This window comes from Variovorax sp. LjRoot130, from assembly GCF_964253755.1.
In the GTDB taxonomy this organism is placed as follows: domain Bacteria; phylum Pseudomonadota; class Gammaproteobacteria; order Burkholderiales; family Burkholderiaceae_C; genus Variovorax.
Genome location: NZ_CAXURM020000001.1, coordinates 1,360,001 through 1,413,880 on the forward strand (window position 1 = coordinate 1,360,001; position 53,880 = coordinate 1,413,880).

Annotated in this window: 55 protein-coding genes, 1 tRNA gene, 2 rRNA genes and 2 pseudogenes (2 of these 60 only partly in view); 20 read left to right on the forward strand and 40 right to left on the reverse strand. The window is 66.1% G+C overall.

The window, feature by feature from the left end:
• The 3 genes from ACSQ86_RS06825 to rrf all read left to right on the forward strand — a co-directional run.
• A tRNA-Ala gene (locus tag ACSQ86_RS06825) sits at positions 1-37 on the forward strand (it extends 39 nt beyond the left edge of the window).
• Positions 38-358: 321 nt separating this feature from the next.
• A 23S ribosomal RNA gene (locus tag ACSQ86_RS06830) occupies positions 359-3,231 on the forward strand.
• 118 nt (positions 3,232-3,349) lie between these two features.
• Positions 3,350-3,462 (forward strand): 5S ribosomal RNA (rrf, locus tag ACSQ86_RS06835).
• A gap of 312 nt (positions 3,463-3,774) precedes the next feature.
• Here rrf and ACSQ86_RS06840 read toward each other — a convergent pair.
• The 3 genes and pseudogenes from ACSQ86_RS06840 to ACSQ86_RS06850 form a co-directional block, all read right to left on the reverse strand.
• A complete protein-coding gene (locus ACSQ86_RS06840; protein ID WP_436308641.1) occupies positions 3,775-3,975 on the reverse strand; it encodes a hypothetical protein in 201 nt (66 codons plus the stop codon).
• 182 nt (positions 3,976-4,157) lie between these two features.
• A pseudogene (locus tag ACSQ86_RS06845) lies at positions 4,158-4,265 on the reverse strand (DNA topoisomerase IB); the annotation flags it as partial.
• Positions 4,266-4,434: 169 nt separating this feature from the next.
• Positions 4,435-5,640, reverse strand: coding sequence for a Y-family DNA polymerase (locus ACSQ86_RS06850; protein WP_093106828.1), 1,206 nt, complete (start codon positions 5,638-5,640; stop codon positions 4,435-4,437).
• Between the two features lie 101 nt (positions 5,641-5,741).
• Here ACSQ86_RS06850 and ACSQ86_RS06855 point away from each other — a divergent pair, with 101 nt between their 5' ends.
• Positions 5,742-6,308 carry a putative glycolipid-binding domain-containing protein gene (locus ACSQ86_RS06855; protein ID WP_436292556.1) on the forward strand — a complete coding sequence of 189 codons (567 nt, stop codon included), beginning with the start codon at positions 5,742-5,744 and terminating at the stop codon, positions 6,306-6,308.
• A gap of 4 nt (positions 6,309-6,312) precedes the next feature.
• Here ACSQ86_RS06855 and ACSQ86_RS06860 read toward each other — a convergent pair whose 3' ends face one another.
• The gene (locus ACSQ86_RS06860; protein WP_436308642.1) at positions 6,313-7,296 is read right to left on the reverse strand and encodes a tripartite tricarboxylate transporter substrate binding protein; all 984 of its coding nucleotides are present in this window, start codon (positions 7,294-7,296) and stop codon (positions 6,313-6,315) included.
• Positions 7,293-8,198, reverse strand: coding sequence for a LysR family transcriptional regulator (locus tag ACSQ86_RS06865; RefSeq protein ID WP_436308643.1), 906 nt, complete (start codon positions 8,196-8,198; stop codon positions 7,293-7,295). Before ACSQ86_RS06865 ends, ACSQ86_RS06860 begins: the two co-directional genes overlap by 4 nt.
• Before the next feature lie 115 nt (positions 8,199-8,313).
• Here ACSQ86_RS06865 and ACSQ86_RS06870 point away from each other — a divergent pair, with 115 nt between their 5' ends.
• Together ACSQ86_RS06870 and ACSQ86_RS06875 are read left to right on the forward strand one after the other, a co-directional pair.
• Positions 8,314-11,022 carry a tannase/feruloyl esterase family alpha/beta hydrolase gene (locus ACSQ86_RS06870; protein ID WP_436308644.1) on the forward strand — a complete coding sequence of 903 codons (2,709 nt, stop codon included), beginning with the start codon at positions 8,314-8,316 and terminating at the stop codon, positions 11,020-11,022.
• Complete coding sequence (locus ACSQ86_RS06875) at positions 11,022-12,353, forward strand: hypothetical protein (RefSeq protein WP_436303089.1); 1,332 nt, start codon at positions 11,022-11,024, stop codon at positions 12,351-12,353. The genes ACSQ86_RS06870 and ACSQ86_RS06875 overlap by 1 nt, the downstream gene beginning before the upstream one ends.
• A gap of 16 nt (positions 12,354-12,369) precedes the next feature.
• On the opposite strand, the gene ACSQ86_RS06880 is transcribed toward ACSQ86_RS06875, so the two are convergent.
• Positions 12,370-13,527, reverse strand: a complete 1,158-nt coding sequence (locus tag ACSQ86_RS06880) for an alpha-hydroxy acid oxidase (RefSeq protein ID WP_436303090.1) — start codon at positions 13,525-13,527, stop codon at positions 12,370-12,372.
• 85 nt (positions 13,528-13,612) lie between these two features.
• Here ACSQ86_RS06880 and ACSQ86_RS06885 point away from each other — a divergent pair, with 85 nt between their 5' ends.
• The 6 genes from ACSQ86_RS06885 to cynS all read left to right on the forward strand — a co-directional run bounded on the left by ACSQ86_RS06885 (position 13,613) and on the right by cynS (position 19,134).
• Positions 13,613-14,788, forward strand: a complete 1,176-nt coding sequence (locus ACSQ86_RS06885) for a PAS domain S-box protein (RefSeq protein WP_436303091.1) — start codon at positions 13,613-13,615, stop codon at positions 14,786-14,788.
• Positions 14,785-15,459: a response regulator gene (locus ACSQ86_RS06890; protein WP_093106809.1), complete on the forward strand. Its 675-nt coding sequence runs from the start codon at positions 14,785-14,787 to the stop codon at positions 15,457-15,459. The genes ACSQ86_RS06885 and ACSQ86_RS06890 overlap by 4 nt, the downstream gene beginning before the upstream one ends.
• 125 nt (positions 15,460-15,584) lie before the next feature.
• Positions 15,585-16,946, forward strand: coding sequence for a CmpA/NrtA family ABC transporter substrate-binding protein (locus tag ACSQ86_RS06895; protein ID WP_436303092.1), 1,362 nt, complete (start codon positions 15,585-15,587; stop codon positions 16,944-16,946).
• Between the two features lie 4 nt (positions 16,947-16,950).
• Entirely contained in the window at positions 16,951-17,811 is an 861-nt protein-coding gene (gene ntrB, locus ACSQ86_RS06900; protein WP_436308645.1) for a nitrate ABC transporter permease, read from the forward strand.
• A gap of 22 nt (positions 17,812-17,833) precedes the next feature.
• The gene (locus ACSQ86_RS06905; protein ID WP_436303095.1) at positions 17,834-18,658 is read left to right on the forward strand and encodes an ABC transporter ATP-binding protein; all 825 of its coding nucleotides are present in this window, start codon (positions 17,834-17,836) and stop codon (positions 18,656-18,658) included.
• Positions 18,659-18,690: 32 nt separating this feature from the next.
• Positions 18,691-19,134 (forward strand): cyanase, encoded by a 444-nt coding sequence (gene cynS / locus ACSQ86_RS06910; protein WP_436303096.1) that lies wholly within the window; start codon positions 18,691-18,693, stop codon positions 19,132-19,134.
• A 24-nt stretch (positions 19,135-19,158) separates the two neighbouring features.
• Here cynS and ACSQ86_RS06915 read toward each other — a convergent pair whose 3' ends face one another.
• From ACSQ86_RS06915 to ACSQ86_RS06930, 4 genes and pseudogenes are all read right to left on the reverse strand, one after another.
• Entirely contained in the window at positions 19,159-21,057 is a 1,899-nt protein-coding gene (locus tag ACSQ86_RS06915; RefSeq protein WP_436308646.1) for a hybrid sensor histidine kinase/response regulator, read from the reverse strand.
• Between the two features lie 284 nt (positions 21,058-21,341).
• Positions 21,342-21,407: pseudogene (locus ACSQ86_RS06920) on the reverse strand (hypothetical protein); the annotation flags it as partial.
• 130 nt (positions 21,408-21,537) lie between these two features.
• Positions 21,538-23,694, reverse strand: coding sequence for a phosphocholine-specific phospholipase C (locus ACSQ86_RS06925; RefSeq protein WP_436308647.1), 2,157 nt, complete (start codon positions 23,692-23,694; stop codon positions 21,538-21,540).
• Positions 23,695-23,741: 47 nt separating this feature from the next.
• Positions 23,742-23,942, reverse strand: coding sequence for a hypothetical protein (locus tag ACSQ86_RS06930; RefSeq protein ID WP_436303099.1), 201 nt, complete (start codon positions 23,940-23,942; stop codon positions 23,742-23,744).
• Positions 23,943-24,113: 171 nt separating this feature from the next.
• Between ACSQ86_RS06930 and ACSQ86_RS06935 the strand changes: the two genes are divergently transcribed.
• Positions 24,114-24,974 (forward strand): HAD-IIA family hydrolase, encoded by an 861-nt coding sequence (locus ACSQ86_RS06935; RefSeq protein ID WP_436308648.1) that lies wholly within the window; start codon positions 24,114-24,116, stop codon positions 24,972-24,974.
• On the opposite strand, the gene ACSQ86_RS06940 is transcribed toward ACSQ86_RS06935, so the two are convergent.
• From ACSQ86_RS06940 to ACSQ86_RS06950, 3 genes are all read right to left on the reverse strand, one after another.
• Positions 24,906-25,739, reverse strand: a complete 834-nt coding sequence (locus ACSQ86_RS06940) for a MurR/RpiR family transcriptional regulator (RefSeq protein ID WP_436306269.1) — start codon at positions 25,737-25,739, stop codon at positions 24,906-24,908. The genes ACSQ86_RS06935 and ACSQ86_RS06940 overlap by 69 nt on opposite strands.
• A gap of 74 nt (positions 25,740-25,813) precedes the next feature.
• Entirely contained in the window at positions 25,814-27,997 is a 2,184-nt protein-coding gene (gene pbpC, locus ACSQ86_RS06945; protein ID WP_436303101.1) for a penicillin-binding protein 1C, read from the reverse strand.
• A 35-nt stretch (positions 27,998-28,032) separates the two neighbouring features.
• Positions 28,033-28,938 carry a polysaccharide deacetylase family protein gene (locus tag ACSQ86_RS06950; protein WP_436308649.1) on the reverse strand — a complete coding sequence of 302 codons (906 nt, stop codon included), beginning with the start codon at positions 28,936-28,938 and terminating at the stop codon, positions 28,033-28,035.
• A 245-nt stretch (positions 28,939-29,183) separates the two neighbouring features.
• Between ACSQ86_RS06950 and ACSQ86_RS06955 the strand changes: the two genes are divergently transcribed.
• Positions 29,184-29,408, forward strand: a complete 225-nt coding sequence (locus ACSQ86_RS06955) for a hypothetical protein (RefSeq protein ID WP_436292566.1) — start codon at positions 29,184-29,186, stop codon at positions 29,406-29,408.
• A gap of 11 nt (positions 29,409-29,419) precedes the next feature.
• On the opposite strand, the gene ACSQ86_RS06960 is transcribed toward ACSQ86_RS06955, so the two are convergent.
• The 24 genes from ACSQ86_RS06960 to ACSQ86_RS07075 all read right to left on the reverse strand — a co-directional run bounded on the left by ACSQ86_RS06960 (position 29,420) and on the right by ACSQ86_RS07075 (position 46,047).
• The gene (locus ACSQ86_RS06960; protein ID WP_093106785.1) at positions 29,420-29,689 is read right to left on the reverse strand and encodes a hypothetical protein; all 270 of its coding nucleotides are present in this window, start codon (positions 29,687-29,689) and stop codon (positions 29,420-29,422) included.
• A 32-nt stretch (positions 29,690-29,721) separates the two neighbouring features.
• Entirely contained in the window at positions 29,722-30,135 is a 414-nt protein-coding gene (locus ACSQ86_RS06965; protein WP_436303103.1) for a GFA family protein, read from the reverse strand.
• A gap of 23 nt (positions 30,136-30,158) precedes the next feature.
• Complete coding sequence (locus ACSQ86_RS06970) at positions 30,159-30,428, reverse strand: hypothetical protein (RefSeq protein WP_436303104.1); 270 nt, start codon at positions 30,426-30,428, stop codon at positions 30,159-30,161.
• Positions 30,429-30,438: 10 nt separating this feature from the next.
• Positions 30,439-30,738 carry an antibiotic biosynthesis monooxygenase family protein gene (locus ACSQ86_RS06975; protein ID WP_093106780.1) on the reverse strand — a complete coding sequence of 100 codons (300 nt, stop codon included), beginning with the start codon at positions 30,736-30,738 and terminating at the stop codon, positions 30,439-30,441.
• 24 nt (positions 30,739-30,762) lie between these two features.
• Positions 30,763-31,221 carry a hypothetical protein gene (locus ACSQ86_RS06980; RefSeq protein WP_436303105.1) on the reverse strand — a complete coding sequence of 153 codons (459 nt, stop codon included), beginning with the start codon at positions 31,219-31,221 and terminating at the stop codon, positions 30,763-30,765.
• Positions 31,222-31,228: 7 nt separating this feature from the next.
• On the reverse strand, positions 31,229-31,495 hold the full coding sequence (locus ACSQ86_RS06985; RefSeq protein WP_436303107.1) for a hypothetical protein: 267 nt from the start codon (positions 31,493-31,495) through the stop codon (positions 31,229-31,231).
• A complete protein-coding gene (locus tag ACSQ86_RS06990) occupies positions 31,495-31,944 on the reverse strand; it encodes a GNAT family N-acetyltransferase (protein WP_093106772.1) in 450 nt (149 codons plus the stop codon). The genes ACSQ86_RS06985 and ACSQ86_RS06990 overlap by 1 nt, the downstream gene beginning before the upstream one ends.
• Positions 31,945-31,956: 12 nt before the next feature.
• Complete coding sequence (locus tag ACSQ86_RS06995; protein ID WP_436308650.1) at positions 31,957-32,376, reverse strand: PaaI family thioesterase; 420 nt, start codon at positions 32,374-32,376, stop codon at positions 31,957-31,959.
• Positions 32,373-33,011 carry a DJ-1/PfpI family protein gene (locus ACSQ86_RS07000; RefSeq protein WP_436303109.1) on the reverse strand — a complete coding sequence of 213 codons (639 nt, stop codon included), beginning with the start codon at positions 33,009-33,011 and terminating at the stop codon, positions 32,373-32,375. Before ACSQ86_RS07000 ends, ACSQ86_RS06995 begins: the two co-directional genes overlap by 4 nt.
• On the reverse strand, positions 33,008-33,307 hold the full coding sequence (locus tag ACSQ86_RS07005) for a DUF2277 domain-containing protein (protein WP_436303110.1): 300 nt from the start codon (positions 33,305-33,307) through the stop codon (positions 33,008-33,010). The genes ACSQ86_RS07000 and ACSQ86_RS07005 overlap by 4 nt, the downstream gene beginning before the upstream one ends.
• 28 nt (positions 33,308-33,335) lie before the next feature.
• The gene (locus ACSQ86_RS07010; protein ID WP_436303111.1) at positions 33,336-33,749 is read right to left on the reverse strand and encodes a DUF3574 domain-containing protein; all 414 of its coding nucleotides are present in this window, start codon (positions 33,747-33,749) and stop codon (positions 33,336-33,338) included.
• A gap of 13 nt (positions 33,750-33,762) precedes the next feature.
• Positions 33,763-34,248, reverse strand: coding sequence for a DUF3592 domain-containing protein (locus tag ACSQ86_RS07015; RefSeq protein WP_436303112.1), 486 nt, complete (start codon positions 34,246-34,248; stop codon positions 33,763-33,765).
• On the reverse strand, positions 34,229-34,603 hold the full coding sequence (locus ACSQ86_RS07020; protein ID WP_436303113.1) for a DUF4406 domain-containing protein: 375 nt from the start codon (positions 34,601-34,603) through the stop codon (positions 34,229-34,231). The genes ACSQ86_RS07015 and ACSQ86_RS07020 overlap by 20 nt, the downstream gene beginning before the upstream one ends.
• Positions 34,600-35,382 carry a class I SAM-dependent methyltransferase gene (locus ACSQ86_RS07025; protein WP_436308651.1) on the reverse strand — a complete coding sequence of 261 codons (783 nt, stop codon included), beginning with the start codon at positions 35,380-35,382 and terminating at the stop codon, positions 34,600-34,602. Before ACSQ86_RS07025 ends, ACSQ86_RS07020 begins: the two co-directional genes overlap by 4 nt.
• A gap of 14 nt (positions 35,383-35,396) precedes the next feature.
• The gene (locus ACSQ86_RS07030) at positions 35,397-35,948 is read right to left on the reverse strand and encodes a DUF2867 domain-containing protein (protein ID WP_436308652.1); all 552 of its coding nucleotides are present in this window, start codon (positions 35,946-35,948) and stop codon (positions 35,397-35,399) included.
• Between the two features lie 18 nt (positions 35,949-35,966).
• Positions 35,967-36,338, reverse strand: a complete 372-nt coding sequence (locus ACSQ86_RS07035; RefSeq protein ID WP_436308653.1) for a cupin domain-containing protein — start codon at positions 36,336-36,338, stop codon at positions 35,967-35,969.
• A gap of 23 nt (positions 36,339-36,361) precedes the next feature.
• Positions 36,362-36,865, reverse strand: a complete 504-nt coding sequence (locus tag ACSQ86_RS07040) for a DinB family protein (protein ID WP_436308654.1) — start codon at positions 36,863-36,865, stop codon at positions 36,362-36,364.
• 29 nt (positions 36,866-36,894) lie between these two features.
• Positions 36,895-37,284: a RidA family protein gene (locus ACSQ86_RS07045; RefSeq protein WP_436303119.1), complete on the reverse strand. Its 390-nt coding sequence runs from the start codon at positions 37,282-37,284 to the stop codon at positions 36,895-36,897.
• 63 nt (positions 37,285-37,347) lie between these two features.
• Positions 37,348-37,782, reverse strand: a complete 435-nt coding sequence (locus ACSQ86_RS07050; RefSeq protein ID WP_436308655.1) for a GFA family protein — start codon at positions 37,780-37,782, stop codon at positions 37,348-37,350.
• A 69-nt stretch (positions 37,783-37,851) separates the two neighbouring features.
• Positions 37,852-38,247, reverse strand: a complete 396-nt coding sequence (locus ACSQ86_RS07055; protein WP_436308656.1) for a hypothetical protein — start codon at positions 38,245-38,247, stop codon at positions 37,852-37,854.
• Between the two features lie 72 nt (positions 38,248-38,319).
• A complete protein-coding gene (locus tag ACSQ86_RS07060) occupies positions 38,320-39,060 on the reverse strand; it encodes a phytanoyl-CoA dioxygenase family protein (RefSeq protein WP_436308657.1) in 741 nt (246 codons plus the stop codon).
• Positions 39,060-39,365, reverse strand: coding sequence for a DUF1330 domain-containing protein (locus ACSQ86_RS07065; protein WP_093106734.1), 306 nt, complete (start codon positions 39,363-39,365; stop codon positions 39,060-39,062). The genes ACSQ86_RS07060 and ACSQ86_RS07065 overlap by 1 nt, the downstream gene beginning before the upstream one ends.
• A 93-nt stretch (positions 39,366-39,458) precedes the next feature.
• Positions 39,459-40,037, reverse strand: a complete 579-nt coding sequence (locus ACSQ86_RS07070) for a GNAT family N-acetyltransferase (protein WP_436308658.1) — start codon at positions 40,035-40,037, stop codon at positions 39,459-39,461.
• 43 nt (positions 40,038-40,080) lie between these two features.
• The gene (locus tag ACSQ86_RS07075) at positions 40,081-46,047 is read right to left on the reverse strand and encodes an alpha-2-macroglobulin family protein (protein WP_436308659.1); all 5,967 of its coding nucleotides are present in this window, start codon (positions 46,045-46,047) and stop codon (positions 40,081-40,083) included.
• A gap of 86 nt (positions 46,048-46,133) precedes the next feature.
• On the opposite strand from ACSQ86_RS07075, the gene ACSQ86_RS07080 reads away from it, so the two are divergent.
• From ACSQ86_RS07080 to ACSQ86_RS07095, 4 genes are all read left to right on the forward strand, one after another.
• On the forward strand, positions 46,134-47,378 hold the full coding sequence (locus ACSQ86_RS07080; protein WP_436303126.1) for a glycosyltransferase family 4 protein: 1,245 nt from the start codon (positions 46,134-46,136) through the stop codon (positions 47,376-47,378).
• Between the two features lie 48 nt (positions 47,379-47,426).
• Positions 47,427-48,578 carry an OpgC domain-containing protein gene (opgC, locus tag ACSQ86_RS07085; protein ID WP_436303127.1) on the forward strand — a complete coding sequence of 384 codons (1,152 nt, stop codon included), beginning with the start codon at positions 47,427-47,429 and terminating at the stop codon, positions 48,576-48,578.
• A gap of 95 nt (positions 48,579-48,673) precedes the next feature.
• Complete coding sequence (locus tag ACSQ86_RS07090) at positions 48,674-49,183, forward strand: nuclear transport factor 2 family protein (protein ID WP_093106725.1); 510 nt, start codon at positions 48,674-48,676, stop codon at positions 49,181-49,183.
• A gap of 156 nt (positions 49,184-49,339) precedes the next feature.
• Entirely contained in the window at positions 49,340-49,801 is a 462-nt protein-coding gene (locus tag ACSQ86_RS07095) for a two-partner secretion domain-containing protein (RefSeq protein ID WP_436303128.1), read from the forward strand.
• Between the two features lie 234 nt (positions 49,802-50,035).
• On the opposite strand, the gene ACSQ86_RS07100 is transcribed toward ACSQ86_RS07095, so the two are convergent.
• The 3 genes from ACSQ86_RS07100 to ACSQ86_RS07110 are packed head-to-tail and all read right to left on the reverse strand — an operon-like array spanning position 50,036 to position 52,141.
• Entirely contained in the window at positions 50,036-50,785 is a 750-nt protein-coding gene (locus ACSQ86_RS07100) for an SGNH/GDSL hydrolase family protein (RefSeq protein ID WP_436303130.1), read from the reverse strand.
• A 2-nt stretch (positions 50,786-50,787) separates the two neighbouring features.
• Entirely contained in the window at positions 50,788-51,546 is a 759-nt protein-coding gene (locus tag ACSQ86_RS07105; protein ID WP_436303131.1) for an anti-sigma factor, read from the reverse strand.
• 19 nt (positions 51,547-51,565) lie between these two features.
• A complete protein-coding gene (locus tag ACSQ86_RS07110; RefSeq protein ID WP_436303132.1) occupies positions 51,566-52,141 on the reverse strand; it encodes an RNA polymerase sigma factor in 576 nt (191 codons plus the stop codon).
• A 150-nt stretch (positions 52,142-52,291) separates the two neighbouring features.
• On the opposite strand from ACSQ86_RS07110, the gene ACSQ86_RS07115 reads away from it, so the two are divergent.
• Together ACSQ86_RS07115 and ACSQ86_RS07120 are read left to right on the forward strand one after the other, a co-directional pair.
• Positions 52,292-52,840 carry a DUF3455 domain-containing protein gene (locus tag ACSQ86_RS07115; RefSeq protein WP_436303133.1) on the forward strand — a complete coding sequence of 183 codons (549 nt, stop codon included), beginning with the start codon at positions 52,292-52,294 and terminating at the stop codon, positions 52,838-52,840.
• A gap of 53 nt (positions 52,841-52,893) precedes the next feature.
• Positions 52,894-53,880, forward strand: the 5' portion of a protein-coding gene (locus ACSQ86_RS07120) for a hypothetical protein (protein WP_436303134.1). The gene runs 312 nt beyond the window's last position; 987 of the gene's 1,299 nt are visible here — the first part of the coding sequence; its start codon is at positions 52,894-52,896; its stop codon lies beyond the right edge, outside the window.

Sequence of the window (53,880 nt, forward strand, 5' to 3'; positions counted from 1 at the left end):
CAGGGGGTCGTCGGTTCGATCCCGTCATCCTCCACCATACACCGGTAGTTTGAAATTCAACACCAAAGAGGCTTTGTGCGTGAGCATGAGGCTTCTTTGTTGTTGATCGAGATCTCTTGATCAATCGGCTGTTCTTTAAAAATTCATAGAGTCGAATCAGCGTTGCTGATGGAAACTGCACATTCGTAAAGGTTTAGTGCAGACCGTGCCATCAGCGACATGAATTTTTGATTGCGTCAAATGAACTTCAATTTCGAGTCAAATCGAAAGTATGAAGACGGCATAACGCGTCAGGTGAAAGACCTGACATATTCCTTGAAATGATTTTGGTTTCTGTGAAGAAACGTCAAAGTTATAGGGTCAAGTGAATAAGAGCACGTGGTGGATGCCTTGGCGATGATAGGCGACGAAGGACGTGATAGCCTGCGATAAGCTTCGGGGAGCTGGCAAATTAGCTTTGATCCGGAGATTTCCGAATGGGGAAACCCACCGAAAGGTATCGCATGATGAATACATAGTCATGCGAGGCGAACCGGGTGAACTGAAACATCTCAGTAGCTCGAGGAAAAGACATCAACCGAGATTCCGAAAGTAGTGGCGAGCGAAATCGGAAGAGCCTGTTAGTGATAGCACAAGACTTAACGGAACAGCTTGGAAAGGCTGGCCATAGCGGGTGATAGCCCCGTACGTGAAAAGACCTGTGTGGTACTGAGCTAACGACAAGTAGGGCGGGACACGAGAAATCCTGTCTGAATATGGGGGGACCATCCTCCAAGGCTAAATACTCATCATCGACCGATAGTGAACTAGTACCGTGAGGGAAAGGCGAAAAGAACCCCGGGAGGGGAGTGAAATAGATCCTGAAACCGCGTGCTTACAAAAAGTCGGAGCCTCGTAAGGGGTGACGGCGTACCTTTTGTATAATGGGTCAGCGACTTACATTCAGTGGCAAGGTTAACCGAATAGGGAAGCCGTAGAGAAATCGAGTCCGAATAGGGCGTCCAGTCGCTGGGTGTAGACCCGAAACCAAGTGATCTATCCATGGCCAGGATGAAGGTGCCGTAACAGGTACTGGAGGTCCGAACCGACTAGTGTTGCAAAACTAGCGGATGAGCTGTGGATAGGGGTGAAAGGCTAAACAAACTTGGAAATAGCTGGTTCTCTCCGAAAACTATTTAGGTAGTGCCTCAAGTATTACCGTCGGGGGTAGAGCACTGTTTTGGCTAGGGGGTCATGGCGACTTACCAAACCAAGGCAAACTCCGAATACCGACGAGTACAGCTTGGGAGACAGAGCACCGGGTGCTAACGTCCGGACTCAAGAGGGAAACAACCCAGACCGCCAGCTAAGGTCCCTAAAATTGGCTAAGTGGGAAACGAAGTGGGAAGGCTAAAACAGTCAGGATGTTGGCTTAGAAGCAGCCATCATTTAAAGAAAGCGTAATAGCTCACTGATCGAGTCGTCCTGCGCGGAAGATGTAACGGGGCTAAGCCAGTTACCGAAGCTGCGGATTTGCAATTTATTGCAAGTGGTAGGAGAGCGTTCTGTAAGCCTGTGAAGGTGCGTTGTAAAGCGTGCTGGAGGTATCAGAAGTGCGAATGCTGACATGAGTAGCGTTAAAGGGGGTGAAAAGCCCCCTCGCCGTAAGCGCAAGGTTTTCTACGCAACGTTCATCGGCGTAGAGTGAGTCGGCCCCTAAGGCGAGGCAGAGATGCGTAGCTGATGGGAAACAGGTCAATATTCCTGTACCGATGTGTAGTGCGATGTGGGGACGGATCTTAATAGGTCATCCGGGTGTTGGATATCCCGGTTTAGTTGGAAGTAGGCGATGGGTAGGCAAATCCGCCCGTCATATACCGAGGCCAACGATCGAGCCAGCTTGCTGGTGAAGTGACTGAACGAGGTTCCAGGAAAAGCCACTAAGCTTCAGCTACACACGACCGTACCGCAAACCGACACTGGTGCGCGAGATGAGTATTCTAAGGCGCTTGAGAGAACTCAGGAGAAGGAACTCGGCAAATTGACACCGTAACTTCGGAAGAAGGTGTGCCCTATTAGTGTGAAGTGAACAACGGAGCATGAATGGGTTGCAAAAAATCGGTGGCTGCGACTGTTTATTAAAAACACAGCACTCTGCAAACACGAAAGTGGACGTATAGGGTGTGACGCCTGCCCGGTGCTGGAAGATTAAATGATGGGGTGCAAGCTCTTGATTGAAGTCCCAGTAAACGGCGGCCGTAACTATAACGGTCCTAAGGTAGCGAAATTCCTTGTCGGGTAAGTTCCGACCTGCACGAATGGCGTAACGATGGCCACACTGTCTCCTCCTGAGACTCAGCGAAGTTGAAATGTTTGTGATGATGCAATCTCCCCGCGGAAAGACGGAAAGACCCCATGAACCTTTACTGTAGCTTTGTATTGGACTTTGAACAGATCTGTGTAGGATAGGTGGGAGGCTTTGAAGCAGGGTCGCTAGATCTTGTGGAGCCAACGTTGAAATACCACCCTGGTGTGTTTGAGGTTCTAACCTAGGTCCATTATCTGGATCGGGGACAGTGCATGGTAGGCAGTTTGACTGGGGCGGTCTCCTCCCAAAGCGTAACGGAGGAGTTCGAAGGTACGCTAGTTACGGTCGGACATCGTGACGATAGTGCAATGGCATAAGCGTGCTTAACTGCGAGACTGACAAGTCGAGCAGATGCGAAAGCAGGACATAGTGATCCGGTGGTTCTGTATGGAAGGGCCATCGCTCAACGGATAAAAGGTACTCTGGGGATAACAGGCTGATACCGCCCAAGAGTTCATATCGACGGCGGTGTTTGGCACCTCGATGTCGGCTCATCTCATCCTGGGGCTGTAGCCGGTCCCAAGGGTATGGCTGTTCGCCATTTAAAGAGGTACGTGAGCTGGGTTTAAAACGTCGTGAGACAGTTTGGTCCCTATCTTCCGTGGGCGCTGCAGATTTGAGGAAGCCTGCTCCTAGTACGAGAGGACCGGAGTGGACACACCTCTGGTGTATCGGTTGTCACGCCAGTGGCATTGCCGAGTAGCTAAGTGTGGAAGAGATAACCGCTGAAAGCATCTAAGCGGGAAACTCGTTTCAAGATGAGATCTGCCGGGGCCTCGAGCCCCCTGAAGAGTCGTTCAAGACCAGGACGTTGATAGGTCGGGTGTGGAAGCGCAGTAATGCGTTAAGCTAACCGATACTAATTGCTCGTGCGGCTTGACCCTATAACTTTGATCTACGATCAAGGTGTTATGCCAAGTTGACGCATTCAAAACACTCAAAGCTGATTCCAAACTCTATGAATTCGTTGTATTGACCCAGTCAATGCAACAACCCTTTATGCCTGATGACCATAGCGAGGTGGTCCCACTCCTTCCCATCCCGAACAGGACAGTGAAACGCCTCAGCGCCGATGATAGTGCGGGTTCCCGTGTGAAAGTAGGTCATCGTCAGGCTCTTACAGCCCCAAAAAGCCCAACCAGAAATGGTTGGGCTTTTTGCTTTGGGGCGCCTCGCACGGCCTTCTGCGCGCGCCTGGACTCCAACCAGTGCCGATGCAGGAAAGCCGGAAAGCCGGAAAGCCAGCAGCCGCGCCTCAGCGGAGTGAAGCCGGCGCCCACTTTTAGTTCTGCCGGCGATCTCCTGCCAGATGTCGTTCATGGCGCCCGCATCGCCTGCCAGTTTCGAGCCGAGTGCCAGAACGGCCGGATGCACATAGGCCTTCTTGCAGACTGCCGGCGTATTACCGAGCTGCTTGGCCACGACGCTCAGGATCTCCTTGGCGCTGTGGCGCATGGCGGGTGACGCGTCGACGCGTCCGCGGGATCGACGTCAGAACAAGCCAGCCGTGTCAGTTCGAGCGCCTGCACGGTGCCGTGCCAGGTCCGGGAATCCTTCGCTGTGAAATTGTCGCCGGCGGCCTCGCGCAAGTAGTCGTTGACGTCGGTCGACGAGAGGATGCGCGGCATGCCGTCCTCGTCCTAGTACTGGAACAAGGTGGTGTCGAGCAGCCGCACCAGCGTGGCCAGCACCAGCTCGCGGTCCAGCGTCGTCCTTTTGCTGCCTGGCTGCAGGTCGCGCGCGACGCGGGCGCTTGCAGGTGCCCGTTCGGCAGCGGGCAGATCCAGACATCCGTGTATGCGGGCGGAATGGACAGCTGCCGGATGCGCGAGAGCTCGTCGACGTCGCGCAGCCACTGGCCCTTGGCGTTGCGGTAGCGAAAGCTGTTGCCGCGCTTCACCCGGCTCAGACCGAGCATCTCCGGGTTGATGTAGACCAGACCGTTGGCGCGCGCCGTGCGCGACTGTAGGACGCCGCAGGTGCCGGGGGTGCGATGCGCGCCCGCCACCGCGATCACGCTCGCGATCAAGCGCAGCCTCGCGAACTGACTTCAGTGGCAGGGCGGCGCGCCAGTGCGTTGAAGAAGCCTAGAACAGCGAGGCGGTAGCCGCCGCCGCATCGGCCAGGCCGCGCGACCGGTTCGCCGCCCTTGGAAGCGCGTCGGCCGCAGAAGCCTCGGGACTGTTCGCCTTCACCAGCGCGCCCACGCGCACACCCAGGAGCCGCAGCGGCCGATCGAGCGGCACGCGCTTGAGGCACAGTCCGGCGGTCCGCCGGATGGTCTTCGCGTCGGCGGTGAAGTGGTCGATGGTCTGGTCGCGCGTGGCGATCTTGAAGTCGTCGTAGCGCAGCTTGATGCCGATGGTCTTGCCGACGTAGCCCTTGCGCTGCAGGTCCTCCGCGACCTTCTCGCACAGGTGCGTGAAGATCGCGCCCAGTTCGGCGCGGTCGCGCACCGCCTGCAGGTCGCGGTCGAAGGTGGTCTCGCGGCTCATCGACACCGGCTCGCTCTCGGTCACCACGGGCCGCTCGTCGCGGCCCCAGGCCACCTCGTGCATCCAAGCGCCGGTGGCCTTGCCGAAGTTCTCGACGAGCCAGTCGCGCTCCCGAGCCGCGAGTTCGCCGATGGTAAGGATGCCGAAGCGCTGGAGTTTCTCGTCGGCCTTGGGCCCGATGCCGTTGACCTTGCGGCAAGGCAGCGGCCAGATGCGCGTCTGCAGATCGCTCTCGAACACGACGGAGATGCCGTTGGGCTTGTCGAATTCGCTCGCCATCTTGGCCAGGAGCTTGTTCGGCGCGATGCCGATCGAGCAGGTGAGGCCGGTGGCATCGAAGATCGAGCGCTGGATCAGCCGCGCCAGCACGCGGCCGCCCTCGCGCTGGCCGCCCGGCACCTCCGTGAAGTCGATGTAGACCTCGTCGACGCCGCGGTCCTCCATGACCGGCGCGATCTCGGCGATCACCTGCTTGAACCTGCGCGAATACTTGCGGTACTCGTCGAAGTCGACCGGCAGGATCAGTGCCTGCGGACACAGCTTCGCCGCCTTCATGAGTCCCATTGCCGAGCCGACGCCGAACTGGCGCGCCGGGTAGGTCGCGGTCGTGATCACGCCGCGGCCGGCATAGTCCTTGAGCAGCGGAAAGGCCTCGACCGGAATGTCGGCCAGCGTGCCGCCCTCGGGCAGATTGCGGATCGCTTCGTCGACCTTGCGCCGCCCGCCGCCGATCACCACCGGCAATCCCTTGAGTTGCGGATAGCGCAGCAATTCCACCGAGGCGTAGAACGCATCCATGTCGAGGTGGGCAATGCGGCGGATCGGGGCGGCTGTCACGGTACCGATTTTGAACGCTTCGGCGCGGGTGCTGGTGCGCGAGGGGCATCGATGACATCATCATGGCCATGCAAATCGTTGCCACCATGTTCTGGCGCCGGCTCGACCTGCCCGGCCATGACGCCTGCCGTCTCGAAAAGCACGGCAACGGGTGGCAGCTCGACGGCGCCGCGGTGTTCCGCAACGAGGACGGCCGGCCCGTGCGGCTGGACTATCGCGTGCATTGCGACAACGCGTGGCATGCGCAATGGGGCCGCGTGCGCGGCTGGATCGGTTCTGCGGCCGTCGACTTCGCGATCGCGCGTGGCAGCAACGGCGAATGGTCTTTCAACGACCAGGTGGTGCCTGGTCTGGCCCATTGCACGGACCTGGATTTCGGCTTCACGCCTGCCACCAATCTCGTGCAGTTGCGACGCCTCAACCTCAAGCTCGGCGAGAGCGCCCAGGCGCCGGCGGCCTGGCTCGACCTCGATGACGACAGCCTCGGCCCGCTGATGCAGACCTACGAGCGGCGCGCGGACAGCGAGTACTGGTACCAGGCGCCGCGCTTCGACTACGAGAGCATGCTGGTGGTCACGCCGGAGGGCTTCGTTTCGCAATACCCGACGCTCTGGGCCGCCGAGGACTGAAGCCCTATTCGAACAAGGCCGCGTGGCCGGCCACCAGTGCCTGGTTGCGTTGCCGGTCGAGCGCGATCTCGCGCGCGAAGGCGTCGACGCTGCCGATGGCCGGCAGGTTGTGCGCTTCTCGAAGCCGCTCGCGCAGCACGCTGCCCTCCAGCGCACGATTGATCTCGGCATTGAGCCGCCGCACCACCGCGTCCGGCGTGCGTGCCGGCGCGAAGATGCCGAACAGCGACGCCAGGTTGGCCTGTGCGAAGCCGAGCTCCGCCAGCGTCGGCACCTGCGGCAGCGCATCGAGCCGCGCCGGCGCGCCGACCGCCAGCGCCTGCAGGCGGCCGGCCTGGATGTACTGCAATTGCTGCGCGGCCACGTTGGTCGAAAGCACCTCGAACTGTCCGCTCAGCGCGTCGTTGAGCTGAGGCCCGCCGCCCTGGTAGGGGATGTGCGTGATCGTGGCGCCGCTCCTGATGCGCACCTGCACCAGCACCATGTGGCCGATGGTCGCCACGCCCGAGCTGGCCCAGCGCACGGCCCCCGGCCGCGCTCGCGCGAGCGCGATCATCTCGTCGAAGTCGCGGCCGCGGAAGGCCGGCGTGCCCACCACCAGCACCGGCGTGCGCATCACGCTGGCCACCGGCGTGAACGCGCGCAGCGGGTCGTAGCGCACGCGCGCGAGCAGCGGCTGCAGGGTCAGCGGGCTGATGGCCGAGAAGGCGAGCGTGTGGCCGTCCGGCGCCGCGCGCGTCAATGCATCCATGCCGACGCTGCCGCCCGCGCCCGCGCGATGCTCGACCAGCACCGGCACGCCCAGCGACTGCGCGAGCGGCTCGGCCAGTGCGCGCGCCATGCTGTCGCTGACCCCGCCGGGCGGGTAGACGACCAGCAGGCGAACCGGCCGATCCGGCCAGGATGCGGTTGCCGCCCGTGCAGCGAAGGGCGCTGCCAGCGTGGCGAGCCCCCACCGTCCCAGCGTGCGGCGCTGCAGGTGCGTCATGCCGCCGCCAGCTCGCGCAACAGCGCGGCGAAATGCAGGGCCGGCAGGTTGTCCTCGTCCTCGCGCGACACCAGCGTGAGCGGCGCATCGAGCCGCTCGCTGCCAGCCAGCGGGCCGTAGCGGATCGCGTGCGGATGCACGCCGCCCATCGACGCCGGCACCACCGACAGCCCGACCCCGGCGGCGACCAGGTTCAGGTTGGTCATCATGCGGTCCACCTCGGCCACCACGCGCGGGCTGAGACCCTGCGCGTTGCAAAGCGCCAGCAGGTCCGCGTACAGCCCCGGCGCACCGGGGCGCCGCACGAGGATCATGTCTTCCTCGCACAGCTGCGCGAGCGACAGGGGCGCGCCCGCCTCGCCGGCACCGGCGAAGCGATGGTCGCGCGGCATCGCCACCAGCACCGGCTCGCGCAGCAGCATCTCGAACCGGAGCCCCTTGGGCCGCGCCACCGGCACGCGCAGCAGGCCGCAATGCAATCGGCCGGCGGCCAGCGCCTCGGTCAGTTCGGCGGCATTGTTCTCGCGCAGCCGAAGCTCCACGCCGGGGTGGCTGCGGCGAAAGGCGCGCAGCGCATCGGGCATGAAGCGGTGCGCCGCCGCCGAGCTGGTGAAGCCGAACGAGAGCACGCCTTCCTGCCCCTTCGCGACGCGTGCCATGCGCTGCTTCACCGTCTCCATGTCCTGCAGCATGCGCAGGGCTTCGGCCTGGAACTGGCGGCCCGCATCGGTCAGCGCCATGCCGCGCGGATGGCGCCGGAACAGCGCCACGCCGAGCTCGCGCTCGAGCCCCCTGATCTGCTGGCTGAGCGGTGGCTGCTGGATGCCCAACTGCTCGGCCGCGCGCGTCATGTGGCCGGTCTCGGCCACGGCCGCGAAGTAGCGAAGTGCTCTTATCTCCATATTTTTTTCGTATTGAACAAGGCTTGTTATTTTATTTGACGCTAGGTCAGGCGTCGCGCATCTTCGGTGCCCCAGCCAAGAGGCCCCCATGAGGCCTCATTCCGGAGACATACCCATGCGCCTCTCGCGCTTTCGCACCTTCATCGCTTTCGGCCTCGCCTTGCTTCTTTCCGCCTGCGGCGGAGGCGGCGGCGGCAACGCCGGTTTCGCCGGCTTCTCGAATCCGCCGGCCAGCTCGCCCGGCAGCTCGGACACCGACACCGATCCGCCCGTCACGCCGCCCGGCCCGATCACGCCGCGCGTGGCCTGCGCCTCGCTGGCCGGCATGAGCCTGGCCGCGGCGCAGATCGGCCTGGCGACAGGCGGTGCGACCGTGAATTCCGCCGTCGAGGTGGCGGCCAACGAACCCGGCAATGTGCTCGGCGCGCACTGCCGCGTGCGCGGCAGCATCCAGCCAGTCGACCCGAACGCGCTGGCGATCAACTTCGCCGTCAACCTGCCGCAGCAGTGGAACCAGAAGGTGATTCACTTCGGCGGCGGCGGCTTCAACGGCCGCCTGATCGACGGCACCGAAACCATCCGCTTCGGCCCGCCGGGCAAGCCCGCGCCGCTGGCGCTCGGTTACGCGACCTTCGGCGACGACTCCGGCCACCAGAGCAGCAGCATCACCGACGGCCGCTTCGCCGCCAACGACGAGGCGCTGGCCAACTACGGCGGCCAGTCGCTCAAGAAGACGCATGACGCCGCGCTGCTGCTGGTGCGCGCGCACTACGGCAGCGAGCCGAAGAAGGCCTACTTCCTCGGCACCTCCACCGGCGGGCGCGACGCGCTGGCTTACATCCAGCGCTGGCCCGGCGACTATGACGGTGTGATCGCCAACGAGCCGGCGCTCAACTACAGCGGCACGCGCCTGTCGAACGTGGCGGTGGGCCGCGCGCTCTATGCCAATGGCGGCGCGGGCTGGGTCAACGTCGCCAAGACCCTGCTGGTGCAGCGCACCGTGCTGCAGGCCTGCGACCGGCTCGACGGCGCGATCGACGGCATCGTGAGCAACGTCGAGAGCTGCCGCCAGCTCAACACGCAGATCCTGGCCTCGCTGCGCTGCAGCGGCGGCACCGACAACGGCGATGGCTGCCTCTCCGACCCGCAGCTCGCGAGCATCCGCGCGATCGAGTCGCCGCTGGTCTTCACCAGCTATGCGCTCGCCAACGGCGTGCGCCGCGCCGGCGGCTACAACATCCTCGAAGGCGCGCTCGTGGCCGGGCCCTACACCACGCGCGACCTCGGATCGCGGCCCGTGCCTGCCAACCCCGCGACCTCGGCCGACGCCAACATGTACGTCACCGGCGACCAGTGGGTGAAGTTCTTCGTCACGCGCATCGAGGCTTTCGACTCGCTCGGCTTCGATCCGTTCGACCCCGGCCCCTATGCGGCGCGCGTGACCGAGGTGTCGGCGATCACCGACGCCACCAACCCGCAGCTCGGACCCTTCCTCTCGCGCGGCGGACGGCTGATCCTGCTGCACGGGCTGGCCGACGAAGTGATCAGTCCCAATTCCACCATCGACTACTACCAGCAGCTGATCGCCACCGTCGGCCAGGACGCGGTGGACCGCGGCGTGCGCTTCTACACAGTGCCCGGCATGGGTCACGGCACCGGCGTCTTCATCCCGGCCTGGGACTCGCTCGCGGCGCTCGAAGGCTGGGTCGAAGGCGGCCTGGCGCCGGCCACCGGCGTGGCGATGGACAGCGTGGCCGGCAGCTTCGGCCGCACGCGGCCGCTGTGCCAGTTCCCGGCCTGGCCCAAGTACCGCGGCAGCGGCAGCCTCGATGCGGCGATTAACTACAGCTGCGTGCAGGAAGCGGGCGACCCGCTCGCCTGTCCGAATCTGCCGGCCGCGGCCACGCACTACAAGGGCGGCAACAGTTCGGGCGAGGAGCTCGACGTGCTCGTCGATCCGTCGATGATGGCCTACACGGTCACCATCGATGCCAGCCTGCAGCGCGCGGCCGGCACGCAGCGCAGCGGCACACTGATCGCGCAGGGCAACTGCAGCTACGGCAGCACCGAGAACGGCGCGGTCTTCAGCTTCGCCGCCGGCGGCGTCCTGCAGGGGGGCGTGGCGGCGCCCGCGGGCAGCAGCTTCCTGCCGCTCGTCGCTTTCCGCAACACCTTCGAGAACGCCGCCACGCCGACCGTGTTCAACCCGGTCGCGAACATCTTCAACGCGGTCGGCGTGCAGCAGGGCACGGGCGGCACCTCGGCCCATGCCGCGGCCGTGCGGCTGCGCAATGCGGGTACCTTCCAGTACTGCCGCGACCCGGTGACCGGCCGCTTCATGACCTACGACCCCAACTGCACCCAGACCGAGAAGGGCTACATCAGCTGGACCGCCGCGCGCGGCGCCTTCGACGTCCACACCACCTCGCCGACCGGCGGCGCCACCACCACCGGCGGCACGCTCAGCGGCTCGATGGTGATCGGCCTGGTCAACGGCGCTGCGGTGCCGCTGCACCTGGTGCGCGAGTCGACGGCCAACCAGGGCATGCGCCTGCTGGCGATCCAGCAGAGCCTGGCCCCCGGTGCGGCCGACGGCGTCTACGCCGTTGCCAGCGTGCAGGGCGAAACGCGCGAGGCCACCGTCGCAGGCAGCAGCTTCAACCTGGGCGGCGCGGCCGCCGCGCTCGGCTACGACACGCCCGTGGTCGGCGTCGTGCAGGCCGATGCCGGACGCCCCGGCAATTTCATCTTCAACCAGGGCGTCCTCGGCTTCGTGTCCACCTCGGGTTCGAACGCGGCGCTGGAACTCGGAGTGCGGCATTGATGAAGAAAAAGGAAGCGATCCTCGTCCTGCTCGTCGGCCTCGCGGCTGCATGGGCCACCCACGCGGCATCGCCGGCGCCGGCGAGCTGCCCGGCCCCGGTGCCGAGCACCGCGCGCTGCTACACCGGCCAGGACGGCGCCGGCGCCTTCTACTGGATCGCGATCCCGCGCGACTGGAACAAGGTGCTGGTCATGCATGCGCACGGCGGCCCTGAGACCGGCCCGCCGGCGCTCGAGCGCAGCCGGAAGGACCTGGAGCGCTGGGCCGTCACGGTGAATACCGGCTATGCCTGGGCCGGCTCGACCTACCGGCGCGGCGGCTACGGCGTGACGATGGCGGCCGAGGACACCGAGCGCCTGCGCGGGCTCTTCGTTGCGCACTTCGGCGCACCGCGCCGCACGCTGCTGCACGGCCAGAGCTACGGCGGCGCCGTGGCTTCGAAGGCGGCCGAGCTCTATGCGCAGGTCGACGGCAAGCCGGGTCCCTACGACGGCGTGCTGCTGACCAACGGCGTGCTCGGCGGCGGCAACAGCGCCTATGAGTTCCGGCTCGACCTGCGCGTGGTCTACCAGTACGTCTGCCGCAACCATCCGAAACCCGAGGAGCCGCAGTACCCGCTGTGGATGGGCCTGCCGAAGGATTCGAAGCTCACGCGCGCCGAACTCGCGGAGCGCGTGAAGGCCTGCACCGGCGTGGGCATGCCGGCCGCGCAGCGCTCGCCCGAGCAGGCGGCGCGGCTGAAGACCATCCTCTCGGTGGTGAAGATTCCCGAGCGCACGCTGGTCGGCCATCTCAACTGGGCGACCTGGCTGTTCCAGGACCTGGCGCAAGATCGCCTGGGCGGCCGCAATCCCTTCGGCAATGTCGGCGTCATCTACCAGGGCTCGGCCGACGATGCGGCGCTCAATGCCGGCGTGCTGCGCTATGCGGCCGATCCGCAGGCGCAGGGCGCGCTCGCGAGCGACAGCCGGCCCACCGGCCGCACCACCCTCCCCACGCTCACGCTGCACGCGATCCACGACCCGACCGCTTTCGTCGAACTGGAGAGTGCCTACCGCGCGATCCGCGAAAGCGCCGGCACCGACGACCGCCTGGTTCAAAGCTTCAGCGATGAATCCGAGCACAGCTATCTGAGCGAGCCCGAATACCCTGCGCTGTTCGCGGCGCTCGTGGACTGGATCGACAAGGGCGACAAGCCCACGCCGGCTTCGCTGGCGACGCGTTGCGCCGCCTTCGAGCCCACCTTCAACGACGGCGGCAAGGACCGCTGCCGCTTCAAGCCCGACTACCGCAGCCCGCCGCCGCTCGAATCGCGCGTGCCGGTGCGCTAGGGCCTGTTAACAGGCCCTAGAACGTGCCCGGCAGCAGGATGCTCGAATCCACCTCGTCGATTTGCGTGCGGCCGCAAAACGCCATCGTGAGATCGAGCTCGCGCTGGATGATTTGCAGCGCGCGCGTCACGCCGGGCTGGCCGAAGGCACCCAGGCCGTAGAGGAAGCTGCGCCCGATCAGCGTGCCACGGGCGCCCAGCGCGCGCGCCTTCAGCACGTCCTGGCCGCTGCGGATGCCGCCGTCCATCCAGACCTCGATCTCGGTGCCCACCGCCTCGGCGATCGCCGGCAGCGCCTCGATGGAGGAGGGCGCGCCGTCGAGCTGGCGCCCGCCGTGGTTCGAGACGATCAGCGCATCGGCGCCGCTGGAGGCCGCGAGGCGCGCATCTTCCACATCCATGACGCCCTTCAGGATCAGCTTGCCGCCCCAGAGCTTCTTGATCCACTCGACGTCGGCCCAGCTCAGCGTCGGGTCGAACTGCTCGGCCGTCCAGGACGAGAGCGACGACAGATCCTTCACACCCTTCGCATGGCCCGCGATGTTGCCGAAGGTGCGGCGCTTGGTGCCCAGCATGCCCATGCACCAGCGCGGCTTGGTCGCCAGGTCCATCAGGTTGGCGAGCGTGGGCTTGGGCGGCGCAGTGAGGCCGTTCTTGATGTCCTTGTGCCGCTGGCCGAGGATCTGCAGGTCCAGCGTGAGCTGCAGCGCCGAGACGTTGGCGGCGCGCGCGCGCTCGATCAGCCGCTCGATGAAGTCGCGGTCGCGCATCACGTAGAGCTGGAACCAGAAGGGATGCCGGTCGGTGTGCTCGGCGATGTCTTCCAGCGAGCAGATGCTCATGGTCGAGAGCGTGAACGGAATGCCGAAGGCCTTGGCCGCGCGCGCGCCGAGGATCTCGCCGTCCGCGTGCTGCATGCCGGTCAGCCCCGTGGGCGCGATGGCCACCGGCATCGCGACCTCCTGGCCGATCATGGTGCTGGCGGTCGAGCGGCCCTCCATGTTGACGGCCACGCGCTGGCGCAGCTTGATCTTCTGGAAGTCGCTTTCGTTCGCGCGGTAGGTGCCCTCGGTCCAGGAGCCGGAGTCGGCATAGTCGTAGAACATGCGCGGCACGCGCTCTTTGGCGATCACTCGCAGGTCTTCGATGCAGGTGATCCGGGAAAGGTCGGGCACGCGAGGTCTCCTTGGTCGTGAATGGCGTTGGGTGTCGATTATCGGGGTGCACCAACCCGGCACGCCTGTTGCTTGCATCTGGTGCATGGAGACACCCGTCCTGCCGACACCGGCCAGCCACCCGCTCTGGCAGCACCAGCTCGGGCTCCTGCTGGAGTCCACCGGCGAGGGCATCTTCGGCATCGACCTCGACGGCCACTGCATGTTCATCAACCGTGCCGGCGCGCAGATGCTCGGTCACCCGCAGGCCGAGGTGCTGGGCCGCAACATGCACGAGCTCACTCACCACTCGCACCCGGACGGCTCGCATTACGCCGACACCGACTGCCCGATCTTCAACGCCTTCCGCCGCGGCCTGCCCTGCCGCATCGACACCGAGGTGTTCTGGCGCGCCGACGGCAGCGCTTTCGCGGTCGAGTATTCGAGCCACCCCATCGTGGACGGCGCCCAGGTGCGCGGCGCCGTCATCACCTTCGTCGACATCACCGAGCGCCGCCGCGCGGCCCGCGCGCTGCAGCAGGCCAAGGACGAGCTGGGCCTGCGCGTCGACGAGCGCACGCGCGAGCTGAGCGACGCGCTGGCCAAGCTGCGCGAGCTCTCGGCCTGGCTCGACAAGGTGCGCGAGGACGAGCGCACGCGCATCGCGCGCGAGGTGCACGACGAACTCGGCAGCCTGCTGGTGGCGCTCAAGATGGACGTCAACTGGATCGGCAAGCGTCTCGGCGAACAGCAGGAGCGCAGCCCGGCAGCCGCCGAAGACATGCGCACGCTCATGCGCGGCAAGTGCCAGAACATGAGCGGGCTGATCGAGCGCGCGGTCGACAACGTCGGCCGCATCATCACCGACTTGAGGCCCAGCATCCTCGATCACCAAGGCCTGTGGGCCGCGCTCGAATGGCAGGCGCACGAGTTCGTGCAGTCGGCCGAGCTCGAATTGGCCTGGCACATGGAGGTGCAGCCCGGCATCGAGCTGCCCGAACCGGCGGCGATCGCGGTGTTCCGCATCTTCCAGGAGATGCTCAGCAACGTCGGCCGCCATGCGAAAGCCTCGCGGCTCGACATCCGCATCGAGGCCGATGCGTCGTTGCTGCGCATCGCCGTGCGCGACAACGGCATCGGCGCTCCGGCCCATGTCTTCGAAGCTGCCACCGCCTACGGCGTGCTCGGCATGCGCGAGCGCGCACGCCACTTCGGCGGGCGCATCGAGATCGAGAGCGAGCCCGGCGCCGGCAGCGTGTTCCAGCTGGAGATGCCGCTGTGACGAAGCCCAAAGACATCCGCGTGCTGATCGGCGACGACCACCGCATCGTGCGCGAAGGCCTGAAGCAGGTGCTGGGCGACCTGTCGAACGGCGTGCCCGAGATGCTGGTCGTGGCCGAGGCGCAGACCGGCCCCGAGGTGCTGGAGAGCGTGGCCGCGCTCGGCGGCACGCAGGGCCTGGACGTGGTGCTGCTCGACATCGCGCTGCCGGCGCGCGACGGCCTCGACGTGCTGCAGGCGCTGCGCAAACAGTGGCCCGCGCTGCCGGTGCTGATGCTCAGCACCTACCCCGAGAAGCAGTACGCCGTGCGCTGCATCAAGCTGGGCGCGGCCGGCTACCTCAACAAGAGCGCCGATCCGGACGACATGGTCGGTGCGGTGCGCAAGGTGGCGGCCGGCGGCAGGTATGTGTCGGCCGCCACGGCCGAGGCGCTGGCGGCCGCCGTCGGCAATGCATCGGCGCTGGGCGCCGAGGCGCTCTCGCACCGCGAGCACCAGGTGTTCCGCCTGCTCACGGCCGGGCAGACCGTGAGCGAAATCGGTGCGCAGCTCGGCCTGGCGCCCAACACGGTCAGCACCTACCGTGCGCGCATCCTCGAAAAGACCGGTACCAAGAACGACGTCGAGCTCGCCTTGTATGCCGAACGGCACGCCAAGCCGACATCCATGTAGTGCTGGCCCTACACGGCGTCGACCGGCCTCCCGCGATTTCGCGTGAAGAGGCGTGAAGAGGCCGCGCAGGTGCGCAACCGGCCCGGCCCTTGCATCGCTGCTGCATCTTTTCAACGAGGTGCACCATGTCCCTACTGCCTGACGCCAAAGCCTGCGACCCCTACGACGCCGACCGGCCTTTGGTGATGCGCTGCGCGTGCGGGCGCGACCATGCGCCCGGCGAGCATGTGGGCGCCATCGAAGACTCGAACGCCAAGCTCGAGGCCAGCCTCATGAAGGCGCTGTTCCCGGTCGACAGCGTGCGCCGCAACTTCCTGCGCGCGGTGGGCGCCAGCACCGCGCGCGCCGCGATCATGTCGGTGCTGCCGCTGGGCGCGCTGCAGGCCATGGCGCAGGAGAAAGGCCCGCTCGAGAAGAAGGATCTGAAGATCGGCTTCATCCCGATCACCTGTGCCACGCCCCTGATCATGGCGCACCCGCTGGGCTTCTATCAGAAGCAGGGCCTCAACGTCGAAGTGGTCAAGACGGCGGGCTGGGCGCTGATCCGCGACAAGATGCTCAACAAGGAATACGACGCCACGCACTTCCTGTCGCCGATGCCGCTCGCGATCTCGATGGGCGCCGGCTCCAACGCGGTGCCGATGAACGTGGCGACGATCCAGAACACCAACGGCCAAGCCATCACGCTGGCCAATAAGCACAAGGACAAGCGCGACCCGAAGATGTGGAAGGGCTTCAAGTTCGCGGTGCCCTTCGAGTACAGCATGCACAACTTCCTGCTGCGCTACTACGTGGCGGAAGCGGGCCTGAACCCCGACACCGACATCCAGATCCGCGTGGTGCCGCCGCCCGAGATGGTAGCCAACCTGCGCGCCGGCAACATCGACGGCTATCTCGGCCCCGACCCCTTCAACCAGCGCGCCGTGTTCGAGGAAATCGGCTTCCTGCACATCCTCACCAAGGACCTGTGGGGCGGCCATCCTTGCTGCGCCTTCGGCAGCTCGACCGAGTTCATCCAGAAGAACCCCAACACCTTCGCCGCGCTCTACCGCTCGGTGCTCACGGCTTCGGCGATGGCGCGCGATCCGAAGAACCGCGAACTCATCGCCAAGGTGATCGCGCCGGCGCAGTACCTCAACCAGCCCGAGACCGTGCTCACGCAGGTGCTCACCGGCCGCTTCGCCGACGGCCTGGGCAACATCAGGACAGTGCCCGATCGCGCTGACTTCGATCCGATCCCGTGGCAGTCGATGGCGGTGTGGATGCTCACGCAGATGAAGCGCTGGGGCTATGTGAAGGGCGAGGTCAACTACAGGCAGATCGCCGAGAAGGTGTTCCTGCTGACGGATGCCAAGAAGCACATGAAGGAACTGGGCCAGACGCCGCCCGAAGGCGCTTATCCCAAGTTCACGATCATGGGCAAGGTGTTCGACCCCGCGAAGCCGGAGGACTACGTCAAGAGCTTCGCGATCAGCAAGATGGCCTGACGCCATGCACAAGGTCATGAACCTCAAGGCGGCGCTGCTCTCGGTCTTGCTCTTCGCCGTGTTCCTCGCGGTATGGCAGGTGGCGACGATGTCCGCAGGCGGCGCTGCCTCGCAGGCCGGCATGTCGGCCGAGCAGATCGAGTACCAGAAGATGCTCGGCAAGGATCCGGGCCAGGTGAAGTCGGCGGGCTTCCCGACGCCGGGCGAGATGGGTGCCACCGCGTGGAAGCACCTGTCGAATCCCTTCTACGACAATGGCCCCAACGACAAGGGCATCGCGATCCAGCTCGCCTGGTCGCTGGGCCGCGTGGGGCTGGGCTTTCTGCTGGCTTGCCTGGTCGCGGTGCCGCTAGGCTTCGTGATCGGCATGTCGCCCTTGCTGCAGAAGGCCTTCGATCCCTTCATCCAGGTGCTGAAGCCGATCTCGCCGCTCGCATGGATGCCGCTCGCGCTCTACACCATCAAGGACTCGTCGGTGAGCGGCATCTTCGTGATCTTCATCTGCTCGGTCTGGCCGATGCTGCTCAACACCGCCTTCGGCGTGGCCTCGGTCAAGCGCGAGTGGCTCAACGTCGCGAGCACGCTGGAAGTGAAGCCGCTGCGCCGCGCCTTCCGCGTGATCCTGCCCGCGGCCGCGCCGACCATCCTCACCGGCATGCGCATCAGCATGGGCATCGCCTGGCTGGTGATCGTGGCGGCCGAGATGCTGGTCGGCGGCACCGGCATCGGCTACTTCGTGTGGAACGAGTGGAACAACCTCTCGCTCACCAACGTGATCTTCGCGATCCTGGTGATCGGTGTCGTCGGCATGCTGCTGGACCTGGCGTTCGCCGGCCTGCAGAAGAAAGTCACTTATGTGGAGTGATCGCTCTTTCCAGGCCCTCGCCATGACAACCAACGCTGCTGCGGCTCGCCCCGGCGCCGGCTTTCTGCGCATCGAATCGCTTTCGAAGTCCTTCGTGCCCGGCAAGCCGGTGTTCGCCGACGTGTCCTTCACGCTCGACCGCGGCGAGTTCGTCTGCATCATCGGCCACTCGGGCTGCGGCAAGACCACCGTCCTCAACGTGCTCGCGGGCCTCGACACTGCGTCGGGCGGCCACGTGTTCATGGACGGCCGCGAGGTGGCCGGGCCGAGCCTGGAGCGCGGCGTGGTGTTCCAGAGCCATGCGCTGATGCCCTGGCTCACGGTGCGCAAGAACATCGCCTTCGCAGTGCAGTCGCGCTGGCCCGACTGGTCGGCCGCGCAGGTCGACGAGCAGGTGCGCAAGTTCGTCGCGCTGGTCGGCCTCGACGGCGCGATCGACAAGAAACCCTCGCAGCTCTCGGGCGGCATGAAGCAGCGCGTGGGCATCGCACGCGCCTTCTCGATCCAGCCCAAGATGCTGCTGCTCGACGAACCCTTCGGCGCGCTCGACGCGTTGACGCGCGGCACGATCCAGGACGAACTGATGAGCATCGTGCGGCAGACGCAGCAGACCGTCTTCATGATCACGCACGACGTCGACGAGGCCATTCTTCTCGCCGACCGCATCCTGCTGATGAGCAACGGCACGGAAACGGCCGGCGGCTATAGACCCGGCAACATCGCCGAGACCGTGGTCAACCCGCTGCCGCGCGAGCGCACGCGCGCGGGGCTGCATCACCTTGACGGCTACTACGCGCTGCGCAACCACATCGTCGACTTTCTCGTCACGCGGGCCAAGGCCTCGTGAGCCCTTTACCCATTTCAATCAGGAGCATCCGCATGAACCGCAACGACATCACCGAAAAGATCATCACCGTCAAGGTGGCCAAAGGCATCCAGTGGGCCGACGTGGCCAAGAAGGTCGGCCTCTCGAAGGAGTGGACGACGGCCGCCTGCCTGGGCCAGATGACGCTCGACGACAAGCAGGCCAAGATCGTCGGCAAGATCTTCGGCCTCACGCCCGAGGAGCAGAAGTGGCTGCAGGTGGTGCCCTACAAGGGCTCGCTGCCGACGCCGGTGCCCACCGATCCGCTGATCTACCGCTGGTACGAAGTCGTGAGCGTGTACGGCAGCACGATCAAGGAACTGATCCACGAAGAGTTCGGCGACGGCATCATGAGCGCGATCGACTTCAGCATGGACATCCAGCGCCAGGCCGATCCGAAGGGGGATCGGGTGAATGTGGTGTTGTCGGGGAAGTTCCTGCCGTACAAGACCTACTGACGATCGGCGTCGAGGCGCAAGGCGTCAGGGCTTGTCGAGCAGGCGTCCGAGCAGACTTTCCAGTTGCCGAACGTCTATGGGTTTGGTGAGGTGGGCATAGAAGCCGGCGTCGAAACTGGTATCCCGGTCCGACGCTTGTCCATACCCGGTGACCGCGATCAAGGCCGGAGGATTGGCGACCTCGCGGCGAACCCTTTGGGCCACCTCCACGCCGCTGAGGCCCGGCAAGCCGATGTCCATCAGCACCAGGTCGGGTTGCTCGTTCTTGATCGCCTCCAGCGCCGCATACCCGTCGAAGGCGGTGCTGGTGACGTAGCCCAGGTTGTCGACCAGGACGGACATCGTCTCCGCCGCATCCATGTTGTCGTCGACGATGAGAACCCGCTTGCCGGCTTCCGGCCCATCGGCCCTGCGCATCTCCAGAGGCACCGCGATGGTCGGCAGATGGATGACGAATTCGCTTCCCTGGCCCGGCACGCCCTTGCTGAAAGCGCTGATCTCGCCGCCATGGAGCGTCACCAGTTGCTGCACGAGCGTGAGCCCCAGGCCCAGCCCTCCCTGCGAGCGGGAAACGTCCTGATCGCCCTGGGCGAACATCATGAAGATTCGAGGCAGATGCTGGGGCGGAATGCCGGGCCCGTCGTCGCTCACGCTGATCTCCGCATCGCTGCCCGCCGCTTGCAGGCGGACCTTGATGTGCCCGCCGCCCGGCGTGAACTTGACGGCGTTGTTCAGCAGATTGCAGACCACCTGGATCATGCGGGCACGGTCGCCGCTGATCCATAGGTCCTTGGCGGGCGTGTCGAGCGCAAGCGTATGCCGTTTGGTGTCGGCCATCGGCTTCACGGTCTCGACGGCTTCCGCGATCACCTCGGAGAGCTTCACCGGCTTGGCTTCGAGGTGAATCTTGCCACTCGTGATCCGGCCGACATCGAGCAGGTCGTCGACGAGCCGCGTGATCTGCTTGAGTTGACGCGAGATGATGCCGGACATTCTCTTCAGCGTCCCGCCCTCCGCGTTCGGATGTTCGACGATCGCCAGCGCGTTGGCGATCGGTGCGAGCGGGTTGCGCAGCTCATGCCCCAGCATCGCCAGGAAGGTCGTGATCCGCCGTCCTTCGTCCTCGAGAATGGACGCACGCCGGCGCTCGGTCAAGTCGCGCGTGACCTTGGCGAATCCCCGGTGGCGACCGGTCGCGTCGAAGAGCGCGGTGATCACGACGCTGGCCCAGAACCGGCTGCCGTCCTTTCTCACGCGCCAACCCTCGTCCTCGTATCGTCCGACCTCGCGCGCTATTTCGAGCTCCTTGTCGGGGAAGCCCGTCGCGGCCACCTCGGGCGGATAGAAGACCGAGAAATGCCGGCCGATGATTTCCCCGGCTTCGTATCCCTTGTTGGCCTTCGCCCCGGTGTTCCAGCTGACGACGTAGCCGCCTGGATCGAGCATGAAGATCGCGTAGTCCTTGACGCCGTCCACCATCAGCCGGAAGCGCTCTTCACTGGTGCGAAGCAGGTCTTGCTGTCTTTGGCGTTCCGTCAGATCCCGGGTGATCTTCGAAAAACCGCGCAGCGACCCGTCCGGTCCGGTCAGCCGGGTGATGACGATGCTGGCCCAGAAGCGCGTCCCGTCCTTGCGAAGCCGCCAGCCCTCGTCCTCGAACGCCCCCACCTCGGCCGCGACCTTGAGCTCGTGCTGGGGCCACTCCTTCTCCAGCAGCTCCGGGGGATAGAACAGCGAGAAATGGCGCCCGATCACCTCTTCGGCCTGGTAGCCCTTGAGCTTTTTCGCCCCGGTGTTCCAGCTGAGAACGATGCCGCCGGGGTCGAGAAAGAAGATCGCGTAGTCCGCGATCGTATCCACCATGAGGCGGTAGTCAGCGTCCGTGACGACGCCCAGGTCGAGGGGTCTGCTGACGTCAGCCATTGTTCTGGTCTCGATTGAAGGCGACAAGGCAGGCATATGGCCGTTTTCGGCGGGAGAAAGTCGTGTCGGCGCGACTTTCGTATGGATCGTCCGACGCCAGGGTGCGCAAATGTCCCAAGCCGGCGTAGGAGGCCTACACCCGCACCACACCGGCGTCGATCTTCTCGACATCGGTATGTAGAACATGCGCGGCACGCGCTTCTGCGCGAGGACGCGAAGGTCCTCGCCACCAGCTCGCGCGGCGTCCTGGCCGGGAAGTCGTTGGCCGCCACGATCAGGAGCGGCGACTTGAAGAGGCCGGCCACCGGCACGAAGCTCTTGATCGGATCGAACGTGAGCTTGGCCTGCATGTACTTCGCGATCAGCGTCGAGCTGTCGCCGAGCAGCAGCGTGTAGCCGTCGGGCCGATGTCCCCGGCGCTTGAGCCAACTCAAGCGCCGGATTGTCCGACAAGCGGCAATGGCCCGGGGCGCCCTGGCTTCAGCTCTTCAGGTGCAGCGCCATGGCCGGATCGCTCACGCCCGGCTTGCCGGTTTCGACACGGCCGGCGAAGCGGCGTTCGAAGTTGTCCGACGTGACCGTGAAGTCGTACCAGTCGCCGCTCTTCTGAAGGTTCCAGTGCTGCGTTTCGGTCGTGCCGACCCGAACCTTCATCGTCCAGGGGCCTTCGCTGAGGTAGGCGTTGGGTGTGACCGTCACGCGGCCGGCTTCCTTGCCGCTGTTGTGCACCCTCAGATAGAGATGGCCGCTGTGGGCCTGATAGCCTATCTGGACTTCGGGCTTGAATGCCGCGGTGTCGTGGAACAGCGCGTCGCCCTTGAAGCTGCGCACATAGCCGTTGGGGCCATAGACCCAGAGCTCGTACTTGCCGCTGTCGGAGAGGCCCGTGTTCCAGGTGTCGGTCAGCGTCTTGCCGGCCTCCACGGTGTAGCGGCGCGGAATGCGGTCCAGGTGCAGCTTGTCGTAGACGTGGAAGACGGCGCCTTGCTTGCCGCTGTTGGCGAACACCAGCGACAGCATGCCGCGCGGCTCGACCCGCGCGCTGGTGTGCAGCTCGTAGGGCAGGGCGCGCGAAAAGCGCGTGCCCGTTTCCTGGAACAGCGGCTGCGGCATGGCCGGCGCCACCGGTGCAGGCAGCAGCTTCTGCCCGGCTTCGATCGCGGCGTAGTTGCTCATGTCGGGCAGCTGGGGCCACTTCGGATCGTTGGGCGTCTTGAAGTCGAAGGCGGAGCTCAGGTCGCCGCACACCGCACGGTGCCAGGGGCTGATGCTGTCGACTGTGATGCCGAAGCGCTTCTCGAGGAACATGCCCACCGAGGTGTGGTCGAAGACCTGCGAGTCGACCCAGCCGCCCTTGCTCCATGGCGAGACCACGTACATGGGCACGCGCGCGCTCAATCCCCAGGGCCGCACGTTGCCGCTGATGGTGTCTTCGGGCTTGAGGTAGCGGCGCGCCGGGTCGGAGAAATACTCGCCGTCCAGCGGCACCGTCGACTTGCCCGCGAGCGTGCCGTCGGCGTTGTACGAGGGCACGGCGGGCGGCGGCAGGTGATCGAACAGGCCGTCGTTTTCGTCGAAGGTCAGGAAGAACACGGTCTTGCTCCAGCTTTCGGTGCTGGCGGTGATGGCGTCCAGCACCTGCGAGGTGAAGTCGCCGGCCTTGGCGGGGCTGGAGCCCGCGCCCGGATGCTCCGACTGCCAGGCGGCCGGCAGCACCCACAACACCGCGGGCAGCGTGCCGTTGATCACGTCGTTGCGCAGATCGGCCAGGGTCCACTTCTTCATGCCCTTCTCGTAAAGCGGCGAGCCGGAGGTGGCCGTCGCGTTGCGGAAGCTCTCGAACGCGAGGCCGCCGTGCATGGCGCCGGTCCAGTTGTCGTTCGGGTCCTGGTAGATGCGCCAGCTGATGCCGGCCTTTTCCAGCAGGTCGGGCAGCGTCGGCCACTGGAAGGAGGAACCGGCGTAGGTGTAGCCGGGGGTCGGCATGGTGCCCTTGATCCAGCAGCGCAGGTTGTTGGGTTCCGCGTCGGTGTCGGTGCTGTTGATGCCGCGGCGGCCGAGCTCGGGGTTGAAGTTCGAGCCCGACCAGAAGACGATGCGGTTGGGGTCGGTGCCGGTGGTGATGGAGCAGTGATAGGCGTCGCAGATGGTGAAGGCCTCGGCCAGCGCGAACTGGAAGGGAATGTCCTCGCGCTTGTAGTAGCCCATCGAGTACTGGTTCTTGTACTTCGGCCACTGGCCGAACTTGCCCTGGTTCCAGGCCGCCTGCGAATCCGAGAAGCTGTGCGGCGTGCTGGGCACCAGGAGCGCGTTGGTCTTTTCCTTGTCGAGGTGGTAGGGCGGGATCTCCTTGGTGCCGTTGGACTGGAACCAGACCGGCTTGCCGCTTTCCAGCGGGATCGGGAAGCGGTCGCCGAAGCCGCGCACGCCGCGCATCGTGCCGAAGTAGTGGCTGAAGGAGCGGTTCTCCTGCATCAGGATGACGATGTGCTTGACGTCCTGGATGGTGCGGGTCTCGACGGCCGCTTCGACCGCCAGTGCGCGGCGGATGGAGGGCGGCAGCATGGTGAGGGCGGACGCGGCACCCAGGGTGCCGGCCGTCTTGCGAAGGAAGTCGCGTCGTTGGGGATTGTTCATGGTCATGGTTGCAACTCGAAGATGTGAAGGACGAGGAGGGGGATGGGTCAAGGCGCCCAGCTCAGGGATGGCGAGGGGACGTTGTCCGCCGTCGAGTCATCGGACTTCTCCGTGGTCGGTGCCGGTTTGCTTGCCGCCGTCGCGCCCAAAGCGCCGCCATCGGAGCCGGAGCCACCGCCGCCGCACGCGGCGAGGCTGAGCAGAAGAGCGGCGGTGCAGAGGCCGCGGGTGAAGAAGACAGGTTTCATTGCGGGATTCCTTGCTGTGTATTGAGGTGGCTTGTCCTCGAGGAGCTTAGGAAGCGGACGTGACAGGAAAATGAATTTAGCTCAATGAACTTTTGATAAGTTACTGAGCTCCATTCAATACAATCCGCAAGCCGTGCACCGCATGGCCGGTACGCCTGGAAACCCGAGAACATGAGCTTTGAAAGCACGAGCAGTGGCAACCACACGCACATCGAGACCGCAGCCGAGCGCCTCGCGCAGGCCCGCCACCTCATCGCCGACCTCGACGGCACGCTGATCCGCGAAGACGAGCCGGTCCCCGGTGCTGCGGAGCTGCTGGCGCAGTTCCGCGACCGTTACGTCATCGTCTCCAACAACTCCACCCACACGGCCGGTGGCGTCGCGCGCCGGCTCGCGCGCATGGGGCTCAAGGTCGCGCCCGAGCGTATCGTGCTGGCCGGCGAAGAGACGGTCGCGTTCATGAACAGGGAGCATCCGCACGCGCGCATTCTTCCGATGGCGAGCGCCGCGCTGCAGCGTCATGCACTCTCAAGCGGATGCATGCTCGTCAGGACCGATGCCGAGTTCGTGCTGCTCGGCCTCGATCCGCACTTCAACAGCGCGCGCCTCGACCTCGTCGCCAACCAGCTGCACCGCGGTGCGCGGCTGGTGGTGACCAACGGCGACGACAACCATCCCGGGCCCGGCGGCAGCCTGGTGCCCGAGACCGGCGCGCTGCTGGCTGTCGTGGTCGCGGCCAGCGGCGTGCAGCCCTGGCGCGTGATCGGCAAGCCCGGTCCGCTGCTGTTCGAGGAGGGCCTGCGCCGGCTCGGTGCGGCGCCGGCCACGACGCTCGTGATCGGCGACAACCCGGCTACCGATGCGCTCGGAGCCGCGCGGCTGGGCTTGGACTGCCTGCTGGTCGGCGCCGCGCCCGGCGCCGATGCACCCACGCTGGCCGCGCTGCTGCGCGCGCGGGCAGCCTCAGTAGCGCTTGAGCGAAAGCACGTCGAAGGTCTGGCGCAAGGTCTTCACCGAGCGGTCGTAGTCTGAGAGCGCGAGGCAGGCGATCAGCGCGTCGATGATCGCCAGCTGCGCCAACCGGCTGGTCATGGCCTCGGTGCGAAAGCTGGTCTCGCGCGCCATGGTGAAGAGCAGCACGTCGCAGAAGGCCTGGATCGGCGACTTGCCGAAGTTGGTGATGCAGATGGTGGAGGCGCCGGCCTCCTTGGCCAGGCGCGTGGCCGTCACCGTCTCGTGCGTGCTGCCCGAATGCGAGATCGTGACCACCGCGACCTCGGGCCCGGTGAGCGAGGCGCTGATGGCCTGCACGTGCGAGTCGACCACCACCTTGACGTCGAGGCCGATGCGCAGCATCCGGTAGTGCGCGTCTTCGGCGATGGTGGCCGCGCTGCCGATGCCGTAGATCTCGATGCGCCTGGCCTTCTTGATCAGCTTGACCGCCTTCTCCATCGACTTGACGTCCAGTGCGGCCTGGGTGTCGTGCAGGGTCTGCACGTTGCTCTGGAAGATCTTGCGGATGGTGGTGTCGACCTTGTCGCTGGGCTCCAGGTCTTCGTGGATGAACTGTACCGGCCGCACGATCTCCTGCGCCAGCGCGATCTTGATCTGCTGGAAGCCGGTGGCCCCGAGGTTCTTGCAGAAGCCCACGATGCTGCCCTCGCTGGAGCCGGTGCGCTCGGCCACCTCGCTGACCGACATGTGGACCACTTCCTGCGGGTTCTTGACGATGAAGTCGGCGATGCGCTGCCCGACCGGCCCGAGCGAGGGCCAGAGCGTCTCGATGCGTGCCAGCACGGCCGAGATCTGGCCGTTCGGGGCCGCGGCCTTGGCCGGCTTTCGGGGGGACTGCTGCTTCATGGGCGCCGAGCTTACTTGGCCGCCAGCCGCTTCACGCCGGCGCCGCGCACTTCGAGCTTGACCTGGTCGAGCACCTGGCCGCGCGCATCGAGCAACTCCACCACGTGCCGGCCCGGCCAGGGCAGCCACTGTGCGCTGCTGCCGCGCGCGAAGAGCTTGCCGTCGATGCGCCACTGCAGGCCACGGCCCTCGGCTTCGAAGCGCACGCGCTGGTGACGCGGCGGGATGTCGGGGTCGAGCGCGATGATGGTGCCGTCCGAAGGCGCGGTGATGCGCGGCGCCGACTCGGCCGCGGCGCCAGGGATGGCGAACAGCGGCTGCTCGGTGCCCGCGATGAACCATTCGTCGCGCGCTGCTTCGAGCTCGTCGCCGAAGCGCACGCGCGAGCGCACCAGGCCGGGCGGCGGCGCGGGCGCGCGGCTGGCTTCGTTGCGATGCAGAAAGCCCATCAGCTCGGCCCACACGGGCGCCGCGCCGCTGGTGCCGCTCACATCCCACATCGGCGCGCCGCTCGCATTGCCGACCCACACGCCGACCGTGTAGCGCTCGGACCAGCCGATGGCCCAGTTGTCGCGCATGTCCTTGCTGGTGCCGGTCTTCACCGCGCTCCAGAAGCGCGTGCCGAGCACGCTGTCGAGGCCGAAGGTGCGCGCACGCGCGTTGGCATCGCTGAGGATGTCGCCGATGATGAAGCACGCGCGCTCATCGAGCGCGCGCCGGTCACTCCCTCTCCCGCTGGCGGGAGAGGGCCGGGGTGAGGGTGGTGCCTGAAGCAAGAACCGCGTCTCCCCAACCCTCCCCCCATTCGCCAGCGTCCGATACGCATTCGTCAACCCCAGCAGCGACACCTCCGCACTCCCCAGCGCCAGGCTGTAGCCGTAGTAGTCCCCGTTCTGCGCCAGCGGCAAGCCCACTGCGCGCAGCTGGCGCGCAAAGGAGGCCGGCGACACCATCACCAGCGTGCGCACGGCCGGCACGTTGAGCGAGGCCGCCAGCGCGGTGCGCACCGACACATGGCCCTTGAACTGGCGGTCGTAGTTCTGCGGGATGTAGAGGCCGCTCGCGGTGCTGATCTGCGCCGAGGAGTCGTCGAGCAGCGAGGCCGCCGTGAGCCGCCGTTCGGCAATGGCCTGCGCATAGAGCAGCGGCTTGAGCGTGGAGCCCGGCTGGCGCTGCGCGAGCACGCCGTCGACTTCGGCCGCGCGGCTCAGCTCGCCCGAGGAGCCGACCCAGGCCAGCACCTCGCCGCTCGCGTTGTCGAGCACCACCAGCGCGCCGTCCTCGACATTGCGGCCGCGCAGCTCGCGCAGGTGGCGTTGCAGCGTGGTAAGTGCAAAGCGCTGCAAGGGCGCGCGCAGCGTCGTGCGGATCCCGTCTTGCTCCCTCTCCCTCTGGGAGAGGGTTGGGGTGAGGGCGCGGCGCGCCAGATGCGGTGCGATTCCTTCGCTCGCCTCGAATGCCTTGCGCTGCAAAGCCGCGCTCGCAAACATATCCAGCGCCTCGCAATCCACCTTGGTGCCCGCTTCCATCGCCCGCAACACCTCGCAGGCGCGCTGCGCCACCAGCGCCGGCTTCGCATTGGGTGCGCGCACCAGCGCCGCCGCCATCGCCGCCTCGCGCGCGTCGAGCCCGTGCGGCGCCTTGCCGAACAACGTGCGCGAGAGCGCGTCGATGCCGACGATCTCGCCGCGGAAGGGCACGGTGTTGAGGTAGGCCTCCAGGATCTGGTCCTTGCGCCAGTTGCGCTCCAACTGCTGCGCCGCCACGGTCTGCCCGAGCTTCTGCGTGAGATTGCGCCCGCCGCTGCCGCGCCGCAGATCGTCGTCGAGCAGGCCCGCGAGCTGCATCGTGATGGTCGATGCGCCGCGCGTGCGCGTGTTCCACGCATTGCCCCAGGCCGCGGCCGAGACCGCGCGCCAGTCGACGCCGCTGTGCGCGTAGAAGCGCTTGTCCTCGCTCAGCACCATGGCCGTGCGCAGGGCCGGCGACACCTCGGCCAGCGCGATCCACTGGCCGCGGCGCACCTGCGGGTCGGTGCGCACGCGCTGCAGCAGCTCGCCGTTGCGGTCGAGCACCCGCGTGTCCGAGGGGCGGAACTCGCGCCGCACTTCGTCGAAGCTGGCAAGTGCCTGCGCCTCGCCGGCGAGGGTGGCAAGCAGTGTCAGCGCCAGCAGGGCGGCTCGGGTGCGTGGCATGGGGCCGCTAGCTTGCCACAGCCAGCCACCTCGGCCTAGCCGGCGGCCACCTGCTGCACGTGCGTGCAGATCGCGCCCGGCGTGGTGAACCAGACCTCGCCCCGGTCGCGCATGCGCGCCAGGTGCGACAGCGCGCGGCGCAGGTGCCGCAGCCGGTAGGGCTGCCCGACGATGTAGGGGTGCAGCGCGACGCCCATCACCAGCGGCTGCCGGCGCGACTGTTCGAGCATCTCGTCGGCGTTGTCGATGATCATCTGCGCGAAGTCCTTGGCGTCCATCTGGCGCGCGACGATCATCGGGATGTCGTTGAGCTCCTGCGGGTAGGGCACCGACCACAGCGTGCGGTCGCCGCGCGTGCGCATGGGCACCGGCTGGTCGTCGTGGCACCAGTTGAGCGTGTAGCCGTAGCCGGCTTCGACCAGCAGGTCGGGCGTGAGTCGGCTTTCCGAAATCCACGGCGAAAGCCAGCCCACCGGCGCCCGGCCGCTTTCCTCGCGCATGCGTGCGCGGCACTGCGCGAGCAGGGCGGCTTCGGCGCTTTCATCCATGTCGGCCTGGCGCTCGGAATTGGTATGACCGTGGCCGATGAGCTCGTCGCCGCGCGCGACCGAGGCCGCCACGAGTTCGGGACAGTGGTCATAGAGAGCGGTGTTCAGCAGCGTGCTCGATGCGAGGCCCAGGCTGTCGAAGAGTTCGAGGCAGCGCCACGCGCCCACGCGGTTGCCGTATTCGCGCCACGCGTAGTTGAGCACGTCGGGATGCGGCGCCGCAGGACCGATGCAGGCCCCCATGCCTTCGCCGAAGGCGAAGTGCTCGAGGTTGAAGCCGATATAGACCGCGAGCCGCGCGCCATTCGGCCACGCATGGTCGACACGGCGCGTGATGGGCAGGTAGTCGAAGCGGCCGTGCGCGGGCAGCGGGCCGGGGTAGCGGGTGGTCATCGATGCCTCCGGGTTGCTTTTCGAAGCGCCGCAAGTTGCATGCCGATGCATGAAAGCGGTCTGGGCCTACTCGCGAACAGGTGCCCGCGCCGGTTGCGGCAGCGCGGCGTACTGAGCATCTTGGATGGGCACATCCGGTAACCAGCTTCACGCAAAGGCGAAGGGCGGATACCGGCCGGACACCGGCGCAGCCGATGATGGCTTCGTCGGGTCTACCCGATCGACCGAAACTCAAGGAGAACCAAATGAAAACACTGCTCGCACTGCTCGTTGCATCCGCCACCCTGGCCGGCTGCGTGGCCGTCCCCTACGACAGCGGCCGCCCGCCGCCGCGCTATCACGGCGCGCCGGGACAGGGCTACGGCGACAGGGACCGCGACGGCATACCCAACCGCTACGACCGCGATCGCGATGGAGACGGTGTGCCGAATCGCTACGACAGCCGGCCGGGGAATCCGTACCGCTATTGATCGATCGTCGATCAAGACCTCAGCAGGCTGTGAAGCTCCTGGATTGAACGCTTGGGGTGAATTCCAGGCGGCAGGTGAGGGGCGACTTGCTTCGCGAAGAACTGATCCGCCTCCGCTTTCGATTGCCACACTTCAATGATTCGCCAGCCCCCTTCGATGGGATGCGCTGTGTGAAGCACGAACCCCGGCGCCTGCTTGAGACCGTCGGAGAGTGCGCTGAACATGCCTTCGTAACCCTGCCGGGTTTGGCCTTGGACTTCTGCGGTAACCAGGACTGTCATGATTGCTCTCCTTCTTGACGCAGGGATACTGCCTACTCCGTGGGCGGAAACGCCGGATAGCGGGGCAGGGGGTCGGCGAAGTGCACCCAGGGCAGGCGCTTCGACTCCCAGTAGTGGAGCGTGGGCGGCACCCGGCCGGGGTCGTCCAGGCTCCCGATCGTGATGTCGATGAGCCCCGGAATGTAGTCCGCGGTGAAGCTGATCTGCGTGCCGCAGCGCGCGCAGAAACCGCGGCGCGCACCCGGCGAGGACTCGTAGAGGGCCGGCCCGTTGTCGGGAAAAACCACCTGCGATTCCTGGTACATCGCCCAGGCCACGGCCGGCGCCGCGTTCGCGCGCCGGCACATCGAGCAATGGCACAGCGCCGCCATCACCGGATCGCCCGTGATGCGGTAGCGAACCGAGCCGCATTGGCAGCCGCCTTCGAGAACAGAGGGGTTTGGCACGAAGTCTCCTTTTCTTGCAGATGTCAGTCTCGGCAGGGTTCGCTGCTACGGGGCGCTTGCGGAAGCTGTTTGTCCAGCGATTCGCGGTAGCGCAGGCAGCCCCGGAGGAACTGTGGCCAGTCGGGCACGACAGGGACCGGATCCGAGCGCTCGGGCAGCAGCGCCCACAAGGCCGGGTGATGCCAGCACAGCTCGTGGCCCGTGCTGTCGCGATGTTCGCGGATGCCATGGCGCAACTTCTTCACTTCGGCGACCAGCTGGTCGCGCGACATGTTGTCCAGATCGGTGTCCATGCCGCCTCCTTCACAACACCACTTCGTAGTGGCGAGCGCTTCGGTCGTACTCCACCATCATGTCCTGTACTTTCCGGGGAACGACAGCCGTCTCCGCATCCTCGCCCGCGAAACCGTGGATCGCCTCGAGAGATGCCCACTGGGTGACGACCAGGAACTCCACACCCAGCGCCTGGGAGCGACGCAATATCGATGCGCTGATGAATCCGGGCATCGTGTTCAGCGCCGGAAAGGTCTCGATGCGCAGATGCTCGACATAGGCATCTGCCTGGGCCGGCTTCGCCAAGCCTCGCCAGTGACGCGAAATCATGAGTGGACCTCCATGGTGCGCGCCTCAACCTGAGGTGCACGAGTGAGCCAGCTCCCTGAGTGTTTGAACCTGCCAAGTGTGCTCGGCTTCGAAGGCCGTCGGGTCGTTGACCGCATAGCCGCCATAGGCATAGACCGAGGCATAGGCAGCATAGCCCGCCGCTTCGAGAGCCTGCCCGGCAAGTGCCTTGGCCACGGCGTAGGTCGCGGAGACTGCCGCATGGGCCGAGCCGTCGATCGAGTTGGAGCCGCGATGGCTGTTGGCCACGGCCGCGGTCTCCTGCGCGGCCTGGAGCAGCGCGGCCCGATCCGACCGGCCTTCGACAAAGGCCGCCAGAACCGAGACGCCGCCGATCGCTCTGGGGTCTTCGAGCAGGTGCTGTACGCGGCGAACACAGGCAAGACCGAAGGCGAGGCGAAGCGGCTCGTGCTGCTGCGCATCGATGCCGAGTTCGGCCGCGAGTCGTGAGAGTTCCTGGCTCATGGCAGTCTCAAAGGACTTTCCACTTGAGGAGCACGGCGGCGACCGCCGGCAGGCCGAAGATCAGCAGAAAGATCGGCAGCTCCTCGGCCACCGAATAGCCGGCCTTCGCCACCCCGATCCACATGTTGACCGCGGCGATCACGAACCAGAGCGCCACGAAGGCAATGGTCGCCGTGCGCATGGCATCCGCGAGGCCGTTGGACAGGAGCTTTGCCGCTCCCAGGCATGCCGCAAGAAGCACGAACCCTCCGACGATGAAGATCAGCGTGCGCATCAAGGTCCTTTCTGGTTCAACGGAAAAGCGTAAAGGACGAACGGCTCCGGATCTTCGATGGCGCCCGCCGCCGCGTACAGGCCGCGAGCCGCCTCGTTGTCCGGCTCCGTGGCAACCCAGGCTTCGGTGCAGCCCAGCGCCCTGGCGCGCGAAAGCAATGCCGCGACCAGCCGGCGGCCGATGCCCCGGCGTTGGTGGCTGGGCGCGACGCCGACCTCGTTGATGAAGAGCTGCGCACGCTGGTCGGGGTGGATGTAGTGGACGCCGGAAGCCATGCCCACGACCTGCTCGCCATCCAGCGCGACCGCCAGATGGTGCCGCGGATCGTTCAGAAACTCCTCGGCGAGCTTCGACTGCACATCGAAGTCGAACACGTCCGGCGCAACGTTCGCAAGCACCTCGGCCTCTTCGGGACCCAGCAATCTCACGACGACGGATGCGCCTTTCATGAAGCTCTGCCGCTAGGCATCCATGACCAGCTGCGTCTGCGTGACAACGGCGCACAGCTTGCCTTCGGCGGAGCGGATCGTCGTCTGCCACACCATGGTGGTCCGCCCGCGGTGGAGGGCGAGGCATTCGCCCGTGATCGTCGTGTTCGCGCGCGCGCCGCCGATGAACCTGGTGCTGGAGTCCGTGGTCGTCGTTCGCTTGCCCTGCGGCATGTTGATGAAGGTACCGACCGCACCGAGCGTGTCGGCGAAGGCCATGTAGGCCCCGCCATGCAGGATGCCGCCGGTGGTGCAGAGATCGGGCCGCACGGCGAGCTCGGCCACCACGCGCTCCGCTTCGAGCGCGACGATGCGCACGCCCATCAGGCCAGGGAACAGCGGGTTCAGGATCTGCTGGACGGCTTCGACGGAGGGGAGCGGCTGGGCTGTCATGGGTCGGCTCTCGTGTTCTTGATGTAGGCCGGTGCCTGCGCATGATTCTCGTAGCCGCCGTACCTGGTGGAAGAGGGGTAATACTCCGCGCCGAACTGCACCTTGCCGGCAGCCTCTTCACCGGCTTCGCTGGCAATGAAGGCGAGCATCAGATCGGTACCGGCGGAAACGCCCGCCGACGTCCAGACCTTGCCGTCCTGCACGTAGCGCTGCTCAAGCACCTCGACATCGCCGAGCGCGCGCAGGCGCTCCAGCGAGCCCCAGTGCGTCGTTGCCTTCCTGCCCGAGAGCAGGCCGGCCGCGTGCAGCACGAAGGCGCCGGTGCAGACCGACATCACCGCTCTGCAGTTCTTTGCCTGGTGGGCGACGAAGTCGACGAACACGGGGTTGTTGACTTCCCGGCGCGTGCCCTGACCCCCTGGAACGAGCAGGTAGTCCAGCGCGGGGCAATCGGCGAAGGACACATGCGGGTTGATCGACAGGCCCTTCGCGCAAGTGACGGGCCCGGGCGATTGGCTCACGATGAGGCAGTTCTGCGGGCCGTCGGCATGCCGGCTCCACATGGTGAGCATTTCCCACGGACCCACGAAGTCGAGCTCCTCGACTTGCTCGAAGACCAGGATGCCGAAGTTCATGAAGCTTCCTTCGAGGGCCGGTATGGCTGCGCCCCGAATCGGTTCGCCGACCTGGCGCGCGCTCGTTCGGCCTCGATCTCGCGGTCGCGCGGGTCGGCGGTGGTGACCAGCGACTCGATCAGAACGCGGGCCGCGGTCGCGACGTCTTCCACCGCGCGGTCGAAAGCCTCCTGATTGAGCCTGGACGGGCTGTTGAAGCCGCTGAGCTTGCGCACGAACTGCAGGGACGCAGCCCGTATTTCATCTTCCGTCGCGGGAGGTTCGAAGTTGAACAGCGTCTTGATGTTTCTGCACATGGTCGCTCCATGAGTTCGGTCTTCAAGTCTAGAAGGATACGCAGGCCATTGCTTTGACGCGCAGCACGGCCTCCTGCTGGAACTGCGCCTTGTACGCCGCGACGAGTTCCTGCACGGCGCTCTCGTTGGCCGTGTCGTCGGGATGAATGAGCTGGAGCACCTGCGACGCCTCTTGAACGATCGCGCCATCGGCGCCGCGCCACTGCCCTGACGCGGGCGACACGGTCAGGCCCTGCGGAAAGCGCGGCGTGACGGTGCCTTTCAGGAACTCGGCCCATTCCGCGGGCGTCACCACGCCGCCGCGGGGTTTGCCGGTACCGAAGAACAGCGAATCGTGGACGAGCGCCTGCTCTCCGCTTGCGCAGCCGGTGCCGTGCATCGGCGCACATGCGGTGAGCATGGCCGCCAGTACAGTGATAAGCGCGAAGCGGTCGAGGGACATCACGCCCCGCGTTTTAGCGCGTCTCTTTTCGTTTGCGCAAGCCGTAGGCCAAAAAGCCAAGCCCCAGAGCTGCGATGGGAAGCAGGTACAGCAGCACGCCGAGCCGGGGTTTGCTTCTGTCGATCACGGCCTGCGTGGGATCGGCTTTGTCCACATACACATGCACCGAGCTTCCCACCGGGAAGCGCGCCACGACCGCCTCCACCGAAGCGGCATCGCGCCATCCGTCGCCGGCAAAGAAGTAGCGATCGCTCTGGTACGCCTTACCGCCCACGTTGTAGCGGTAGACGATGCGCGGCGAGAAGGATTCGCCATGCGTGGCCGCCGTGCTGCCGCTGGATCGAACCGAGGCCTCGACGACCGTTGCGCCGACGGGGATGAAGGAGGAATGCGCTTGCGACTGCCGCACGTAGGAACCGAGCGCGGCGTAGATGAAATAGAAGGCCGCGATCAGGATGACGAGACCACCCACGGCGATGTCATAGCGGCGTGTGGGCACCGGGTATTTCCTCGAGCGCGTAGTACACGGCCTTTCCGTGCTGCTTGGCGAAGGCCACCATCTCGTCGGCGCCCGCAGACGCACCGCCGATGCGCAGGCAGCCATCGCACTGGGCGACCAGCCTGCGCGAGATGGGGTGGAAGATCTCGTTGAACACGGCATCTCCAATGCGCTTGGAGCCCGCGTGCTCGATGAGCGGAAGCGCGAACCACTCGCCCATGACGGGCAGGTGGCCGGCGCGGAACAACTGGAGCGAGGCTTCGGTCATCGCCGCGACGTTCCGGGCGATGAGCAAAGGGTCGTCGTTCGTGCCGGAACGGTAGGGGCCGGCGACCAGGATCATCTGGGGGTTCACTCTTCACTCCTGTTGGGCAGGCGGTTCTGCTCGGTGGCTTTGGTTCCGATCACGAGGGGCTGATAGAAAGCCCCATCGACACGCTTGACGTCCTGAAAGCCGGCTTTGTGCATCAGCTCGCAGAGCTTGTCGATGGAAACGGCGTAGTACTTCGACCGCATGGCGTATGTCTCGACTTCCAGAGTGGAGAGATCTTCCTCGATGAAGAAGAAGCTCAGGTCGTAGTGCTCGCCCACGAAGTCCCAGACTTGGAACAGCAGATAGCGCTTGCCGTTCTCGGCGCGAACGCCATAGGGCTTGACGAGATTCTTGCCTCGCGCTTCCAGCGCATAGTCTCTGACGGAAATGATGCATCCACCACCCGTGCGCAGGCAAGCGATCATCTGCCGGAACGCAAGCAGAAGATCATCGTCGGTGAGCAGGTGCGGCACGGAGTTGTCGCACGAGATGACCAGGTCGAAGCGCGAGCCGTGAAGAGCGTGCGCCTCGCGCATGTCGCCCACCGAGAAATCGATATCGATCTTCCTGGCGCGCGCTTCATGTCTTGCTCGCTCGATCTCCTTGGCGGACAGGTCCGAGCCGGTCACCGAATAGCCCCGCTGTGCGAGCGCGATGGCTTGGGTCCCGATCCCGCAGGACACGTCCAGCACGCTTCCGCAGCCCGGCCATTCGGACTCGATGAGCCTGGAGAGCTGATCGCCTTGTCGACGAACGCTGGCATCCCAGTCCTGGTAGATCAGGTGATAGAAGGGAGCGAGTTCGTCGTAGAAGTCCGTCATGTGCGGGCTACCCCTCACTCGGTTCGCGAAAGAGCCGGCCACCCGGCACGAGCGGCTCTGCGCATGATGGACTGAACCACCAATCGATGGAAGGGTGCGATGAGCCGGATGTACGTGCGCCCCAGGAGGTTGTGGCAATGCACGACGGTGGACACGACCAGGTAGGGCGCGCTTTCCGTGGCGACGGTCCGCGTCTGGTGCAACACCGACACCCGGAAGTCCAGGTGCTTGTCGTCTTCGCCCAGCAGGATTTCGTGCGTGCCCTTCTCATAGATCTTGAAGATGGAGATGCGGTCGTTGCGCGACCTGGAAGAAGGGCTTTTCAGGTGCCCCGAGGTCTTGAGGCCGAACCCGGCAACGAGCGTGTCACGGATTCGCATCAGGCCTGCTACCCACGGCGCTTGCTGGGAGAAGAGAAAACGCGCAAGCAGCTCGGGATCGGTGATCGCATCCTTCGGCAGGCGGACCGCGTAGGCGTCGGCCAGGTCCGTCGTCGCATACACGCGAGCGACGCGTGATTCGCCGGGAAGTGCCACGCAGGCTACAGACCAATCTTCGTCATGCATGGGGAGTGATTCGGTCGCTCACACGGGACGCAACTGCTCGTCGAGAGAGCGGGTCTTCTCGGTCACGACATCGCCCGTATGCAGCGTCGACTTGCGCTCGATCAGCATGAGGTGGCATTCCTCTTCGGCCACCGGGTTGTGGCGTACGCCCTTCGGAACGACGAACATCTCGCCTTCGCGGAGCTCGACCGGGCCGCTTTCCATTTCGATGCGCAAGTGACCCTTGAGCACGAGGAAGAGCTCGTCCTCGTTCTCATGGCTGTGCCAGGCCAGCGAGCCGCGAACCTTGGCGACCTTGATGTAGGCGTCGTCGACCTCCGCGACGACGCGCGGCGACCAGAACTCGGTGAGCGAAGCAGCGACCTGCTTGGGGGAGGCGACATTCGGCATGGATTCTTTCTGTGGGGTGAGCGTCAACTGGCGTGAACACGCGAGGCTTCGATCTTTCCAAGCAGCCATTGCAGCCCCGCCAGATGCTGCTGGTCATGGCTGCAAAGATAGTGCACCAGGCTGCGCAGCGACAGCGGGCCGTAGCCTTCGAACACTGCAGTGCGATCGAACTGTTCGTCGGTCAGATCGGTGATGAGCGCGAGGGTCTTCGTGCGTGCCTCCCTGAAAGAGGCGAAGACGGCGGCCGTGTCGGCCGTGGCGTAGGAGCGCGACTTGGCAAGCTCCTCGCTTTCGATGGATGCGAGCAAGGGGTTGGACTCATTCAGCGTGCGCTGGAAGCGCACGTGATAGCCCTCGATCTCGATGTCGCGCACATGGCAGACCTGCTCGATGGCGGTGAATGCTTCGCTGGGCACGCCATCCCAGGACGGCGGTGCCCAGTGCTTGAACGCCGCCGGAATGGCGGCGTAGTGCGCCTCCAGCTGTTGTGGGAAGCTTTCGAGTGCGTGGAGCGTGATGGGGTTCATGAGAATTGCGTGAGCTGCGACTGCCGGCCTCAGGCTTGTGAACGCTTCCGGGCCGTGACTTCGATCTCGATCTTCATGCGCGGGTCCGCCAGCCCGGCAGAGATCATCATCGCCGCCGGGCGCACCTCGCCGAAGTACTTGCGCAGCACCGGCCAGCATGATTCGAACTCGGCGCCGTTCGGCAGCACGTAGGTGACACGCACCACGTCCTTCATGTTCGCATCGGCCCGCTGCAGCGCGGACTCGATGTTCTTCAGGCACTGCTCGGCCTGCTCGACCACGCTGTCCGAGATGGTCATCGTTGCGTAGTCGAAGCCCGTGGTGCCTGAAACAAACACCCAGTCGCCATCGACGACGGCGCGCGAGTAGCCGATCTGCTCTTCGAAGGTGGAACCGGAGCTGATGAGTTTTCGGGTCATGGGGTATCCATCGAGGTGAAGTGGAGGAAAAGATCGAAGGCAGGCGTTCTTATCGAAAGAAGTTCAGGCATCTTGTGGCTCGACACCTGACTCTCCTCCGAACTGAGGCAAGGCATCGTTGATGGTGTGCCATGCTGCCTTGTGGCTGACGAAGTAGTGAGCGAAGGGTTTGGCCGGTAGCTCGCCCTCGATAGCGCCCGCGGGAACGCCAACTACATTGGAGAAGCGAGCATCGCTGGTGTAGACGTGCGAGCCGCAGACCTTGCAAAAGTGGCGCGTGACATTCTCGGTGGCCTGGAAGACAGAAAGAGAAGCCTGCCCTGAGAAGCTGAGTGCTTCCTTGGCGAAACTCACCCAGGTGGTGAACGCGGCGCCGCTCAAACGACGGCACTGCCCGCAATGGCATTGGACGACGCTTCGTGGTGTGCCCCCACAGCGGAACCGGACTGCTCCGCAGAAGCAGCCGCCGGTTGCGACGATGGGTGCGGGTGCTTTCATGAGGGGTGTGAAGAAAGCGCCGAAGGGTTGACGCAAGCGGCGCCGCTGGGCGTCTGCTTGATTGACGTGTTAGATGCCTGTTGCATTCCGCAGCCGTTCGATTTCCCCCGCAGCGATGTCTCGGTGAAATGCTGACTCCTCGAGGGTGATGTACTCCTGGAAGGTTACGACAGCGCTCTCGAGATCTCCGGCGAGCTCATACTCCGATGCCTGGAACATGTACCGCGTCAGCAGGCGGTTCGACTCAGAGTGTTCGCTGGGTTGTTTGAGGTACTCCGGCATGAGCTCCGGCGCGACTGCGTAGACCCGTTGTCGTAGCTCGCTGATCTCCGCCAAGGCCTCGCCAACCCGTTCGATGTTCTCTCGCACCGGTGCGAGTTTTGCGTCGCGAATCTCGCTCGCCGCATGATCGAGCAAGGTGGCAGCCACCGACAACAGACGATGAATGGATTCAGGCGTTGCCACGATTGATGCACCTAGCGATCGAGGAGAGCGGCCCGACCCGGATCGCCGAGACAGGTCCGCCTGTTGGAAAGGTTAGACCGCATACTGCCACCGCAGACCATGCGGGAGTGAACGCGGGCCGAAGACGAAGTGTAGGACGCGACGGCGGCTCTTGCCTGCGGCCTTGGACGACGCGTGCAACAGCAGGGGGCGCATGACGAGGGCCGCTCCTTGCTCGGCTTGGCACCTCATCTCTGTGGCTGCGTTGCGGGTGAGAACGGCAACGTTGGGCTCAATGCGGCCGTGAAGATGCGAACCAGGGACAACACGAAGAGGGCCGTCATCCGCTGTACAGGCGTCAAGATGGACGCGCACGGCGACCAATTCCTCCAGGAGGTCGACAGGCGCTTGAACGAAGAGCGATCCCTCCTTTTCCGACCAGCCGCGAAGGCTTGGTTCGTCGACCCGATCAGCGACGGGAATGCTGAGATCCTGGTGTATGGGCACCAGCCAGTTGTGTGCGAGGGACTTCTCGAAGTACGTGCATTGGACGGCAACATGCTCTGTCGGAACCAGCAAGGATGGAGCCATGTGCTGGCGAAGGCGCCGCGCCAGCGAGGCGCACCACGACTGCGGCAGCAGGCAACGCGTGCCGCCTGAGGGCGTGCTGAGTTGCAAGTGGGCAGAGATGGATTCGCATTCTTCTGCCCGTATCACGTCCGGGACGAGCGAGAAGCCTTCGGCCGCGAACGAATCGGCCTGCGAACGGAAACCGATCGGACAAGGTGATTCGCTGAAACGACAGGTTGGCCGGGTCACATGCGGCCCTGGCATCAAGACGGTTGCGGACCGTCGTAGCCCTCGATGATGACCAGGTCGATGGTGGAAACAGGCACACGCAACTTGAGCGCTTCCTGATACTCGGCCGACTTCCAGCAGTCGAGGGCAGCCTGGTACGACGGGAACTCGATCACGACGTTGCGCGTGCGGCTGGTGCCCTCGGGATTCTCGAAGCGGCCGGCGCGCACGAGGAAGTGCGCCCCGAACATCTTGAAAGGCTTTGCATTGGCTTCGACGTAAGCCTTGTAGGCCTCCGTGTCGGCGACGTCGACCCGGGCGATCCAGTATCCCTTTGGCATTTGCGTTCCCCTTCGATCGCAGGAATTCTTGCTCAATTGCCGGGAGGCCGGCAACTCAACGCGGAAACTTGAGGCACCTGAGACGTTGACGGCTCAAGTGGGCTTGAGGCGCACGACGGGCCGCTGCGGCTTGCGGCGCGCAACTTCCTTGAAGCCCACGCGGTCGTACATCGACTTGGCACCGAACCACATCTGATCGTCATTGGCCCGGCCGGGTTTGTCCACGGGGTAGGCCTCGAGCAGCTTGGCGCCCTGTTTCCTGGCGTAGGCAATGGCTCCGTCGAGGAGCGCCTGCGCCACGCCCTGGCCGCGACGCTCGGATGGCACAACGAAACAGATGATCGACCAGACGGGCCGGTCGTCGACCGCCTTCATCACGGGTGAGCGCTTGAGCCTGGCATATTCCTCGCGTGGGCCGAGCGATACCCAGCCGACCGGGACTTTGCCGCGATAGCCGATGAGGCCTGGTGGCGTGCCGGCGTCCACGAGTTCTTTCAGGTCCGCGCGATCGGCGTGAGCACGCGTTGTCCCTGAGGGCAAGGCTCCGTGAGCGCCGCTTCGGCGGTAGTGCATGCACCAGCACCCACGAGCCACCGAGCACCCCTTGGCATTGAACAGCGCTTCGAGGTCAGGCCAGCGCTCGGGCGTGAGGGGCAGGACTGTGAGCTTCATGGGGCTTGCTCAGGGCGCCATGTCGGCATGCGCGGGCCACTCTTCACTTCGCCGCCTCCACCTTCACCCGCCCATTCGGCACCTCCCCGAACATCTCCGGCGCATACAAGGCCTCGACCCGGCTCGGCGGCAGCGCAAAGTCCCCGACGTTGTTCAGGCGAACCGTGTACTCCATCTTCACCACCCCCTTCGGCAGGTGCTGGTAGTAGCTGCGGAAGGCCTCGAAGCTGCGTTCCTCGAAAGCCGGCCAGCCGGCGCCGGAGCGCTTCTCGCCCTGCGTCGCGATCTGCGAATCGCGGCCCAGGCCGCCGCCGAGGATGGTGGCGCCGCCGGGGATCGGGTCGGTGATCGCGACCCAGGTCATGTCGGCGCTGGCGTTGACTTCCAGGCTCACGCGCAGCACGTCGCCGCGCGTGTAGATGCCCTGCACGGCCTGCTCGACCGGGGTGATGGTCTTCTTGATCGCATAGCCGGCCGCGAAAGGCGCCTTGAGCTGCACGGCAGCGATGGACTGCAGCGTGAGCCAGGGCTTGCCGCTGCCGGACTGCGTGACCAGCAAAGTGTCGCGCGCCGCGTTCGATGCCGGCCAGGGCAGGAACATGGCGTTGTTGCGCAGGTTGCCCGGCGAGGCGGGGGCGCCGAAGGCCGTGGTCTGGTTCGGCGCGCCGCCGGCGTCGCTGGTCTTGATGCGCTCGACCTTGCGCCAGTCCACCTGGGCCTTGATGGCGCCGAGGTTGGCCGCGGTGATGCCCGCGACCGGCGCGCTTTCGAACTGCTTCGAGAATTTTTCCAGCGCCAGCCCGCCCCACAGGTTGGCGGTGGTGGTGTGCCACGCGCCGTTCTGCTGGCGGCCGATGAAGCCGGTGGCCAGCTTGCCGATGTCGTCCTTCCAGGCCGGATCGTCCAGCACGGTGAGCAGCAGGCGTGCGGTGTTGACGTCGCCGTTGGTCATCAGCCACCACCAGTAGTCCTCGCGCTCGGTGCTGAAGACCAGCTTGGTCCCTTGATAAGACAGGCGCGCCTTGAGCACGTTGTCCGCCTCGGCCATGCGCTGCTGGCGCTGCGGCACGTCTTGCACGCGCTTGAGGATGTTGAGCCAGTCGATGACGGCGCTGGTCGGCCACTGGTTGGGCGCGATGGTGATGCTGCCGGCCATGCGGCCCTGCGCCTTGCCGTAGCGCGAGAGCGCTTCCAGTGCGGCGAGCTTGCGCACGTCGAGGTCCTTCTGCGGGCTCCAGAACTCGCGCTGGATCCTGCCTTCGACGAAGGCGATCAGGCCCTGCTCCATGGGCGCGCGCGCCGTATCGGGCAGCGCGAAGGCCGGATCGAGCGCCGCCGCTTCATGCGTGGCCGCGAGCAGGTAGGCCGTCAGGATGTCGCTGCCGCGGTTGGCTTCACCGTCGCGCGGCGGGAAGTAGTTGGCCAGGCCGTCGCTGTCGAGGTAGCTCGGCAGCTGCGCCACCACCGTCTGCCAGGCCTTGCCGTCGCGCAGGCCGATGGACTTGCTGGTCTTCTGCTCCAGGCAGGCATAGGGGTAGGCGGCGAACCAGTCGCGCACGCCCGTCAGGCCTTCGGCCAGCCGGGGCTGCAGGGAAAGCTTCAAGCCGCCGCGGCCGGGCAGGGCGTCGGCGGGCGGCGCCACGTCGAGCGTGAAGGGCCCGTCGAGCTGCACCAGCGTGGCCTGCTGCACCGTCAGCGGCACGCCCGGCACGATGCGCTGGCGCAGCTTGAGCGCATCGCGCGCGCCGCCGATCGTGTCCTTGGCCTCGATCTCCCACAGCAGCGCCTCGGCGCGCGTCTGCGCGAGCTGCGCGGGCGCGGTCACGCTCCATGCGAGCTCGCGCGCCTCGCCGGGCGGGATATCGACCGTCTGCGCCTCCAGCTTGAGGAGCGTGGCACGCGGCGTGGCTTCGACCTTCATCGCCTTCTGCGTCGTATTGCGCAGCGTGATCTGGGCGCGGAACTGGTCGTCCTCGCGCACCAGCGGCGGCAGGCCGCTGACGATCTGCAGGTCCTGCGTGGCCTGGATCGAGGTCTGGCCGGTGCCGAACAGGCCGGTGCCCGCGTCGGCCACCGCGACGATCTTGAAGGTGGTCAGCGCGTCGTTGAGCGGCACCGTCACCGTGGCCTGTCCGTTGGCGTCGAGCACCACCGCCGGGTTCCACAAGAGCAGGGTGTCGAGCAGCTCGCGCGTCTGGCCCTTGCCGCCGCCGCCGCCCGCGGGCACGGCCTTGCGGCCGTAGTGCCGACGGCCGACGATTTCCATCTGCGCCGTCGAGGTGCTCACGCCCCAGCTGCGCCGCTGCAGCATGGCTTCGAGCAGCTTCCAGCTGTCGTTGGGCATCAGTTCCAGCAGCGCCTGGTCGACCGCGGCCAGCGCCACCTCGGCGCCGGCGGCTGGCTTGCCGTCGGGCAGCTTGGCCGAGATGGTGACCAGCGCCTTGCCGCGCACCGGATAGCTGGGCTTGTCGCTCGACACCTTGACCTCGATCTGATGCGCCTGCGTGCCGACGCGGATCTCGGCCAGGCCCAGCCGGTAGGCCGGCTTGCTCAGGTCGACCAGCGCGGTCGGCGCCACGTACTCCTTGCCCTCGTACCAGAAGGCGGTCCACCATTCGCGCGGCGCCTTGAAGCCCCAGGTGAAGAAGCTGTACCACGGCACTTCGCGCAGCCGGCCGCGCAGCGCGAGCACGCTCACGTAGGCGTTGGGCCCCCACTCGGGCTTGACCCGCAGGCTCACCGTCGGATCCTGGCCGTTGAGCTGCACCACCTGCGTCTCGATCACGCCCTCGCGCTCCACCGACACCAGCGCAGTCGCAAAGCGGAAGGGGCTGCGCACCTGGAACTTGGCCGTCTCGCCGGGCTGGTAGCTCTTCTTCTCGGGCAGCACGTCGATGCGGTCGTGGTCCTCGCCGCCGAACCAGAGCTCGCCCTGCTTCGTGACGTAGACCGAGCTCGCGGCGCGGCTGTCGCGGCCGTCTTTGTCGGTGGCGCTGGCGATCAGTTCGACCTGGCCGGCTTCCTTGAGCTCGGCCTCGCACAGCAACAGGCCGCGCGCATCGCTCTTGCCGCTGCACACGGTGCCGATCTCCTTGACCTCGGTCTTGTTGTCATAGGTGTAGAAGCCGCCCACCATGCGCTTGCGGCTGGTGGTGGTGATGCGCGCGATGGCACGCACGTTGAGCGTCACGCCTTCCTGCGGCTTTCCGCTCAGTCCAAGCGCCAGCGCCTGGAACTTGAGCTTCTGGCTGGTCGAGACCCAGCCCTCGGTCTTGATGCCGGCGATCACGGCCGCGGGCCACAGCGTCTGCACGCTGCGCAAGGTCTGCACCTCGCCGTTGGGGTCGGAGTAGGTGGCTTCGAGCAGCAGCTCGCGCGGCGTGGCCTTGGCAACGGGAATCTTCTCGATCGTGAGCTTGCCGGCGCCGTCCTTGCTGAGCGTGAGCGGCAGCTTGTCGGCGATCACCCGCAGGTCCTGTGCGGCCGAATCGGATTCGTCGGCGTCGACCGCGATGAGGCCATCCTTGCGCGGCGGCGAGAAGCTGAAGGCGTCGAAGTCGGCGAACGAGAGGCTTTTGGCTCGCACCGCCGCCGACACGCGCACCGGCAGGTTGGCCGCGGCGCCGCCGGCCACGTAGTTGATCTGCACCTCGGTGGGCAGCGAAGTCGCGGCCACCAGCGGTTTCTTCTCGCTGGGCGCGATGCGGCCTTCGAGCACTGGCAGGCGGAACTCCTCGACGCGGAACTGGCCGGTGCTGGAGCTGCGCATGCCGCCTTGGTCGCCGTCCGTGCCTTCCTTGCCGCTCTTGAGCTCGACCTGGTAGACGCCGAGTTTGGCCGCGGACGGAATCGCGAAAGTGTTCTCGCCGCTCTGCCCGCCGGTCGCGGTCTTGCGCCACTTGAGCGGCTGGGTGTACTGCTGGCCGCTGCCCACATGCGTCACGACCAGCGTGTCCGGCAGGGTCTGCGGCAGCCCGAAGCCTTTGCTGGTCTGGGTGCGGATCAGGTGCTTCATCGACACGGTTTCGCCGGCGCGCAGCAGCGTGCGGTCGAACACCGTGTGGGCGACGCGGTCGGGCTGCGGCTCCAGGCTGGTCGGCACGTTGAAACGCCAGGGCTCGATGCCGCGCTGCCAGTCGCTCCAGGTGAAGGCGAGGTCTTCCACGCCCTTGTCGTCCTTGGCGCGGGCGCTCACGAAGTAGGCGTCGCCGCTGTAGTCGTCTTCGGTGGAGCAGCTCGGCGCGTTCGGCGCGATGCCGGCGAGCTGCACCAGCCCGCGCGCATCGGTGCTGCCCGCGGCCACCTCGCGGCCGGTGCAGTCCGAGACGCGCACGGCGGCGTTGGCCACCACCTTGCCCTTGTCCAGCGTCGTGACCCAGGCCACCGCGTTCTCGCGCCCCAGCTTGAAGTGCACCGCGAGGTTGGTGGCCAGCGCCGTGGTGCGCACGTACATCGTGCGGCCGGTGCCGTAGCGCTCGTCGAGCAGCGCGTCGCCGAGTTTTTGCGATGCGATCTCGAGCACGTGGAAGCCGGGCGTGAGCGGGATGCCGATCACCTCGAAGGGCCGCGGATCGCCGCCCTCGGCCTTGGGCATGTCCAGCGTCTTCACGTTGGCCTGGCCGCCGAGCAACGAGACCATGCGGGTCTGGATGCGCTCGCGCTCGTCCTTGTCGATCACCTTGGGCAGCGCACCCTTCACGTCGCGCGCGGCCTCCTTGCGGTCGATCGTGTAATTGCTGTCATAGCGCCGGACCTTGCGGAACCACGCGATGATCTCGGCGTCGGTCTTCGGGTTCATGTCGCTGACCTTGCCCGGGGTGAGCGCCTGCACCTGCAGCGCGGGCTCGACGCGCCGCACCGTCACCGGCATCAGCGCCGCGCCGCCGGGCTCGGCCAGGCGCTCGACCACGCCGAAAGGCGAGGCGGCGAACTTGGCCAGCGGCGGCATGGCGCCGGTCGCGACCTTGAGCGGAAAGCTGTCGGGCGAGGCCAGCGCGCGGCCCGAGGCATCCACGAACTTCGCCGGCAGCTCGATCGTGAAGGGCGTCTGCTCGGCGAAAGGCGGTGGGAAGCTCACCGAGTCGACCACCGCATCCTCGGCGGCGTTCTCGTCGTCGAACTTCGGCTTGATCGTCTTGCCGCCGCCTTTGAGCGTGATCTGCGCCGCCAGCTTGCGCGACACCGGCGCATTGAACTGCAGCACCATCGGCTTGAGCGGCAGGCAGGCCGACTGCGCGCTCTCGCGCTCGCAGCTGAAGGACACGGCGAAGGGCTCGCGCACCTGGAAGCTGAGCCGCCGCTCGATGTTGTTGAGCACGCCCGAGGGCGTGGCGACGCCCTTGCCGTAGACCAGTTGCACGCGGCCGCCCGGCGTCAGCGTGCGATTGCACTGCAGCGTGACGAAGTGCAGCGGCGTCTTCTCGGCTTCCTTGTCGCGGCTGAAGGCCTTGAGCAGGGCAGTGCGCTGCTCGCCCTCGACGAGCTTGACCGGAATGCGCTCGCCGACGCCGTCGGCCTGGCACCAGACGTTCTCGCGCACGCTCTCGAGCGTGGCCGGCCCGTTGAGTTCGAGCATGAACTGCTGCTCTTCGTCGATCTTGCCGTAGCTCGGCTGGTGGTTGCGCACGAAGGGGCCGCCGCTGTTGAACTGGTAGCGCTCCGGGCCGGTGAGGTCGGCGCCGGAAGCCGACTTGAACGAACTCACCCGTGTCACCGTGCAGCGCACGCCGGGCGGCAGGTCGTTCTCGAAGTCGTACACCCACTGCTTCTCGCCGGCCCAGCGACCGGTGCCCTTGGCCGCCTGCGCGTCGGTGCAGCTCACGGCCAGCGGGGCGGGTGCCTTGGGGTCGCCGAAGTTGACGGCCGCCTGGTCGAACTTGGCCACCACCTGCCGGATGCGCGCCACCTCGCCCTGCGGCGTGAGGCTGGTGATCTGCAGCGCATGGGCGCCGAGAGAGATAAAGGCCAGTGCGGCGGCCGCGAGGGCACGCGTTGTCGTTCTCGTTTTCAACAGACTTCTCCTTCGGGGCGCGAGCGTAGCGCAACTCGGCGCGTTCGCCCCTGGCACGCCATAGGCCTCCACTATGATCGATCGATATGAAACTGTTGTTGAGCCACCCTGCAGGCAACCAGAATGTGCGCGCAATGCTCGATGGCTTGGAAACAGCCGGCATGCTGGCCCGCTTCTCGACCACGCTCGCCGTATCGCCGGACAGCTTTGCACTGAAGCTGGTGCCCGAGGGGCTGAGCCGCGACCTGCTGCGGCGGCGCTTCAAGGTGCCGCGCGAGAAAATCCTCCAGCACCCCTGGCGCGAGGTAGCGCGGGCCCTGTGCAACAAGGTCGGCTGGAGCTATCCGCTGCGCCACGAAAATGGCTTTGCCTCGATCGACGGCGTGCTGCAGGATTTCGATCGCTTCACCGCCGGGGTCTTGCCGGGGGTGCACCGGCAGCACGGCCTGGGCGCCGTCTACACCTACGAGGACTCCGCCCTCGACACTTTCAAGGCTGCGAAAGCGCTGGACCTGAAATGCGTCTACGACCTGCCCATTTCCTTCTGGGAAGTAGGTCGCCGGCTGATGGAGGATGAACTGCAGCGCCTGCCGGCCTGGGCCGGCGCCATGGGCGGCGGCATGTCCGACTCGCCGGCCAAGCTGGAGCGCAAGGCGCAGGAGCTGGCGTTGGCCGACCTGGTAGTGGTGCCCAGCCGCTTCGTGGCCGACTCGCTGCCCTCCTGGGCCGCGCAGAAGGCCAAGGTGCTGTCGCCCTTCGGCTCGCCGGCAACGACCGGCACGCCCTCGCGAGAGGCGCCCGATCCGTCGCGGCCGCTGCGCGTGCTCTTCGTGGGCTCCATGGGCCAGCGCAAGGGCCTGGCCGACCTGTTCCAGGCCATGCAGCTGCTCAAGGGCGAGAACATCGAGCTCGTCGTCATGGGCTCCCTGCTCAACGACCTGGCCTTCTACCGCAGCCAGTACCCGGGCTTCACGCACGAGAAGGGCCGCCCGCATGCCGAGGTGCTGAAGCTGATGCGCAGCTGCGACGTTTTCTGCCTGCCCTCGCTCTACGAAGGGCGCGCGCTGGTGATGCAGGAGGCGATGAGCCAGGGCTTGCCGGTCGTCATCACGCCCAACACCGGCGGCGAGGATCTCGTGATCGAGGGCAAGACCGGCTTCCTGGTGCCCATCCGCTCGCCCGAGAAGATCGCCGAGAAGCTCGCCTGGTTCAACCAGAACCGGCAAGAGCTTCCCGCGATGAAAGAGGCGGCGATGCAGCATGCGGCCAGCTACACATGGCAGAACTACAGCCAGGTCGTGATCGACGCGATCCGCAAGCTGGCGCCGTAGCGAATCCACCTGCCTGACCGCCGAGCAATGACGCCCGGCACCCCTCCGATGAATCGCTACTGGGAAATCGATGCGCTGCGCGGCTTGATGCTCGTGCTGATGACGGTCACCCACCTGCCGACGCGCTTCACCGATCCGCTGGGGCAGCCCTTCGGCTTCGTCTCGGCGGCCGAGGGCTTCGTCCTGCTGTCGGCCTTCGTCGCCGGGCTGGTCTACACGCGCATCGGGCAGCGGCAGGGCGTCGATTCGATGCGCCGCGCCTTCTGGCGGCGCGCGCTCAAGGTCTACATGGCGCAGGCGGCGACGCTGTTGTTCCTCTTCACCATCATCGGCACGGTCGGCACGCGCATCGACCAGCCGGCTGTGAAGAACCTGCTCTCCTACTACCTCGCGGATCCGTCCGAAGCCTTCGTCTTCTCGCTGCTGCTGGTGTACGAGCCGGCCTTGCTCGACATCCTGCCGATGTACATCTTCTTCATGCTGATGAGCCCGTGGGTGCTGGCCTTCGCGCTGCGCCACGGCTGGACCGGCGTGGTGGTCGCCAGCGCGACGCTGTGGGCGCTGGCGCAGTTCGGGCTGAGCGAGCGGCTCTATGAGCTGGCGGTGCGCTATCTCGGCCTGCCCGTGCCCTTCCACGAGATGGGCGCCTTCAATGCCTTCGCCTGGCAGTTCCTGTGGTTCGCGGGGCTGTGGATGGGGGCGAGCCGCAACGCGCCCGATGCGAAGCCGTTCCGGTTCCCGAATTGGCTGGTGGCGCTGGCCGCGGCGGCAGCGTTGTACGGCTTCTGGTGGCGGCACCACGGTATCAATGGCCAGGCGCCCTTCGGCGGCGACGAGCAGATGAACCTGCTGTTCGACAAGTGGCAGCTCGGGCCGCTGCGCATCGTCAACCTCGTGGTGCTCGGCATCCTCGCAGTGCGCTTCGGGCCGGCGTTCATGCGGCGCATCCCGCGAATGCGCCGGCTCGAAGCCATGGGCTCGGCATCGCTGCCGGTGTTCTGCGCGCACCTGGTGGCGGTGCTGCTGGTGCTGGCCTTCTATGGCGACAGTCAGACGGCGCGGCCTTGGTGGGGCGATGTGCTGCTGCTGGTGGCGGTGTTCGGCTGGCTCTACGCAGTTGCACGCACCGCGCTCTGGCTGGGGCGCCGGGCCCGGGCCCGGGACAAGAACGACGACGCTCCCACCGTCTGGCCGGACTGAGCATTAGTTCACGCAAGTCGATGGAAATTTCGGCACGCGCGTGGGACGGGCCGAGCCGTGCGCCGGTTCGCGACAACATCGCGGGGAGGAGAAATATGACCATCGAACTGAACGCAAGACCGCTGCGGGCCGGCGGCTACCTGTTGGCCATGCTCGCGCTCGTGGCCTGTTCGCCGCGCGTGCCCAGCAAGCTCGACGAGCCCATGATCCAAAGCCTCACCAGTGCGGGTGCACGCGCGGCCGCGCAGCGTGATGCCACTGCCTTGTGCAGCCAGCTCACCGACGACGCAAAGATCCGCCTCGTGGAGGTGCGCTTCACGGGTTCGGACATCAAGCGCTTCGATAAGCCGCAGTGGTGCGAGCACCTGAAGCTAGGCTACGCGGCCATGCCTGCCAACGTGGAGGTGAGCACCAGCGTGAACCTGCGCTCCATCGCCATCGCAGCCGACGGCAAGAGCGCAAGCCTGGAGGCGGATGTCATAGAAGAAATCAACCTGGGCGGGCGCGGCCTGCGCATGACCAGCCAGCAGAGCGCTACCGTGGTGCTGGTGGCGGGGCAGGCCAAGTACGCGGAGGTGAGTGCGCGTATCACAGGCGGGCAGTGAGCTGAGGCCATCGCGGCTCGGCACTTCGGCGCTAAGGTGGCGCCGCGACAATTGATCAGATTCCCTCGGGCAGTCCCAACCCAGAATCGCGCCTGTTCCGGCGCGTGAAGGAAGCGCAGCCGGATCCGGCTGCGCTCTTTCAGGGACGGAACAACAATGAACAAGCGATTCCATCGCGTGGTCTTCAATGCCGCGCGCGGGCTGAGGGTGGTCGTGCAGGAGACTGCACGCAGGGCGGGTGGGGCGCCGATCGTGGTGGCGCTGCTCGCGGCGGCGCCTGCATCGGCCCAGATCGTTGGAGCACCCAACGTACCAGGCCACCTGCGGCCCACGGTGCTGGTCGCGCCCAACGGCGTACCCCTGATTAACATCCAGACCCCCTCCGCGGCCGGCGTCTCGCGCAATCTCTTCAACCAGTTCGACGTCCAGCGCGGCGGCACGATCCTCAACAACAGCCGCACCGATGTGCAGACGCAATTGGGCGGCTTCGTCCAAGGGAATCCCTACCTGGCGACCGGGCCCGCGCACATCATCCTCAACGAAGTCGTCAGCGGCATACGCAGGGCACCGAGCAGGGCATCGAGGGCCAGAACATCGCCATCAGCACCGGTACGCTGACCAACACCTCGGGCGCCATCTGCGCCGACGTCAACACCACCATCACCAGCGGCGGCACCATTGCTGCCGGCAACACCGTCACCCTGGAATTCATCTGGAGCGGCAATGCTGCATGCGGTCTGGCCGTGACGGATGCCACGGGGCCGGATGCGCCGGTTCCTGTGCTGCCTGCGGAAGTGATCGAGGACTGTCTCGCACCAGGGTGAGCGCCACTTTCCTGCTGGAGCAATCGGACTAGGGCACAACAGCAGAGGCCGCCGCGGGCAGGTGCCCCGCAATCACCGACCGCCACAACCTGTACCCCTCGTCATTGAGATGCAGCATGTCCCCGCGGAACAACTCCGCGCGCGGCCTTCCGTCAGCACCGAGCATCGGCGTATAGATATCGATGGATTCGCTGTTCGGCAGCCGATTCAAATACGCCCCGATGATGTCGTTGGTCTCGCGCATCTGCGGCAGTAGCTTCTCGCGCGAGGGGCTGGGCTTGATCGAGATGTAGCTGATGCGCGTGTCCGGCAGTTCGGCGCGCACGGCGTTGGCGAAGCGGGCAAAGCTCTCCAGTATCTGCAGCGGCGAGTGGCCCTCGGCCAGGTCGTTGTCGCCGGCGTAGACCAGTACGTGGCGGGGCTTGTAGCGCACCACGAGTTCGCGGGCGAAGTAGCTGCAGTCGGCCATGGTCGAGCCGCCGAAGCCGCGGTTGATGACCACCGGCAATTGCGGGAAGTCCTGCGCGAGCCGGGTCCAGAAACGGATGGTGGAGCTGCCGACGAAGAGCACGCCGCCTTCGCCGGGCGGGTTCTGCTTGTCGGCACGGGCGAAAGCGGCGAGCTCGCTCTGCCAGCGGCTTTGGGCGGCAAGGTAGGCCTGCGAGGGCGCCGTGTCCGTGGCGGTGGGCTGCGCCTGCGATGGGAGCGCCGTCAGCAGCAACAGCAGTGCGAGCGGAAGAAGAAGGGCGAAGCGGGTTGCGGCAACAACAAGAGTCATCGTCAAAGCGTCTTCTCGATCAGCGGCCCCTTGAAGAGCACCGGCCCCGTCGGCCCGCGCTCGCTGGGCACGCCGCCCTTGGGTTCGAGGCTGATGGCCAGCGCCGGTACGGAGCGCACGTCGGCTTCCTGCGCCGTCAGCTTGAGCGCCGCGTCGCGGCCGAGCACGCCGAGCGATCGCGGCGCGCCGCCGGGGGGCAGGGCCCACAGTTGCAGCGACTTGTCTTCGCCTTCGCGGTAGGCGCCGACGCGTTGCAAGACCAGCTGGCGGTTCTTGGGGTCGAAGGTCACCAGCATGGAGGGCGCCGCCTGGTCGTCCGACAGCACGGCGACGTACTGCACGGCCGGCGCGTTGCGCAGCTGTTCGCTGAGGTTCACGCCGACCAGGACGGCCATCACGGTGGCGAGTGCGCCGGCCGCCGCCGCGCCGCGCCAGAGCGCCAGGCTGCGCAGCCAGCCGGCCTTGGGCGGCGCCGCTTCGGGCGTGGCCGGCACGGCGCGCTGGCGTGCGATGGCCTGCTGCTCTTGCTCGGCGTCGATCAGGTTGCGGATGCGGGTCCAGACGGCGGCATCGGGCACCACCGGCTTTTGCAGCTCGGCCATGCTGGCGAGCCGGCCTTGCCAGACCAGCGCGGCGGCGCGCACCAGCGCCTGTTCGCGCGCGATGGCTTCGAAGCGCCGGCGGGCGCCGCCGCGCAGGGTGCCGAGCGCATGGCTCGCGGCCAGCAGGTCGAGCAGTTGAGGGTTGGCGGGCAGGTTCATGGTGCTGCGGCTGTCTTCTTCATGCGAACCGGTGCATGCAGGTGCGAAGTTTCTCCAGGCCGCGCCGGATCCAGGTCTTGACGGTGCCCAACGGCAGCTTCAATTGCTCGGCCAGTTCGCCGTGGCTGAGGTCGCGCAGATAGGCCAGGCTCAGCACCTCGCGCTGCCGGCCTTCGAGTTGGCTCAGGCACTGGTGCAGCGCCCAGGCCTGCTCGCTGGCGTCCGCGGCGTCCATCGGGTTCGGCGCATCGGACTCGAGGGTGTCGGCCATCAGCTCGTCGAATTCCTGGGTCAGCTGGGCACGGTCGGCGGTGCGGCGGCGCAGCAGGTCGAGCGAGCGGCTGCGCACGATCAGGCCCAGCCAGGCCAGCGGCGGGCTCAGCGAGCTGCGGTAGTCGCCGGCCACGCGCCAGATGGTCAGGAAGGATTCCTGCAGCACGTCCTCGGCCCACTCGCGCTGCCGCACGACGCGCATCGCCAGGCCGAAGAGCTTGGGCGCGGTGCGGTCGTAGAGCAGGCGCAGCGCCGCTTCGTCGCGCCGGCCGATGCGGTCGATCAGTGCCATCAGTTCGGCGTCGGGGCTGGGTGCACTCATGCGCGGATTGTGGAGCATCGGTTGTCATAGGGACGATACGGCCGCGGCAACCCGACGGATTCAAGGCGGGCTGAATCCAGCAGCGCCGATGCCGCGTATGAGCGGATGAGCTTCCCCTCCCTCATCACCCTCAGACCAAAGGAATCGACCATGACCATCCGCAGCCTCTGCGCCCTCGCGGCCGCCGCCAGCCTCGCCGCTTGTTCCGGCATGGGCATGAACAGGCCCATGATGTTCTCGCAAGCCAGCCTGCCCGATAGCGTCAAGGTGCCGACCGGGCACCAGGTCGCGATGGAAACGGTCGGCGCCGGCGACATCAGCTACGAATGCCGCGTCAAGGCCAACGCCCCCGGCCAGCACGAATGGGTCTTCGTCGGCCCCGACGCCAAGCTGATGGACCGCGGCGGCAAGCAGGTCGGCAAGTACTACGGCCCGCCGGCCACCTGGGAGAGCATGGACGGCTCCAGGCTCACAGGCACGCAAGTCGCCGTCGCGCCCAACGGCACCGGCAACATTCCCTTCCAGCTCGTGAAGGCCAACCCGGCGATGGGCAGCGGCGCGATGCAGGGCGTGAGCTACATCCAGCGTGTCGCCACGCAGGGCGGCGTGGCGCCGGCCATGGCCTGTGGCGCGTCGTCGTTGGGCCAGAAGCAGGTGGTCAAGTACCAGGCCGACTACATCTTCTATCGTGCGATGTAGGCGGTTGGCAACAACACGAAACATATACTGGGCGCTCCCTTGTTGGAGCGCCCATGCAAGAGCAAACAAGCCCTGCGCCTCGCCCGTTCTGGCACCGCCTGAACACTTTCTTCGCCTTTCCCTTCCAGCTCCAGCCGCTCGGCTATGCGGCGCTGCTGGCGCTCAGCAGCCTGCTGTTTCACGTGGTGTTCTTCCTGCCGCAGGCGCTGGTCCTGCTGCTGGTGGAGCTCGGCATCGTGCTGGCGGCCAGCCGCTACGGCTTCAAGGTGATGGCGCTCGGCGCGCGCGGCATCGTGCGCGCCAGCGATTTCCCGCGCAACCTCGAGGACGAGTGGACGAACCTGCCCTGGAAGCTGTTCGCGTTGCTGGTGCTGCAGGGCGTCGTGGCCGGCTTCGTCGGCGCCTGGAGCCAGGTGCTGGGCTACGTCGCGCTGTTCGTGCTCTCGTTCACGCTGCCTGCGACCACGATGGTGCTGGTGCAGTCGGGCAGCTTCTGGCAGGCGCTGAATCCGGGTTATGTGTGGGAGACGATGCGCGCGGTCGGCTGGCCTTACGCGCTGCTGTGCGTGTTCCTGTTCCTGCTGAACTCCGGCGCGCAGATCGCGATCGTCATGCTGCTGCCGGTGATGAGCGGCTGGTTCGCGCTGCCGGCCATCAACTTCGTGATGATCTATTTCAGCTGGGTCATGGCCAGCCTGCTGGGCTATGTGATGTACCAGAACCATGCGGCGCTCGGCATCGACCTGCTGCCGGGAGCCGGCGCCGACGACCATGCGCTCGACACGCGCACGCCGGCGCAGGTCGCCCAGCAGATCACCGACTCGCTGGTGGCGCAGATGGTGACCGACGGCGACATCGTCGGCGCGCTGGCGCTGGCCTACGAAGAGCAGCGCACGCAGCCGGAGGATCTGGTCGCGCAGCGCCGCTACCACCGCATCCTGCTGCTGGCGCCGGACAAGACGGCCACGCTGCTGGACCATGGGCGGCGGCTGATCGCGATGCTGCTGGCGCGCGATCTCGCCTCGGAGGCGCTCAAGGTC

What these genes read in the sequence shown, in the direction of transcription:
- ACSQ86_RS06840 (WP_436308641.1), bottom strand. Translation starts at nt 3,975, where the DNA reads ATGCCGCGCATCCTCTCGTCGACCGACGTCAACGACTACTTGCGCGAG.
- ACSQ86_RS06850 (WP_093106828.1), bottom strand. Translation starts at nt 5,640, where the DNA reads ATGGATGCGTTCTACGCCTCGGTGGAATTGCTGCGCTATCCGCAACTC.
- ACSQ86_RS06855 (WP_436292556.1), top strand. Translation starts at nt 5,742, where the DNA reads ATGGCCATGCAAATCGTTGCCACCATGTTCTGGCGCCGGCTCGACCTG.
- ACSQ86_RS06860 (WP_436308642.1), bottom strand. Translation starts at nt 7,296, where the DNA reads ATGACGCACCTGCAGCGCCGCACGCTGGGACGGTGGGGGCTCGCCACG.
- ACSQ86_RS06865 (WP_436308643.1), bottom strand. Translation starts at nt 8,198, where the DNA reads ATGGAGATAAGAGCACTTCGCTACTTCGCGGCCGTGGCCGAGACCGGC.
- ACSQ86_RS06870 (WP_436308644.1), top strand. Translation starts at nt 8,314, where the DNA reads ATGCGCCTCTCGCGCTTTCGCACCTTCATCGCTTTCGGCCTCGCCTTG.
- ACSQ86_RS06875 (WP_436303089.1), top strand. Translation starts at nt 11,022, where the DNA reads ATGAAGAAAAAGGAAGCGATCCTCGTCCTGCTCGTCGGCCTCGCGGCT.
- ACSQ86_RS06885 (WP_436303091.1), top strand. Translation starts at nt 13,613, where the DNA reads ATGGAGACACCCGTCCTGCCGACACCGGCCAGCCACCCGCTCTGGCAG.
- ACSQ86_RS06895 (WP_436303092.1), top strand. Translation starts at nt 15,585, where the DNA reads ATGTCCCTACTGCCTGACGCCAAAGCCTGCGACCCCTACGACGCCGAC.
- ntrB (WP_436308645.1), top strand. Translation starts at nt 16,951, where the DNA reads ATGCACAAGGTCATGAACCTCAAGGCGGCGCTGCTCTCGGTCTTGCTC.
- ACSQ86_RS06905 (WP_436303095.1), top strand. Translation starts at nt 17,834, where the DNA reads ATGACAACCAACGCTGCTGCGGCTCGCCCCGGCGCCGGCTTTCTGCGC.
- cynS (WP_436303096.1), top strand. Translation starts at nt 18,691, where the DNA reads ATGAACCGCAACGACATCACCGAAAAGATCATCACCGTCAAGGTGGCC.
- ACSQ86_RS06915 (WP_436308646.1), bottom strand. Translation starts at nt 21,057, where the DNA reads ATGGCTGACGTCAGCAGACCCCTCGACCTGGGCGTCGTCACGGACGCT.
- ACSQ86_RS06925 (WP_436308647.1), bottom strand. Translation starts at nt 23,694, where the DNA reads ATGAACAATCCCCAACGACGCGACTTCCTTCGCAAGACGGCCGGCACC.
- ACSQ86_RS06930 (WP_436303099.1), bottom strand. Translation starts at nt 23,942, where the DNA reads ATGAAACCTGTCTTCTTCACCCGCGGCCTCTGCACCGCCGCTCTTCTG.
- ACSQ86_RS06935 (WP_436308648.1), top strand. Translation starts at nt 24,114, where the DNA reads ATGAGCTTTGAAAGCACGAGCAGTGGCAACCACACGCACATCGAGACC.
- pbpC (WP_436303101.1), bottom strand. Translation starts at nt 27,997, where the DNA reads ATGCCACGCACCCGAGCCGCCCTGCTGGCGCTGACACTGCTTGCCACC.
- ACSQ86_RS06950 (WP_436308649.1), bottom strand. Translation starts at nt 28,938, where the DNA reads ATGACCACCCGCTACCCCGGCCCGCTGCCCGCGCACGGCCGCTTCGAC.
- ACSQ86_RS06955 (WP_436292566.1), top strand. Translation starts at nt 29,184, where the DNA reads ATGAAAACACTGCTCGCACTGCTCGTTGCATCCGCCACCCTGGCCGGC.
- ACSQ86_RS06960 (WP_093106785.1), bottom strand. Translation starts at nt 29,689, where the DNA reads ATGACAGTCCTGGTTACCGCAGAAGTCCAAGGCCAAACCCGGCAGGGT.
- ACSQ86_RS06970 (WP_436303104.1), bottom strand. Translation starts at nt 30,428, where the DNA reads ATGGACACCGATCTGGACAACATGTCGCGCGACCAGCTGGTCGCCGAA.
- ACSQ86_RS06975 (WP_093106780.1), bottom strand. Translation starts at nt 30,738, where the DNA reads ATGATTTCGCGTCACTGGCGAGGCTTGGCGAAGCCGGCCCAGGCAGAT.
- ACSQ86_RS06980 (WP_436303105.1), bottom strand. Translation starts at nt 31,221, where the DNA reads ATGAGCCAGGAACTCTCACGACTCGCGGCCGAACTCGGCATCGATGCG.
- ACSQ86_RS06985 (WP_436303107.1), bottom strand. Translation starts at nt 31,495, where the DNA reads ATGCGCACGCTGATCTTCATCGTCGGAGGGTTCGTGCTTCTTGCGGCA.
- ACSQ86_RS06990 (WP_093106772.1), bottom strand. Translation starts at nt 31,944, where the DNA reads ATGAAAGGCGCATCCGTCGTCGTGAGATTGCTGGGTCCCGAAGAGGCC.
- ACSQ86_RS06995 (WP_436308650.1), bottom strand. Translation starts at nt 32,376, where the DNA reads ATGACAGCCCAGCCGCTCCCCTCCGTCGAAGCCGTCCAGCAGATCCTG.
- ACSQ86_RS07000 (WP_436303109.1), bottom strand. Translation starts at nt 33,011, where the DNA reads ATGAACTTCGGCATCCTGGTCTTCGAGCAAGTCGAGGAGCTCGACTTC.
- ACSQ86_RS07005 (WP_436303110.1), bottom strand. Translation starts at nt 33,307, where the DNA reads ATGTGCAGAAACATCAAGACGCTGTTCAACTTCGAACCTCCCGCGACG.
- ACSQ86_RS07010 (WP_436303111.1), bottom strand. Translation starts at nt 33,749, where the DNA reads ATGTCCCTCGACCGCTTCGCGCTTATCACTGTACTGGCGGCCATGCTC.
- ACSQ86_RS07025 (WP_436308651.1), bottom strand. Translation starts at nt 35,382, where the DNA reads ATGACGGACTTCTACGACGAACTCGCTCCCTTCTATCACCTGATCTAC.
- ACSQ86_RS07030 (WP_436308652.1), bottom strand. Translation starts at nt 35,948, where the DNA reads ATGCATGACGAAGATTGGTCTGTAGCCTGCGTGGCACTTCCCGGCGAA.
- ACSQ86_RS07035 (WP_436308653.1), bottom strand. Translation starts at nt 36,338, where the DNA reads ATGCCGAATGTCGCCTCCCCCAAGCAGGTCGCTGCTTCGCTCACCGAG.
- ACSQ86_RS07040 (WP_436308654.1), bottom strand. Translation starts at nt 36,865, where the DNA reads ATGAACCCCATCACGCTCCACGCACTCGAAAGCTTCCCACAACAGCTG.
- ACSQ86_RS07045 (WP_436303119.1), bottom strand. Translation starts at nt 37,284, where the DNA reads ATGACCCGAAAACTCATCAGCTCCGGTTCCACCTTCGAAGAGCAGATC.
- ACSQ86_RS07050 (WP_436308655.1), bottom strand. Translation starts at nt 37,782, where the DNA reads ATGAAAGCACCCGCACCCATCGTCGCAACCGGCGGCTGCTTCTGCGGA.
- ACSQ86_RS07060 (WP_436308657.1), bottom strand. Translation starts at nt 39,060, where the DNA reads ATGCCAGGGCCGCATGTGACCCGGCCAACCTGTCGTTTCAGCGAATCA.
- ACSQ86_RS07065 (WP_093106734.1), bottom strand. Translation starts at nt 39,365, where the DNA reads ATGCCAAAGGGATACTGGATCGCCCGGGTCGACGTCGCCGACACGGAG.
- ACSQ86_RS07070 (WP_436308658.1), bottom strand. Translation starts at nt 40,037, where the DNA reads ATGAAGCTCACAGTCCTGCCCCTCACGCCCGAGCGCTGGCCTGACCTC.
- ACSQ86_RS07080 (WP_436303126.1), top strand. Translation starts at nt 46,134, where the DNA reads ATGAAACTGTTGTTGAGCCACCCTGCAGGCAACCAGAATGTGCGCGCA.
- opgC (WP_436303127.1), top strand. Translation starts at nt 47,427, where the DNA reads ATGAATCGCTACTGGGAAATCGATGCGCTGCGCGGCTTGATGCTCGTG.
- ACSQ86_RS07090 (WP_093106725.1), top strand. Translation starts at nt 48,674, where the DNA reads ATGACCATCGAACTGAACGCAAGACCGCTGCGGGCCGGCGGCTACCTG.
- ACSQ86_RS07095 (WP_436303128.1), top strand. Translation starts at nt 49,340, where the DNA reads ATGAACAAGCGATTCCATCGCGTGGTCTTCAATGCCGCGCGCGGGCTG.
- ACSQ86_RS07100 (WP_436303130.1), bottom strand. Translation starts at nt 50,785, where the DNA reads ATGACTCTTGTTGTTGCCGCAACCCGCTTCGCCCTTCTTCTTCCGCTC.
- ACSQ86_RS07105 (WP_436303131.1), bottom strand. Translation starts at nt 51,546, where the DNA reads ATGAACCTGCCCGCCAACCCTCAACTGCTCGACCTGCTGGCCGCGAGC.
- ACSQ86_RS07110 (WP_436303132.1), bottom strand. Translation starts at nt 52,141, where the DNA reads ATGAGTGCACCCAGCCCCGACGCCGAACTGATGGCACTGATCGACCGC.
- ACSQ86_RS07115 (WP_436303133.1), top strand. Translation starts at nt 52,292, where the DNA reads ATGACCATCCGCAGCCTCTGCGCCCTCGCGGCCGCCGCCAGCCTCGCC.